This window comes from Enterovirga sp. GCM10030262 (genome assembly GCF_042666435.1).
Classification (GTDB): domain Bacteria; phylum Pseudomonadota; class Alphaproteobacteria; order Sphingomonadales; family Sphingomonadaceae; genus Allosphingosinicella.
In genome coordinates, this window is record NZ_JBHTDC010000001.1 from 503115 (window position 1) to 557272 (window position 54158).

Below are 54158 nucleotides of genomic sequence, written 5' to 3' on the forward strand. Positions count from 1 at the left end.
ACTTCCACGCCGATGAGCGGTCGAGCATCGCTTCCGCCAGGACGCCGCGAAGCTGAACCCTGCTGAAGCTCAATCGCAGTCCGGTTTCGTTGATCTCGCGCATCATAGGTATCATGCATTTGCTGAGCAATTGTTCGTGATCGGCATAGGCTTCTTCCTGCGCGTCCGACGAAGGCAGGGTCGACAATATCTCCATTGTCGATCGCGGATTCCGCTCCGCCATGCAGTTCGCCAGAGATTCAAGCGTCTTCCACGACTTGTCGGCATCCAGCACTTTGGGATCGATCATATCGATGGGGCGCTGTTGGGCCATCGCGGTCGCCGTCCAGCAAAGCATGATCGCGGCCGCGGAGAGGCGGACGAACGATCTCGATAGAATAAGCTTTGGCTGCTGCTTCATTCCCCGGCTTCCTTGCCTGGGATGGTGACGGCCACGGTGGGGAGGCCCGCGCTCGCGCGGTAGAGCGCCTCGGCGAGCGCCAGACGGATATCCATCGGGACAATCCGGATCTGCTGGCCCTGCGGCAGGCAGTTGCTAAACCCTGGAGCCATTCTGCGCACGCGCTCATTCTCGCCCTTCGTGCCTAGCTGGGTATCCACCAGCAGGCTGCGCGCATCCGAATAATTGCTGGCGACGTAGCAATCGGCAAATTCATGAATCGAGCGGACCGACGCGGGTTTGGTCAGGCCCTGCGGCACGGGTGCTTGCGGCGCGGAGACGGGCTGCAACTTGTAGAGACCCTCCGCGACGACACCGCGGACTTGGGCGCGCACCACTGTCGCACTGACCATGTTGCGCATGCAGACGTTGCTGGCTTTGCGACGGATCAGCGCGTCAAACGCGCGCTTCTCCTCCGCCGAGTCGATCTTAGTCTGCATTAGGGCGATCGATTTCGCGCCCTTGGACTGCGCCAGGCAGCGGCCAAGCTCACGCATGAAGGACCAATATTGGTCTTCGGTGGCAGTGGTTGGGGCGTCCGAGAAACCCGAATAACCCGGCGCGAGCTGCGCCGAGGCCGCGCCGCCGACAACCAATGCGGCCGCCGCCAGCGCCGTCGGGATGCAAGAGAATTTCATTCGGCAGCCTCCTGCATCGACGCGAGGTCGACGCCGCGCGCCTCGACGATCCGCCGCTCCAGTTCCGGCCGGAAGTGGCGGATGAGGCCCTGGATGGGCCAGGCGGCGGCATCGCCCAGCGCGCAGATGGTGTGGCCTTCGACCTGCTTGGTGACGTCGAGCAACGTGTCGATCTCGCCGATATCGGCGTTTCCTTCGCGCAGGCGCTCCATGACGCGCCACATCCAGCCGGTGCCCTCGCGGCAGGGGGTGCACTGGCCGCAGCTCTCATGCTTGTAGAAATAGGAGATGCGGCTGATCGCGCGGACGATGTCGGTCGATTTGTCCATCACGATCACCGCCGCCGTGCCGAGGCCGGATTTGAGATCGCGGAGGCCATCGAAGTCCATCGGCGCGTCGATGATCTCGCGCGCGGGCACGAGCGGGACCGAGGAGCCGCCGGGGATCACCGCGAGGAGGTTGTCCCAGCCGCCCCTGATGCCGCCGCCATGCTTGTCGATCAGCTCGCGGAACGGGATCGACATGGCCTCTTCGACCACGCAGGGCGTGTTGACGTGGCCGGAGAGCTGGAACAGCTTCGTGCCGGCATTGTTCTCGCGGCCGAAGCCCTTGAACCAAGCGGCGCCGCGGCGCAGGATGGTCGGGACCGCGGCGATGCTCTCGACATTGTTGACCGTGGTCGGGCAGCCGTAGAGGCCGGCGCCGGCCGGGAACGGGGGCTTGAGGCGCGGCTTGCCCGGCTTGCCTTCGAGGCTCTCGAGCAAAGCGGTTTCCTCGCCGCAGATATAGGCGCCGGCGCCGCGATGGACGAAGACGTCGAAATCATAGCCCGATTTGGCGGCGTTCTTGCCGAGCAAGCCCTTGTCATAGGCCTGCTGGACGGCGGCGAAGAGGGTCTCGGCCTCGCGGATGAACTCGCCGCGAATGTAGATGTATGCGGCACGGGCGCGCATCGCGAAGCCAGCGATCAGCGCGCCCTCGATCAGCTTGTGCGGATCGTGGCGGATGATCTCGCGGTCCTTGCACGATCCGGGCTCGGATTCGTCGGCGTTGATGACCAGGAAATTGGGGCGGCCTTCGGCGGGCTCCTGGGGCATGAACGACCATTTGAGGCCGGTCGGGAAGCCGGCCCCGCCGCGGCCGCGCATGCCGGACGCCTTCATCTCCTCGATGATCGCATCCTGCCCGCGCGCCATCAGGCCCTTGGTGTCGTCCCAGTCGCCACGCTTCATCGCCGCGTCCAGGGTCCACGGCTGGTAGCCGTAGACGTTGGTGAAGATGCGGTCCTTGTCGGTGAGGGAGGTGATGGTCATGTCCGCACCCCGATATGAGCCGTCATCCCAGCGAAAGCTGGGATCTCATTGTTAAGGGGAAAGGAGATTCCAGCTTTCGCTGGAATGACGGGGAAAAGGTTCACGCCCATTCCCCCCGGTAATCGTGATTCTCGCTCGCCATTTCCTTCAGCGTCGTGGGTCCGGTGGCGGGGGCGCTGGTCTGGCGCTCGATCTGCGGGCCGGGCTTCGGCGTTTCCCCACGCGCGAGAGCTTCGAGAATGGCGGTCATGCTCTCGAAGGTCAGATCCTCGTAATTGTCGTCGTTGATCTGGACCATCGGCGCGTTGGCGCAGACGCCGAGACACTCGACCTCGGCCAGGGTGAACAGGCCGTCCTCGGTCGTGTGGCCCTTCTTCAGGCCCTTGGCATAGCAGGCCTCCAGTACGTCGTCGGACCCGCGCAACATGCAGGGCGTGGTGCCGCAGACCTGGACATGGTGGCGGCCGACCGGCGCCAGGTTGAACATGGTGTAGAAGGTCGCAACCTCGTAGGCGCGCATGTAGGGCATATCGAGATAGGCGGCGACATATTCGATCACCGGGACGGGGAGCCAGCCCTGAGTCTGCGTCTCCGCCCCGACCTGCCGTTGGGCGAGGTCGAACAAAGGAATGATCGCGCTATGCTGCCGCCCCGGCGGATAGCGGCCGACGACGACCTTCGCCTGCTTCTCATTCTCATCCGTCCACGCGAACCCGCCCCAGCGGGCGCGGATTTCGGCCGCGTTGAGGCCCGAATGACTATCAGTCATGAGCCTTCTCCACTTCCGCAATCTCGACTGAACTGATTTTTTGTCCCGAGAACTGCACTAATGTATACCATTCGCTCGGTCTTTGGCCCAAGCCGCAAACCCACCTCACGTTAACTTGGTATGCTGTAGACGGGGACTTAAAAGCGTGATTTACTGCGCACCCTTCGAGCCGCTTTAATTTTGCTGCGCCTTCCGGAGCTATCGGTTTGGTAAAGTCCTCCGGGTTGGGTGTCACACCCGATTGAACGGCCACAATGAAGCGCTCCACGATTGGCTGTAGGTGCGCCACACTAGGCAAGTCGGCTTGTCCGGAAACGGAAAGACCAATCATCGCAAGGAACGCGCTCATCGGTCGCACTCCCCGAAGACGATATCCATGGCGCCCAAGATGGCGGTGGTGTCGGCGAGCATGTGGCCGCGGCTCATGAAGTCCATCGCCTGGAGGTGGCTGAAGGCGGTGGGGCGGATCTTGACGCGATAGGGTTTGTTCGAGCCGTCCGAGACCAAATAGATGCCGAACTCGCCCTTGGGGCTCTCGGTCGCGACATAGACTTCGCCGGCCGGCACGTGGAAGCCCTCGGTGTAGAGCTTGAAGTGGTGGATGAGCGCTTCCATCGACTGCTTCATCTCGCCGCGCTTGGGCGGGACCACCTTGCGGTCCAAAGAGGCGATCGGGCCCTCGGGCATTTCGCTCAGGCACTGCTTGATGATGCGTGCGGACTGGCGCACTTCCTCGACGCGGACCATCATCCGGTCGTAGCAATCGCCCTTGGTGCCGACCGGAATCTCGAAGTCCATCCGGTCGTAGACGTCATAAGGTTGCGACTTGCGAATGTCCCAGGGAATGCCTGCGGCGCGGATCATCGGGCCGGAAAAGCCCCAGGCCAATGCGTCCGCCTTCGAGACCACGGCGATATCGACGTTGCGCTGCTTGAAGATACGGTTGTCGACCACCAGGCTCAGCGCATCCTCGAACAGGCCGAACAGCCGGTTGTCGATCCAGTCGGCGATGTCGGCGAGCAGTTTCAGCGGCACGTCCTGGTGGACGCCGCCGGGCCGGAAATAGGCGGCATGCATCCGCGCGCCCGACGCCCGCTCGAAGAAGTTCATGCAGTCTTCGCGCAGCTCGAACAGCCACAGGTTCGGCGTCATCGCGCCGACGTCCATGACGTGGCTGCCGATGTTGAGCAGGTGGTTCGAGATGCGGGTCAGCTCGGCGAAGAGCACGCGCAGATATTGCGCGCGGAGCGGCACCTCGAGGTCGAGCAATTTCTCGATCGCGAGGACGTAGCTATGCTCCTGGCAGAGCGGCGAGGCGTAATCGAGGCGGTCCATATAAGGGAGCGCCTGGAGGTAGGTCTTATATTCGCACAATTTCTCGGTGCCCCGGTGGAGCAGGCCGATATGGGGGTCCACGCGCTCGACGATTTCGCCGTCCAGTTCGAGCACGAGGCGGAGCACGCCGTGAGCTGCCGGGTGCTGCGGACCGAAGTTGATCGTGTAATTGGCGATCTCGGAAGCGGTCGCGCCTTCGGTGGCGACCTCTTCCTCGGTCCAGATGGCGGTGCGGGTGTCAGTCACGAGCAAAACTCCGTCATCCCGGCGGAAGCCGGGATCTCAGGACTAGAGGACACAGCGGGTCTCCACGAGACCCCGGCCTTCGCCGGGGTGACGAACTGCACGCTCATTTCTTCACCTCGGCGACCTTCTCGTCGGCCTTGACCGGGCTCGGCGCGCCGGCCTGCTGCGGCTGCACCTTCTCGTCACCGGGCAGGATATATTCCGCCCCTTCCCACGGGCTCATGAAGTCGAAATCGCGGAAATCCTGGGCGAGCTTGACCGGCTCGTACACCACCCGCTTCTGCTCCTCGGAATAACGCAGCTCGACATAGCCGGTGAGCGGGAAGTCCTTGCGCTGCGGATGTCCCCGAAAGCCGTAATCGGTGAGGATGCGGCGGAGATCCGGATTGCCGTCGAACAGGACGCCGTACATGTCGAAGACCTCCCGCTCCAGCCAGCCGGCGACAGGCCAGAGGCCGGTCACGGAAGGCACCGGCTTCTCCTCGTCGGTAGCGACACGGACGCGGATGCGATGATTCTTCGTCACCGACAGGAGGTGGTAGACCACGTCGAACCGCTCCGCGCGGCCGGGATAGTCGACGCCCGCTATCTCCATCAGCTGCTGATAGGCGAAATCGTCGCGCAAGGTGCGCATCACATCGACGATGCTCTCGCGACGGACGGTGATCGAGACTTCTCCGACCGCGTCCTTCGCATCGACGAAAGCCTCGCCGATCGCGGCCTTCACCGCGTCGATCACGCCTTCGATGGAGGCGATCCTGGGTGCCGGACTTGCCACGGGTCAGCGCTCGATCGTTCCGATGCGGCGGATTTTCCGCTGCAATTGCATGATGCCGTAGAGCAAGGCCTCGGCGGTCGGCGGACAGCCGGGGACGTAGATGTCGACCGGCACGATGCGGTCGCAGCCGCGCACGACCGAATAGCTGTAATGATAATAGCCGCCGCCATTGGCGCAGCTGCCCATCGAGATGACGTAGCGCGGCTCCGACATCTGGTCGTAGACGCGTCTGAGCGCCGGCGCCATTTTGTTGCACAGGGTGCCGGCGACAATCATCACGTCCGACTGGCGCGGGCTCGCGCGCGGCGCCGCCCCGAAACGCTCCAGATCGTAACGCGGCATGTTCACGTGGATCATCTCGACCGCGCAGCAGGCGAGGCCGAAGGTCATCCACCACAGCGACCCGGTACGGGCCCAGGTGAACAAATCCTCGGTCGAGGTGACCAGGAAACCCTTGTCCGAGACTTCGGACTGGAGGTCGCGGAAGAAGGCTTCGTCCGGCTGCTGGATATCGGACGGACGCGGATTTTCGTGACGCGGATCGAGGATCACTCCCATTCGAGCGCTCCCTTCTTCCAGGCATAAACGAGGCCGAGCGTGAGCTCGAAGAGGAAGATCATCATCGCCGCCCAACCGGCGACGCCGATCGCCCCCAGAGACACCGCCCAGGGGAAGAGGAAAGCGGCTTCGAGGTCGAAGACGATGAACAGGATGGCGACGAGGTAGAAGCGCACGTCGAACATCGAGCGGCTGTCCTCGAAAGCGGGAAAGCCGCATTCATATTCGGCCAGCTTGTCCGGATAGGGTTGGGCCGAACCGGTCAGCCGCGAAACGATCATCGGCAGCACGACGAACGCGGTCGACAAAGCGAGCGCCACGCCGAGGAACAACAGGATAGGCAGATAACCGGCGGCGACGGACGCCATCGAGACTCTCCAGGGGCTTGCGAGTTGCGGCGGCTTCTAGGACCGGGGCCGCGATGAGGCAAGGCTTGGCGGCGGTGAGAATCGTTCGCAGGACGCGGAGGCTTGGACTTCAAGGCCCAGCGTCATCCCTGCGTCACCCTGAACTCGTTTCAGGGTCCGACTTTCCGCCTTCTCGGCGGCTCAAAAATGGATGCTGAAACAAGTTCAGCATGACGGGGACGAACTAGGCGCGCAGAGCTTTGGCGACGAGCTTGTGGAGCCTCGAGTGGAGCTGGTCGTTGGCGGCGAGGAATTCGTCGCGTTCGATCATCCTGTCGCCGCCGCGGAAATCGGTGACGAAGCCGCCCGCCTCGCGGACCAGCAAGATGCCGGCGGCGACGTCCCATTCCTCCAGATTCTCTTCCCAGAAGCCGTCATAGCGGCCGGCGGCGACCCAGGCGAGATCGAGCGCGGCCGAGCCGAAGCGGCGGATGCCGGCGACTTCGGGCGCGACCGCGGCGAGGATGCGGTTGAAACGATCGATGTCGCCATGGCCCTTATAGGGGATGCCGGTGGCGATGAGCGCATCCGAGAGGTCGCGGCGCGCGGAAACGCGGAGGCGCCGCTCATTGTGCCAGGCGCCCCTGCCCTTCTCGGCCCAGAAGCTCTCGTCGGTGAGCGGCTGATAGACCAGGCCCTGCGTAATCTCGCCGGGGCCACCGCCGGGCTTCGGTTCCTGGACGGCGATGGAGATGGCGAAATGGGGGATGCCGTGGAGGAAATTCGACGTGCCGTCGATCGGATCGACGATCCAGCGAGGCTTGGCGGGATCGCCGGCGATGGCGCCGCCTTCCTCCATCAGGAAGCCCCAATCCGGGCGGGCATGGCGGAGTTCCTCCATCACCGTCTGCTCGGCATTCTTGTCGGCCATCGAGACGAAGTCGGCCGGGCCCTTGCGGCTGACCTGCAACTGCTCGACCTCGCCGAAATCGCGGCGGATGCGCGGCGCCGCCTTGCGCGCGGCGCGCTGCATGACGGTAATGAGGCCGCTGTGCGAAACCATTGGAACTCCGTTCGTGTCGAGCGCAGTCGAGACACCCTTTCGAGCGGAGGCGAGAAGAAGACCTCGGCTTCGCTCGGCAGCGCCCCTCGACTTCGCTCGGGGCGAACGGGTCTCTTCCCGCTCCTGGTTAGTCCGCCCTGCGGACGTAGGTCTGTTCGTAAACGTCGACGACGATCCGGGTTCCCGCGCCGATATGCGGCGGCACCATCACGCGGACGCCGTTTTCGAGGATCGCCGGCTTGTAGCTGGACGAAGCCGTCTGGCCCTTCACCACCGCGTCCGCCTCGACGATCAGCGCCTCGATCGTATCGGGGAGCTGCACCGAGATCGGGCGCTCGTCGTACAATTCCATCACCACATCCATGCCGTCCTGGAGGAAGGCCGCGGCGTCGCCGAGGAGGTCGGCGGGCAAGGTGATCTGCTCGTAATTTTCCTTGTCCATGAAGGTCAGGGCATCCCCGTCGCGAAACAGGAACTGGAAATCCTTCGTGTCGAGCCGGACGCGCTCGACCGTCTCGGCGGAGCGGAAGCGGACATTGTTCTTGCGGCCGTCGATGAGGTTCTTGAGCTCCACCTGCATATAGGCGCCGCCCTTGCCGGGCTGGGTGTGCTGGATCTTCACGGCGCGCCAGATGCCGCCTTCATATTCGATGATGTTGCCGGGACGAATGTCCACGCCGCTGATCTTCATGTCCGTCTCACAATTTTGAAAAGAGCCGGGCGCGCTGTAGCGGGAGGCTTCCACATATTCAATTGCCCGTCATTCCCTGCCGGCAAGCAGGGGATAAGGATTGATCGCGCTGCCTTCCCACCAGCCCTCGCCGGGCTCCATGCGGTGGATCGCGAAGTGGAGATGGGGGCCGTCGGGATTGGCGTTGCCGGTGCTGCCGACCCGGCCGATCGGGGTGCCGCGCCTGACCTGCTGCCCCTCCCGCAACCCGCGCGCATAATCATGCAGATGGGCGTAATAATATACCCAGCGCTGGTCGTCGGATCGGACATAGGCGGTGACGCCGCCGCCGCCGTCGCTGAAGAACAGCTTTTCGATCCGCCCCGGCGCCGCCGCGACGACCGGCGTGCCCCGATCCGCCATGATGTCGATCGCGTCATGCACTCTGGCGCCGCCGGCCCGTGCCTGCGTGAACGTATCGACGAGCTGGCCGGGCTTCACTCCCGCCACCGGAATGGCGAGGCCGGTGGGGCCGACGACGAGGCCTTCCGCGATCTCCACCTTGCCCGCGCCCTCGGTCTCGACCGTCGCCGTGTCGCCGGCCCCCTCCACGCCGCTATCGTCCCCCGCATTGCTGTAGGCGATGATCCAGAAGAGGCTGGTCACGAAGGCGACGATGATCGCGGTGGCGATATTGGTCGCCCAGAGCCTGAACCTCGTCAAGCCTGGAAGATCACCGGCATGCCGTCGCTCGCCATCTGGGAGACGCGGGCGGCGTCCCAGTTGGTGAGGCGGACGCAGCCGTGGCTCTGGGCGCGCTGGATCGTCTCGGGCGCGCTGGTGCCGTGGATGCCGTAATTCTCCTTGGAAAGATCGATCCAGACCACGCCGACCGGGCCGTTGGGGCCGGGCGGGAGCCGCTGCTCGGCCTCGTCGTCCGCCACGTCCCAGAACAGCTCGGGCTGAAAATGGAAGGGAGGATTGTAGGCGATGCTGGTAACCCGCCAATTGCCGAGCGGCAGCGGATCGCGCTCGCTCCCCATGGTAGCGGGGAATTGCGCGATCAGGCGGTCGCCTTCGCCATAGAGTCGCAGAACGCCGTCGGATTTGTCGACGATGATCCGCTCCGCCTCCGGCAGGTCGCCGCTGACGTTGAGGTCGCTCAGCATCCGCGCCGCTTCCGCCGGCACGTCGCCATAATCGCGCGAGCTCGGCAGGACATTCGGCAGCCGCAGCACCGTCCCGGCCTTGAGCGCCATGCGCGGATCGTTGAGCGCGACGATGGTTGCAGGCGTGGTATGGAATTTCTCCGCGATCTTCTCGAGCAGGTTGCGATAGCCGAGCCGCTCCATCCGGGCCTGGTCGGCGGGATCGTCGGGGATCGAGCCGACGAATGTACCGCTTGCGTCGCTCTCGTCGATGCGCAGGCGCCGCGTCGAAGGCGCGCGATCCTTGAGCAAGGCGGCGCGGGTGGGCGTGTCGAGCACGCCGGTCACATCCAGGCCGCGCGACGTCTGGAACCCTTTCACCGCTTCCTCGAACGACATGCCCTTCTTGCCGTCGATGACTCCGGGGGCGAAGCCGGCGCGATCGAGCAGGACCTGGGCGTGAAAGATGGTGCCGTCGATTTCGCCGGCCGGCTCCGACCGCGCCGGAGCCGGCGCATCCTGAGCGACGGCGGCGCCGGCGATCGCCGCGGCCGCGCCGACCAGAATAAGAGCGGCGATAATTTTGTGGTCACGCACGATTGCACTCCGGATACGGTTCGTAGGCATAACGTCGCAGCGGAAACTTCTATCCCTGCCGCGCAGTTGGAGGCCGCTACTCGTAAGAGGGGATGCTGAGCTGGACGGTTGGATCGCGGAGCAGGCGAAAGGCGGCCGCGGCGTCTGGTGCTGTTACAACAACCACATCGAGGCCCACGCCATTTACGACGCCCTGACTTTACGAGCGATGGTGGCGCAAGGCCTGCGCTAGCGCCGCAACACGTCCTCGAAAGCGGCGACTGCCGCGCCGGGTCCTTGCTCGTTGCCCCAGACCGCGCTGCACACCGCCAGGAAATCCGCGCCCGCTTCGACCAGCGCGCGACCGTTTGCCGGGCTGATGCCGCCGATCGCGACGCAGGGAATCTCGAACACGGTCGACCACCAACCCAGGATCGCGGGGTCGGGGCGATGGAGGGTTTCCTTGGTCGTCGTCGGGAAGAAGGCGCCGAAGGCGACATAATCCGCCCCCGCCTCGCCCGCTTCCATGGCGAGGTGTCGGCTGTCGTGGCAGGTCACGCCGATCTGGGCGGAGGGGCCGAGCAACGCGCGCGCCTCGCGCGGGTCGCCGTCGCCCTGCCCGAGATGGACCCCGTCGGCGCCGCACGCCTTGGCCAGGTCCATGCGGTCGTTGAGGATGAAGGCGACCTCGTGCGCGGCGCAGACCGGCATCAGCCTTTCCGCCGCGCGCAACACCTCCTCGTCGGAGGTATCTTTCAGGCGAAGCTGGAAGGCGGCGACCGGGCCGCCCTCGAGAACGGCCGCAAGCGTGTGGGCGAAATCCTCGTTTAAGGCGGGCGGCGAGATCAGATAGAGTTGGCAGGGCGCCCGACCGCCCACGCCGAAGCGGGCGGCGAATTCCGGGTCGAGGCCCAGATCGTCATCGTCCATCATATTTCCTTCTCAGCACCAAGCCGGCGCGCGCTCAAGCAAAGAAAGCGATCCGGCTTGCGGCCTGCGCCCTCCACGGTGGTGACGGGGCCAAATCCCGCGCCGCGCATCAGCCGTTCGACCTCCCCCGCCTCGAACAGCCGAAAGCCGAAGCGGTGGCCCGGCCATTTGCGGAGCTCGTCGGCCGGTTCGAAGCAGATAGCGAGAATACCGCCGGGCCGGACCACGCGGGCGACCTGCGCCATAACCGCCGCGGGATCGGCCCAGAAATAGATATTGTTGACGCTGCATGCCTTGTCGATCGACGCATCCGCCAGCGGCAGGCGTTCAGCGGACGTCGCGTACAAACTGAGACGATCGGACCTCCGGAATCGCCGCTTCGCGCGGGCGACCATGGCTTCGGATATATCGATGCCGACGATTTCGGCGCGGGTGATCGCCAGGGCGCTAGCGAGCAGGTCGCCGCCGCCAAAGCCGACCTCCAGCACGCGATCGCGCGGCTGGAGGTCGAGCTGCTCGAGCGTCAGCCGGTTCATGCTCCGGCCGATGCGGTTCAGCCACGGACCGAACAGCCACCGCCCCGCCCAGCCGCTGGGGCACGCAAACTGCCGGGCGAGGTAGCGACGGAGAAAGGCCAGCGTTACGCCTTCACCGTCGAGGCCTGATGGATTTCCTCGATCGCATCGCCCAGGGCGCGGTCGAACTCCTCGTCGCTCATGCCGGCGCGCAGGTCCGAGAGCAGGGCTCGCGAGAAGCTGGCGATCATGCCTTCATTCCTGGCGAGCTCGCGGCACGCCTCCTCGCGCGAAAAGCCACCGGAAAGCGCCACCACGCGCAGCACGCGCGGATGGTCGACCAGCGGCTTGAACAGGTTGGGTTCGGTCGGGATCGACAGTTTCAGCATCACCTTGTCGTCGCCCGGCATCGCGTCCAAGGCCTTGGTCAGCTCGTCGAGCAGGATGCCGTCGGCCTCGGCGCGCTCGGGGCTCTTGATGTTGACCTCGGGCTCGATGATCGGGATCAGCCCGGCGGCGAGAACCTGCCGCCCGACCTCGAACTGCTGGCGAACGATTGCGGCGATGCCCTCGCGATTGGCGAGGTTGATGACCGAGCGCTCCTTGGTGCCGAACACGCCGAGCCCCCTGGCGCGGCTGAGCAGCGCGTCGAGGTCCGGCATCGGCTTCATCAGCTGGACGCCGCTCCGCTCATCCTCCAGGCCCTTGTCGATCTTGATGAAGGGGACGACGCCCCTCGCCTTCAGCACCTCCGGCACCGGCTTGCCGTCCGCCTCGCCGTCCATCGTCCGCTCGAACAGGATCGCGCCGATGACCTTGTCGCCGGTGAAGGCGGGCGAGGTGATGATCCGCGTCCGCATCTCGTGGATGAGGCCGAACATCTCCTCCTCGCTACCCCACGCACCTTCCTCGACGCCATAACCCTTGAGCGCCTTGGGGGTGGAGCCGCCGCTCTGGTCGAGCGCGGCGATGAAGCCTTCGCCGTCCTTGATCTTGGCGGTCATGTCGGAGGTCTGCATCAAAATCTTCCTTCTATCGTTTAAGGGCTTCGACGCCGGGGAGCGCCTTGCCTTCCATCCATTCGAGGAACGCGCCGCCGGCCGTGGAAACGAAAGTGAACTGGTCGGCCACGCCGGCATGATTGAGCGCCGCGACGGTATCGCCGCCGCCCGCGACCGAGACCAGCGAGCCGCTTTGGGTGAGCGCCGCCGCCGTCCGCGCGAGCGCGACCGTGGCCCGGTCGAACGGCGGCGTCTCGAATGCACCCAGCGGACCGTTCCAAACGAGCGTGCGGCAGGTCTTGATTGCGTCGGCCAGCGCCTCGACGGCCGCCGGCCCGACATCGAGGATCATCTCGTCCGGGGCGACCTCGTGGACGTTGGCGATGCGGGTCGGCGGATTGGGCGCGAATTCCTTCGCCACGACCACGTCATAGGGCAAGTGCACCGTGCAATTCGCCCGGTCGGCGGCGTCGAGGATTTCAAGCGCCGTGTCCGTCAAATCATGCTCGGCGAGCGACTTGCCGACATCGACGCCGCGCGCGGCGAGGAAGGTGTTGGCCATGCCGCCGCCGATGATGAGGTGATCGACCCTGGCGACGAGGTTCCGGAGGACGTCGAGCTTGGTCGAGACCTTGGCGCCGCCGACCACGGCCGCAACCGGACGTTCGGGGTTGCCGAGGGCGGCTTCCAATGCCTTCAGCTCCTTTTCCATCGCGCGGCCTGCATAAGCGGGGAGCAGGCGCGCCACGCCTTCGGTCGAAGCGTGCGCGCGATGGGCCGCCGAGAAAGCGTCGTTGACATAGAGATCGCCATTCTCGGCCATCGCCCGGGCGAGCTCGGGGTCGTTCTTCTCCTCGCCCGCGTGGAAACGGGTATTTTCCAGGATCGCGATATCGCCGGGGCCCATGGTCGCGACAGCTTCCGCCACCGCCGGGCCCGCGCATTCATCGACGAAACGAACCGGGCGCCCCAGCGTCTCGCCATATTGGCGGGTAACCAGCGACAGCGACATGTCCGGGCTCTGCACGCCCCTGGGCCGCCCGAAATGAGCGAGCAGCAGCACGATCGCGCCCCGGCCCGACAATTCATTGACCGTCTCCAGGGTCGCGCGGAAGCGGGTGTCGTCGGTGACTTCGAGGTCGTTCATCGGAACGTTGAGATCGACCCGCACGAGCGCGCGCTTGCCATGGACATCGCCAAGGTCGTCAAGAGTCTTGAATTGGCCCACTAATCAACCACCCGTTCGTGTCGAGCGAAGTCGAGACACATGTTCGAGCGGAGCCGAGCAGCAGAACCTCGGCTTCGCTCGACAGGGCCCCTCGACTTCGCTCGGGGCGAACGGACCCTGCCGGCCTTGTCGTCAGATCAGCTTCGCCATGGCGCCGGCGGTGTCGACCATGCGGTTGGAGAAGCCCCATTCATTGTCGTACCAGGAGACGACGCGGACCAGCTTGCCCTCCAGCACCGCCGTTTCGAGGCTGTCGACCGTGGACGAGGCCGGATTGTGGTTGAGGTCGATCGAGACGAGCGGCTCGTCGGTATAAGCGAGGATGCCTTTCAGCGCGCCGCTCTCCGACGCCGCCTTCAGCGCGCCGTTCACCTCTTCGAGCGTGGTGTCGCGCTTGGGGGTGAAGGTGAGATCGACGAGGCTGACATTGGGGGTCGGCACGCGGATGGCCGATCCGTCGAGCTTGCCCTTCAGTTCGGGGAGAACCTCGGCGACGGCGCGGGCGGCGCCGGTGGTGGTCGGGATCATCGACATGCCGGCGGCGCGGGCGCGGCGCATGTCAGGATGGATCTGGTCGAGTATCTTCTGGTCGTTCGTGTAAGCGTGGATGGTCGTCATCAGGCCACGCTCGATGCCGATGGCCTCGTGCATGACCTTGGCGACCGGCGCCAGGCAGTTGGTGGTGCACGAGGCGTTGGACACGATCGTGTGCTCGGCGGTCAATTTGTCGTGGTTGACGCCGTAGACGACGGTCAAATCGACACCCTTGGCCGGGGCCGAGATCAGGACGCGCTTGGCGCCGGCGTCGATATGCTTCTGGGCCGACGCGCGGTCGGTGAAGAAGCCGGTCGATTCGATGGCGATGTCGATCTGGTTCTCGGCGTGCGGCAGCTTGGCGGGATCGCGCTCGGCGGTCACCTTGATGCGCTTGCCGTCGATGACGAGGTCGTTGCCGTCGGCCTTCACCTCGCCGGGATAGGGGCCGTGAACGCTGTCACGCTTGAACAGCATGGCGTTCGACTTGGCGTCGGCCAGATCGTTGATCGCGACCAACTCCAGCCCGCAATCCGGCCGCTCGAGGATCGCCCGCGCCACGAGGCGGCCGATCCGCCCGAAACCGTTAATCGCAACTCTGGTCATCAATCTGCTCCCGTCTGTTCCCAAAAACGCTCGGCCTGAGCTTGTCGAAGGCCTGTCCTTCCTTTGAGGAGAAACAGGGCTTCGACAGGCTCAGCCCGAACGGCTGTTTTGCAATGCTTCCAAAATCTGTGGCACGATAGCCTCGGCGGTGAAGCCGAAGCGCTTGAAAAGATCCTCCGCGGGGGCGGAGGCACCGAAGCGGTCGAGGCCGATGTTCAGGCCGTCGAAGCCCGTATAGCGTTGCCAGCCCAGCGTGGTGCCCGCTTCAATCGAAACCCGCAGCGCATCGCCCCCGAGAATGTCGGCCCGATAGGCGGCGTCCTGCGCGTCGAAGAGGCTCCAGCAGGGCATGGACACGACATCCGCGCCGATGCCCTGACTTTCGAGCGCATCGGCCGTCGCAATCGCGGTTTCGACTTCGGAGCCGGTCGCAAGCAGCACCACCTTGCGAGCCGCACCGGCTGCGCGGAGGCGGTAGGCGCCCTTCGCGGACCGGTTGTCGGTGCGCTCGGTGCGAAGCTGCGGCAAGTTCTGGCGGGTCAAGGCGAGCAATGACGGGCCGTCCTGACGCTGGAGCGACAGCGCCCAGCATTCCGCCGTCTCGACGGCATCCGCCGGCCGATAGACGGCGAGATTGGGGATCATGCGAAGGCTCATCACATGCTCGACCGGCTGGTGGGTCGGACCGTCCTCGCCGAGCCCGATCGAATCGTGCGTCATGACATAGACGACGCGGACGCCCTGCAGCGCGGACAGGCGGATCGCCGGTCGGCAATAATCGGAGAAGACGAGGAAGGTGCCGCCATAGGGAATCACGCCGCCATGCAGCGCCATCCCGTTCATCGCCGCCGACATCCCGAATTCGCGAATGCCGTAATAGATGTAGCGGCCTGAATAATCATCCGCCGTCAAAGGCTTCTGCGCCTTTGTTTTGGTGTTGTTGGAGCCGGTGAGGTCGGCCGAACCACCGATCGTCTCGGGCAGCGCGTCATTGATCGCGCCAAGCGCCAGCTCCGATGCCTTGCGGGTGGCCACCTTCTGCGGATTGGCGGCCAGATCGGCGAGCCAGGCGTCGAGCGAAAAGCCCTCCGGCAAGCGCCCTTCCATCCGGCGAACGAATTCTTCCCGCTCCGAATGAGAGGCGAGGCGTTCCCGCCACTGCTCATGCGCCCCGGCATTCCGTCGTCCCGCCTCTCGCCAGGCGTCCAGTATCTCGCCCGGGAGATCGAAAGGCTCGCTGTCCCAGACCAGCTGAACCCGCGCGGCGGCGACTTCGTCGGGGCCGAGGGCGGCGCCATGGGTCGCGGCGGTGCCCTGCTTGTTGGGCGCGCCCCAGCCGATGATCGTACGGCAATCGACCAGCGACGGGCGCGGATCGGCGATGGCCTCGTCGAGGGCGCGGCGGATATCGGTGAAATCATGGCCGTCGCAGGAAACGACGTGCCATCCCGACGCGCGATAGCGGGCGGGAATGTCCTCCGAGGTCGACAAGTCGGTCGCGCCGTCGATGGTGATCTTGTTATTGTCCCACAGGACGTTGAGGCGGCCGAGCTTCAGATGGCCGGCGAGGCCCACCGCTTCGTGGTTGATGCCCTCCATCAGGCAGCCGTCGCCGGCGATCGCCCAGGTCCGGTGATCGACCAGATCGTCGCCGAAGGTGGCGTTCAGATGCCGCTCGGCGATGGCCATGCCAACCGCCATCGCGAACCCCTGCCCCAGCGGCCCCGTGGTCGCCTCGATGCCCGCGAGCATGAAATTCTCGGGATGCCCGGCACAGGGCGAATTGAGCTGCCGAAAGTTGCGGATATCGTCCATCGTCGGCTTCTCGTAGCCGGTCAGATGAAGCAACGCGTAGACCAGCATCGAGCCGTGGCCGGCCGAGAGCACGAACCGGTCCCGGTCATGCCATTCAGGGTCTTGCGGATCGTGCTTCAGATATTCCGTGAAGAGTATGGTCGCCACGTCGGCCATGCCCATCGGCATGCCGGGATGCCCGCTGTTCGCCGCCTGAACGGCATCCATGGCCAGTGCGCGTATGGCATTGGCGAGCAGTCTCGGTTCGACGGACATTCGTTTCCCTTAAGATGGAGACGGCGCCGGGCGACTCGCGGCGCTCCCATTGCCGGTTCCTTTATAGGCGGGGGCGTTTGCGTCAACTCCGGCACCACGGCGAACGCTTGCCGCGTCGTCCAGTCATGCTATGGCTGGGCGATGGCAGATGAACTGGCGATGCAGGCGATCGGCCGGATCGAGCGGGCGCTGGCCCGGATCGAGGCGGCTTCGGAAAAGACGCGGGGCGCGCCGCGGGACGATGGCGAACTGGTCGCGCTCCGCGAGGTCCACCAGGCGCTTCGCGGAAAGGTCGAAGGGGCGATCGTCCATATCGACCGCCTGCTCGCCGGCGAAAGGGCATAATATGGCGTCGGTCGACATCGAGATCGCGACCCGCAAATATTCGCTCGCCTGCCGCGACGGCGAGGAAGCCCATCTGCGCACGGTGGCGGCGATCGTCGACCGCAAGGCGCGCGACGCTGGCGGCGCCCTCGGCAATCTGAGCGAAGCCCGTCAATTGCTCTACGCCTCGCTCCTCCTCGCCGACGAGCTCAAGGAACGGCGCGAAGGCGGCGGCGGCCCGGTCGAGGCCGAACCCGACCCGGCCATCGCCGATGCGCTCGAACGCCTGGCCGAACGGATGGAAACGCTCGCCGCCAGGCTTGAGCGCGGGCACGAGGCCCCCTAGATAGGAGATGACGGGTCTGCCCGGTACGAGCTTATGCGAACATCCCTGAGGCGATTCATCATCCTGGGGGGCTGTCCCTGGTCGGATCCTGGTCCGGTCTAAATGGCTCCCACCTGACGTAGAAGGCGTCAGAGGATATTCCAGCAACGGCCATGGCGGTCCCGTCACCCTCCTCCAAGGCGCAGATACGCGCCGATGCCCTCGAAGAGCGGCGCGATTTCGCGCGCGCGCTGACCCCCGCCTTGCGCGCCGACCTGGAAGCGAAGCTCGCCGGCATCGTCGCTCCGCACCTGATCGGGGCACGGGTCATCGCTTTCTACCACCCTCTGAAGCACGAGATCGGCCCCTATGGAATCCGGGACTTTCTGGGCGACGGCCAGCGTGCCGCTTTCCCCTGGTTCGCCGGCCGCGACGCGAGGATGGTGTTTCGCGAGGCGCCCGCCGCCGAGCCTGGCCCGTGGGGCGTTCTCCAGCCGGCCGCCGAGGCGGAGGCGCTCGCGCCCGACCTGGTGCTGGTGCCGCTGGTGCTCGCCGACCGGCGGGGGACCCGCATCGGCCACGGCAAGGGCCATTACGACCGGGCGCTTGCGCACCTGCGTGAAGGCGGCCATGGCGTCCGCACGATAGGCATTGGCTGGGAAACGCAGATCAGCGAGATCCCCATTCCCGCCGACCCCTGGGACGTCCCGCTGGACGCCCTTGCCACCCCCGCCGAATGGATTGAGTGCCGATGAGCGAGCCGAGCTGGCGCAAACCCGTTGGCATGGGCCTCATCCTGCTGCTGATCCTGGTCTGGACGGTGATCGTGGCGAGCGCGTCCGACCTGCTCACCGGCCTGCCCTGGCCGATCCACGCGCTTTATTACGGCGTCGCCGGGATCGTCTGGATATTGCCGCTCAAGCCCTTGCTGCGGTGGATGGAAACCGGCCGCTGGCGAGCCTGAAGGAAGCCGTCGATGCGGCGATCCGTCGCATAAAAAAACGCCCCCGCCGGAAGGCGGGAGCGTCTCAGGAACCCAGCTTTTCTGTTATTATCGATCAGTCAGGGCTGACCGTCTCGTTATCGTCGGTCAGCTCGATCACGCCCCAGATGACGAGGCCGAGCAGGACGGCCGCGATCAGGTAGGTGCTGGTGCCGCCATCGAATTGAGCATTGGCGCCATCGCTGCCAAGGCTCGTTTCGGCCGCCGGCGTGATCGTCGCTTGCGACTGCGCGGCCGCCGGAGCAACCGCGATCAGCGCCGCGGCGGCTGCCACGGATACAAATTTCCTCATAATTCCACCCTTGTTTTCAACTAGCCCGAGGCTGCTTCTAGGCAAATCATACCTGCCCCGCATCCCCCAATTTAGGTATATTAGGCAGGTAACACAATAAAATTGATTGGCCCGCTCCGCAGGTTACGCGGAACGCATGACGAAAGGCATGGATTCATTGGGAAAAATGGCGCGAGTGACGGGGCTCGAACCCGCGACCTCCGGCGTGACAGGCCGGCGCTCTAACCAACTGAGCTACACCCGCGTGGATGTGTGGGGCGCGAACTAGGCGAGCACCCGGAGGCTGTCAAGCGAGGCTAACGCCTATTTTGCGGCGCGGCATGATCCTCGGCCAGCTCGTCATGATGGCCGCCGGTGAGCGTGCCTTCCTCGAACAGGAATCCGGCGATGTCGGGCTTGCCGGCGGCGTCGAGGACGGTCTTGAGAATGATGAGCAGCGGCACGGCGAGCAGCGCCCCCGTCGTCCCCCACACCCACGCCCAGAAGCTCAAGGCGAGCAGGATCAGCAGCGGATTGATGGTGAGCCTCCGGCCCACGACCGAAGGCGTGATGATGTTCGCCTCGATGAGATGGATGACCGCGAAGCTGATCGCCGGCAGCCAGGCGTAGAAAGGATCGGCAAACGCCATCAGTCCGCCAAGCGCGAGCAATAAGGTGGAGGCGATCGGCCCGAGATAGGGAATGTAGTTCAACACGGCGACGATGCCGCCCCACATCAACGGCGTCGGCATGTCGAGCAGCCACAGGACGAGCGCCACAACCAGGCCCATCGACATGTTCACCAGGGTGATGGTGCCGAGATAGGTGGAGGTGGCGTCGACGACCTGCTGGATGACCCGGGCGGTCGTCATCGCGCCGTCGAAGCTGGCGCGGGTGGTGATGGTCTGCTTGCGCATCCGCGTCCAGCCGGCGAGGAAGAAGAAGATGACCAGCACGGCGAAGAACAATTGGATCGCCGCATAAGGCGCGGACGAGGCGATCAGGTCCAGCATCGAATTGGGCGTTTCGACCGTGACCCTCTGCTCGGCGGCGCCCGAATTGCCGAATTCGACGACGATGTCGTCGATGAACCGTTCGAGGCTCGCATAGATGTCGAGCAATGGCGCCAGCGTCTCCCGGATCCGCCCGATCCGCGCGGGAAGCAGCCTGATCCATTCGGTCGCGGGCAGGACGATCGAGGCGACTGCGATGTTGGCGAGGGCGATGAACAGCAGCACGCAGATCAGCGCCGAAAGCCCCGAAGGCACGCGCCTCCGCTCGAACCATTCGAGCAGCGGCACCAGGGCGACCGCGATCACCAGCGCCGCCGTCACAGGCAGGAAGAATTCGGCTCCGGCCCGCAATGCGAACGGAAGCGCGATCGCTAGGCCGGCGCCGGCGATGAGGGTCAGCGCCGCGAGCAGCCGGTCGCGGCGAAAGGCGATCGCCTCCGATTCGAGGTGCAACTCGTCGGCGAGCCGCTCCTGCTCCTGCCCGTCGATGCCCCGCAGCCGCTTCATCCGAATCCCTCGCTCCCGCCACCAAGAGGCCGCGCGAGAATGCCCGCCTTTTTCCTATCTTACCAGACCGCTATCCGTGCGCTTGGCTGAGCGCCGGCGCGGCGATGGTGCCCCTGGCCCGAGTCGAACGGGCACTCCTTGCGGAACTCGATTTTGAGTCGAGCGCGTCTACCAATTCCGCCACAGGGGCACGGAGGCAGGGCGCGGTGCCTAGCGCACCGCCCTCCGCCCCGCAACCTGGGAAGTTATCGCGCCGGTCGGCTCAGGCCATCCGCTGCTGGACCCATTTGTCGACCTGCCGCTCAAGGACGGTCAGCGGCATCGCGCCCTTGAGCAGGATCTGGTGGTACTGGCGAATATCGAAGCGATCACCGAGCGCCGCCTTCGCCTCGCCGCGGATGCGGTCCCACATCGTGTGGCCGACCTTGTAGCTGCACGCCTGGCCGGGCGAGACGCAGTAGCGGTCGATCTCGCGCTGGGTGCGCGGGCGGGGGAAGCCGATCGTCTCGACCATGTAATCGGTCGCCTGCTCGCGGCTCCAGCGCTTGTGGTGGATGCCGGTATCGACCACCAGCCGCGCCGCGCGGAACAGCAAAGACTGGAGCATGCCGGCGCGGCCCAGCGGATCGCCTTCATAGACGCCCATCTCGTCGGCGAGCTGCTCGGCATAAAGCGCCCACCCTTCCGTATAGGCGCCGAACGGGCTCAGTTTCAGCAGCATCGGCGTCGCCGGGCTCTCCTGCGCCAGGCTGATCTGGAGGTGATGACCGGGCGAGGCCTCGTGATAGGTGAGCGAAGCAAGGCCGTATTTCGGCCAGTCATGCGTGTCCTTGAGGTTGATATAATAAAGCGCCGGACGGGACCCGTCGAACGGGGCGAGATTGTAATAGCCGTTGGATGCGCCGTCCTGGATGAGCTCCGGCACCCGGACGACCTCGACCTTGGCCTTGGGCAGGGTCGCGAACGCCTGGGGCAGCAGCGCATCCAGCTCCTTCATCTGCGCGTTGAGGCTGGCGATCAGGGCCGCCCTGCCCTCGTCATTGTTGGGATAGAGCTGCGCCGGATCCTGGTTGAGCGCGGTCAGCCGCGCGCCGACCGTGCCGCCACTCATCCCCTGCGCCTTGAGGATCGTATCGATCCGCGCGGTGATGTCCGCAACCTGTTCGACACCGAGCTGGTGGACCTCCTCCGGGCTCATCGTCGTGGTCGTCGACGAGCGCACCGCGGCGGCATAATAATCGGCGCCGTCGGGCAGGCGACACACGCCGGCGTCGTCACTCGCCTTCGCCCGCAGCTCCTCGACCAAAGCGATCTGCCGGTCCAGCGCGGGGAAGACCTTGTCGGCGACGATCGCCTCGGCCTGGGCCGCATGGTCGCCCGCGAGCCCGGCTTCCCTGGCCCGTCGCGCGATCGAGGTGACGAGCACGGTCTGGGCCGCGGGCTGGTCGCGCAGCGCTTTCATCTGGCCCAGCGCCGTGTCGAGGGCGAAGGAGGGCGCGAAAACGCCGAGAGCGGCGTCGGCGCGGACGCTCTCGCTGTTCTGGTCGAGCGCGGTCGCGAAGCCGGACAGCCGCGCCAGATAGGCGTCGCCGTCCGTTCCATCCTTGATCGGATGCTGCGAATCAAGGAAATCCGGCACGCTCTGATAGGCACCGTCCTGCTGGCTGATGACGTAAGGCGTGTAGCCGACGCCATTATTGCCGTATGGGAATTTCTCGCCGCCTTCGACGATGCCGTCGGTCAGGTAGCTGGCGCAATCGTGATGGAGCGCGCTCGTCTCCGACAAGGCCGCGCGGTCGATCGCGCCGAACTCGGCGTGGAAGCCTTTGGCGGTCGCGAGTTGGCGGGCCTGTCCTGCCTTGGAATAATCGGAGAGCTGCGACCGGAGCGGCGCGCGCGGCCCCTTGTCGAGGCCGAGCATGGTCGCGAATTCAGGGCTCGTATCCATGAAATTGTAGAAGACGCGGTCGAGCAGAGCGGCGAGCTTCGCATCCTCCGTCCCCGCCTGCGCCCAGGCCGCGCGCGTGAAGCCGCCACCCACCATGAGCGCGATGGCCGAAGCCGTGCTGGCGGACAGGATGAAAGACCGGCGATCCATTGAGTGTTCCCCTTTTTGAATTTCGTGAGATGTTTCAGAGCAGCGCCGCGCCGTCAATTCCTCGGCGCCTGTCGCCGGTAGCTGAGCGCCTCGGCGACGTGGATGCGGGCGACGCCCTCGCTTCCGGCGAGATCGGCGATGGTGCGGGCGACGCGGATGACGCGGTGGAAGCCGCGCGCGCTGAGCCGCATCGCCTCGGCCGCCTGGGCGAGCAGGCGGCGGCCGGGCTCATCGGGGGTCGCGACGGCGTCGAGCAGGTCGCCGTCCGCTTCGGCGTTGGTGCGGACCTTGTGATCGCGATAGCGCTCGGTCTGCGCGTCCCGCGCCGCCTTCACTCGCGCAGCGACCTCGGCCGAGCCTTCGGCGGGCGGCGGCAGGACGAGATCGGCGGCGGAAACGGCGGAAACGTCGACATGGAGATCGATGCGGTCGAGCAAAGGCCCGGACACCTTGGCCTGATAATCGGCGGCGCAGCGCGGCGCCCGCGAGCAGGCCAGCGCGGGATCCCCCAGATGGCCGCATCGGCAGGGATTCATCGCCGCGATCAGCTGGACCCGGGCCGGGAAGGTGACGTGGCTGTTGGCGCGGGCGACGCTGACCGTTCCGGTCTCGAGCGGCTGGCGCAGCGAATCGAGCACCGGCCGCTGGAATTCGGGGAGCTCGTCGAGGAACAGCACGCCGAGATGAGCGAGGCTGACTTCGCCGGGCCTGACCTTCAGCCCGCCTCCGACCAGCGCTGCCATGGAGGCCGAGTGATGCGGCGCACGAAAGGGACGGCTGCGCATCAGCCTCCCATCCACCAGCGAGCCGGCGACGCTCGCGACCATCGAGACTTCGAGCGCCTCGCCCGGCGTCAGCTCCGGCAATATTCCCGGCAGGCAGGCGGCGAGCAGCGACTTGCCCGCGCCCGGCGGGCCACTCATCAGCAGATTGTGGCCGCCCGCCGCCGCGATCTCCAGCGCTCGCTTGGCGGTCTCCTGGCCCTTCACCTGGACGAGATCGGGTCCGGAATCGGGCGGATCGGCCCGGCCGGGCACCGGCGGCGACAGCGCCGCCGTGCCACGGAAATGGTTGAGCAAGGCGATGAGGTCGGTTGCGGCGAGGACTTCGATGTCGCCCGCCCAGGCGGCCTCCGATCCCTGCGCCGCCGGGCAGATCAGGCCGAGATCGCGCGACGAAGCGTGCATCGCTGCCAGCAGCACGCCCGGCGACGGCGCCACCCGCCCGTCGAGCCCGAGCTCGCCGACGACGACATAACCCGCCAGCGTCTCGGCATCGATCGCGCCCATCGCCGCCAGCAGGCCGAGCGCGATCGGCAGATCGTAATGCGATCCCTCCTTGGGCAGATCGGCGGGCGACAGGTTGACGGTGATCCTTTTGGGCGGAAGCGACAGGCCGATCGCGGCGAGCGCGGCATGGACCCGCTCGCGGCTCTCGCCGACCGCCTTGTCCGGCAGTCCGACGACGAGGAATTTGGGCAGTCCGCTGGCGATCTGGACCTGCACCTCGACGGCGCGCGCCTCGAGCCCCAGAAACGCCACCGTGGCGACATGCGCGACCATGCGGATCACCCCCAACGAAGTGTCCACTTTGGAGGGATGGATTCAAGAAGTCGAGCCTTCAAACGCTGAGCCGCCAATGGCTTCCGGGCGGAGCGGAGCGCGCTGGTGCGCAACCACGGCGAAGCCTCGCCATTTTAGTGCAAACCCTTGCCCTCTCCCGCGACGCTCCATGATAATCATGGGCGACCAATCGGAGGAGGATCGCCATGCTTGAAGCAGCCGAAGGCCCGTCCCTGAACGAAGTCATCAACATTGTCGCCAAGGAGCGCGTATCCAAGCTCGATCCGGGCGAGGTCAAGGATATCCTGGCGCGCAACGGGATCAAAGACCTCGACGATCTCGTGCGAGAGACGCTGGGCGCCATTCGCGACGACCAGGGTGTCGGGACCGCCGGTCGTTCGACCTTCGTATACACCCACGCCGTCTACAAGACCTCGGCGGTTTTCGATCAGGACATGATCAGGACGTTGCAGGAACGGATGAACGTCGCGCCCCGTTGATGTCGTCGCGAGAGGCGGCGGCCCTGGACAAAGCGTGCGACTGGGTGCTGCGCCGCCTCAAGCTCTTCGATCCGGGCAGCGAGGCTGGGGATTTTACGATCCCGCGCGCGCAGCAATTCTCGGAATTGCTGCTCACTGCCTACTGTCTATCGCGCAACGGGCCTCGATATGGGGACGTCGTCCATCGGATCGTCGACTGGTGCGAATCGAAGACGTTCAACGACACGTACCGGAGGCGCCTCCGGTCCAATCCCGACGAGTTCGTGCTGTACAGCGACGTCCATGCCATTCTGGCTTATTTCGGCCGCGCCGACGCGGAAACGAGCGCGTATCTGCAAGCGCTTATAGACGCGGGCGCGCTGGGCGCGTTCGAGAAGGTCGCCCATCGGTGGCTGGACCTGCGTTTGTCGATGAGCTGGTCTGGCCTCGATCACGACTTGCCATCCTATCCCGAGCTGGTTGCCCAATCGATCGCCTCCTTCCGGAGGCCGATCGCGCCGTTCATCCTCTTCCCGACCTCGGAGGGCGCTTATGCATTCACCCATGTACTGATGTTCATCCACGGCTTTGGAACGAGCCGCGAAATGCTCGTCGACCCCGAGGTGGCGACGCAATGGGCGTCGGCGCTCCGGCAGCTCATGGTCGTTTCCGCTCGCGACCGGCACTGGGATCTGCTGGCCGAGTCTATTTTGTGTCACGACTGCATCGAATCGGCGCCCTCCGGATTGGCCGAGGAGGGGCTGGCGCTCCTTCTCGAACGGCAAGGCGCGAACGGGAATTTCCTCGGCCCAGAAGGCACCCTCGGAGCCTCGCTGGACCAGGCGGCGAACCCCTCTTTCATGTCCTATGAAGAGGCGGAATTCCGCTTCACCTATCACACCACCCTGGTCGCGATCATGCTTCTCGTGCACCGGCTTGGGCGGCGCGGCGGCGCGCTGCGATGACCGTGCCAATCCGTTTTCATCGGCTGGCCGAAACACTGGGCATGGCGCCCGCGAGAATCCGGGCGACCGACCCGCCGGATGCGGCCCATCTTGCCCTTGACCTGTACGAAGCTCTTCTCGAAAGGCGCGCCACCGGAAAGAGCGCAAGCCTCAATGAGCTGCAAGGTCTGGGAATCGCGCTGGCGGAACAGAATATGGCGGATTCGATAGACCTGGCGCCGGTCGCCGAGATCATCGCCATCTCGATCGATCTCCCGGCCGATGACCGCCAAAGCCGGTTCGTAATAAGGTATAAGGGACAATTCGTGCTGTCGCCCGCTGTCGGCCGCGCGCTGCGCCGAGCCCTCTCCGAGGATCATGCCCGACCGACTGCCGACAATCTCGACGCCCTGATCGGCTTCGCGGCGTCCGAGATGTCGGCCGGCCACACCGGCAACGCTCTCGCGATCGTACGGTGGATCGTGGCATTCGACGCGGCGCCTTCGCTTCGGCGCCAGCTCGCGGCCTGGGTCGAAGCTCAAACGCCTCGCGCGGCGGATCCCGCGGCCGGAGAGATGCTTCGCCGCCTGACATTGTCGCAATGCGCGGATGATAGCCTCCGACTGGCGCGACTGTGGCGGCATGGCGCGCCGAGAGCCTTGTACGGACGCGCGGTCGCCCCAAATTAGAGTCGATGACGATCGGCGAGAGATGGCGCAGCCTCAGCGGCATACCCGCGGTACGGACGAGTCTGTTCGTGCTCGGCTTGCTGCTCATGCTTTCGGCGCCGTTGGTGGGTGTCCTGCCCGGCCCCGGGGGAACCATCCTCTTTGGCGCCGGGCTGGCTCTCAGCCTCAAATATAGCGAGTGGGCGAAGCGCAAATATGTCCAGTTCAAGCGCCGCCATCCGCGCAAGGGTGCCTGGGCGGACTGGGGATTGCGGCGCCCCAGCGCCCGGCGGCGCGAGGCGCTGCGCAAGGAGCAGGAAGCCATCGGAGATGATTGACTTTGGCGGCCGCTTTGCCTATCCGCGCCCCCAACGAGGCCGCCGCCCTATTGGCGGCCCTTTTAATTTATCCTGTTGAGGTATGAGCGATGAAGCGCACTTTCCAGCCGAGCAATCTCGTGCGCAAGCGGCGTCACGGCTTCCGGGCCCGCAAGGCGACGGTGGGCGGACGCAAGATATTGGCGGCTCGCCGCGCCCGCGGCCGGATCAAGCTTTCCGCTTAGTCACCATCTCCCGCCGCGTGGATTTCCTCGCGGCGAACCGCGCCAGGCGTGCGCCGATGGCCGGATTCGTCCTGCTGGTGCGCGACCGCGCGGACGGCGATCCGGCGATGCGGCTCGGCATCACCGTCACCAAGAAGATCGGCGGCGCGGTCGTCCGCAACCGCATGAAGCGCCGCTTCCGGGCGCTGGCGCGCGAGATATTGCCGGAATCGGGCTTCGCCGGCGCCGACCATGTGCTGATCGGGCGTGCGGGCGGTGTGGAGCGGGATTTCGCGGCGCTCAAAAGGGAATTGTCGGCAGCGCTAACGAAGCTCCGGCGATGATCGGCAAGCTCCTCATCCTGATCGCCAAGGGCTGGCAGAAGGGCCCCTCTCTGATCCTGCCGCCATCGTGCCGCTACGTTCCAAGCTGCTCGGCCTATGCAATCACCGCCATTGAACGCTATGGGGCGCTGCGCGGCGGATGGATGGCCGCCAGACGCCTGTCCCGATGCCACCCCTGGGGGGGATCCGGCTATGACCCAGTACCGTGAGGGGAAATAAGTGAGCGACCATCGCAACATGATCCTGGCGATCGTCCTTTCGGCGATCGTCCTGTTCGGCTGGAGCTTCATCTCGGACCGCTACCTGCCGACCGCGCAGGAGCCCTCGACGCGCTTCGTCGAAGGCAAGCAGGTGCCGATCCCGCAGCCGGACGCCGATCCGACGGCGGATGCCCCGGCGCGGGTACGCGATCGTCGCGTGGTGCTGGCGACGACGCCGCGCGTCGCCATCGAGACGCCGCGCCTTCGCGGCTCGATCAACCTGCGCGGCGCGCGAATCGACGACCTCGTCCTCACCGACTACCGCCAGAGCCTCGCCCCCGATTCGCCCTTTATCCGCCTCCTCTCGCCGTCGGGCGCGCCGGAGGCCTATTTCGCGAGCTTCGGATGGACGGGCGAAGGCCTGGCTTTGCCCAGCGCCGAGACCGTCTGGACGGCGAGCGGCACGACCCTTTCACCCGGCAATCCGGTCACCTTGACCTGGGACAACGGCCAGGGCCAGCGCTTCGACATCCGCCTGTCGGTGGACGACGCCTATATGTTCACCGCCAATCAGACCGTGACCAATACCGGCTCCGGCGCCGTGGCGGCCCGCCCCTACGCTCTCATCAGCCGCGCCGAACCTTCGGAAGATCCCGACAGCTGGACGATGCATGTCGGCCCCATCGGCGTGTTCAACGACGCCGCCAATTACGACTGGAGCTACGAGGATATCGCCGAAGAGGGCGACCAGAGCTTCTCCACCACCGGCGGCTGGCTCGGCTTCAGCGACAAATATTGGCTGACGGCGCTGGTCCCCAGCCAGTCCGCCGAGGTCGCCGCCGCCTTTCGGCGCGGCGCCAATGGCGGTTTCCAGGCCAATTTCACCACCGCTCCCACGATCGTCGCGCCGGGCAAGGCGGCGACGCACGAATCACGCCTGTTCGCCGGCGCGAAGGAAGTGGAGCTGCTCGATCATTATGAGGACGATCTGGGCGTCACGCGCTTCGACAAGGCGATCGACTGGGGCTGGTTCGAATGGTTCATGAAGCCGATCTTCGCGCTCCTCAACTGGCTGTTCGAGGCGATCGGCAATTTCGGCGTGGCGATCATCTGCCTCACCTTCATCGTGCGCGGCCTGATGTTCCCGATCGCGCAGAAGCAATTCAAGTCGATGGCGGCGATGCGGGTCGTCCAGCCCAAGATGAAGGCTCTCCAGGAGCGCCACAAGGACGACAAGCCGCGGCTCCAGCAGGAGATGCTGAAGCTCTACCAGGAGGAGAAGGTCAATCCGATGGCGGGCTGCCTGCCGATCCTGCTCCAGATCCCGATCTTCTACGCGCTCTACAAGGTGCTGATGCTGGCGGTGGAGATGCGCCACGAGCCCTTCATCCTGTGGATCAAGGACCTCTCCGCGCCCGATCCGCTGACGCCGGTCAACCTGTTCGGCTTTCTCGATTTCACGCCGCCCGCCTTCCTGGCTCTGGGCATTCTGCCGATCCTGCTCGGCATCACCATGTGGCTCCAGTTCAAGCTCAATCCGCAGCCGATGGATCCGGTGCAGAAGCAGGTCTTCTCGATCATGCCCTGGGTGTTCATGTTCATCATGGCGCCCTTCGCGGCCGGCTTGCAGCTCTACTGGACGGTGTCGAACATTCTCACCATCGCCCAGCAGAAATGGCTCTACAGCCGCCATCCGGGCATGGCTGAGGCGACCGAGGCGAAATGACGCGGTTCCTGTCTCCAGACCGTTCGTGTCGAGCGAAGTCGAGACAACCCGCCGAGCGCAGCCGAGGCCCGATCTCGGCTGCGCTCGATGGGGCCCCTCAACTTCGCTCGGGGCGAACGGACCCATGACGAATGCCGACCATCTGGACGATGTGGCCCGAAAGCTGTTTTCCGGGCCGATCGCGTTCCTGAAATCGGCGCCGGGTCTCCAATTCCTGCCCGACCCGGCGGTAGAGGAGATCGCCTTCGCCGGACGCTCGAATGTCGGCAAGTCGTCCCTGCTCAACAAGCTGACGAACCGGCGCGATCTCGCCCGCACGTCGAACACGCCGGGGCGCACGCAGGAATTGAACTTCTTCGATGTCGGCGAACCGCTCCGCTTCCGCCTGGTCGACATGCCCGGTTACGGTTTCGCCAAGGCGCCCAAGGACGTGGCGCGCAAGTGGCGCTATCTCGTCAACGACTATCTGCGTGGCCGGCAGGTGCTGAAGCGCGCTCTGGTGCTGGTCGACAGCCGCCACGGCCTCAAGGAGATCGACCACGAGGTGATGAAGATGCTCGACGACGCGGCGGTCTCCTATCACATCGTCCTCACCAAGGCCGACAAGATCAAGACGAGCGAACTCCGGGACGTCGAGCAGCGCACCGCGGACGAGGGGAAGAAGCACCCCGCCGCGCATCCCGAGATCATCACGACGTCCAGTGAAACGGGTCTCGGCATTGATCGGTTGAGACGCGCGGTGGTGGAAGCTATCGGCTAATCGTCACCCCGGCGAAGGCCGGGTCTCGTGAAGGCCCGCCGAGACCTCTGGTCCCGGGATCCGGCCTACGCCGGGATGACGGTAGGAGAATGCATTGCTCAAGCTCATCATCGGCAACAAGGCTTATTCCTCCTGGTCGCTGCGCGGCTGGCTGGCGGTGAAGCAGTCAGGACTTCCCTTCGAGGAAATCACGGTCCCGATGTTCGACGAGGATTGGAACAAGCGTACCCAGGGCGACGAGTTCGCGCCGTCGGGCGGCAAGGTGCCGATCTTGTGGGACGACAAGACCGTCATCTGGGACAGCCTCGCCATCGTCGAATGGCTGGCCGACAAGACCGACCGGGCGCGCTATTGGCCAAAGGATGATTCCGCGCGCGGCATGGCGCGGTCGATGGCGGCGGAAATGCATTCGAGCTACGCCACCTTGCGCAGCGAATGCGGCATGAACGTCCGCAAGCAATATCCGCCCAAGCCACTGTCGGAACCGCTCCGCGCCGAGATCATCCGCATTCTGGAGCTGTGGGCCGAGGCGCGCGCCCGACACGGCAGCGGCGGCCCCTATCTGTTCGGCGATTTCGGCGCGGTCGACATCATGTTCGCGCCGGTCGTGACCCGCTTCGTCACTTATTCCATCCCCGTCCCCCGCTTCGCCGCTACCTATATGGAGGCGATCCTCAACCATCCTTGGCTGCAGGAATGGATCGGCGCCGCGCAGGAGGAGCCGTGGATCATCGAAAATTACGAAGTGCCGACCGCGTAAAGGCTGCCGTCCTTGTGCGTGTACCCGCCGCCCGCACCGAGGTGCAGGTCGATGTCGGGATAGTGACAATCGCTCTCCGCCGGCCGCCCGATTGCCACGAACACACAATCCTCGCCGCTCCGATTGACCAGGTGATGCCCGTCGGCGACCCCTTTGGGAAACGCGGCCACCTCTCCTGCCCGAATCACGGTCTCCCCGGCTTCCTCGACCAGGACCGCCCAGCCGGACAGCATGACCACCAGCTCATCCTCGCCTTCGTGCCAGTGGCGCTGGCTCGACATCGCGCCGGGCCGGAGCGTCACGTGGCTCGCGCCGAAATCCGAGAGGCCCGCCGCGGGAACGAGACGACGGTAGAAGCGTCCCGCCACGTCCGATGCATAAGGCTCCGGATAGCCGGTGCGGTTGGTCTGCTCGATCGCGGAGAGGTCTAGCTTGGGCATCGGATACTCCGCTGGGCAAGGCGCGCCGCCCTTGCTAGGCGAAAGGCCATGACGTCCGCAATCGACCCCGTCGCCCTCGCCTCCCGCCTCATCGCCTGTCCGAGCGTCACGCCCAAGGAAGCAGGCGCCCTGACCATCCTCGGCGAAGCCCTCCAGGATATCGGCTTCGAGGTCCACCGCTTCCTCTCCGGCCAGGGACCGGACGGGCCGGTCGAGAACCTGTTCGCCTCGCGCGGACAAGGTGGACCCCATTTCGCCTTCGCCGGCCATATCGATGTCGTGCCGGCCGGCAATGGCTGGACGAGCGACGCCTTCGAGCCCGAGATACGCGACGGCCTCCTATACGGGCGCGGTGCCGCCGACATGAAGGGCGCCATCGCCGCCTTCGTCGCCGCCGCGGTGGACGTCCGCGAGCATGACGGCACGCTCAGCTTCATTATCACCGGCGACGAGGAAGGCCCGGCGGTCCACGGCACACGCGCGATCATGGAGTGGATGGCGGAGCGGTCGATCCGGCCCGACATGATCCTGATCGGCGAGCCCACGTCGCAGCACCGGCTCGGCGACATGGTGAAGATAGGGCGGCGGGGATCGGTCAATATCTGGATCGACGTCGTCGGGACGCAGGGTCATGTCGCCTATCCCCACCTCGCCGACAATCCGATCGCGCGTCTCGCCCGTATCCTCTCCGCGCTCCAGGCGATGGAGCTGGACGAGGGCACCTTATGGTTCCAGCCGTCGAACCTCGAAGTGACCGACCTCAGGGTCGATAATCCCGCCTGCAATGTCATCCCCGGCGAAGCGCACGCCCGCCTCAACATCCGCTTCAACGACCTGCAGAAGGGGCCCGAGCTCGTGGCGCGGGTGACAGGCATCGTCGAAGAGCTCGCCCCGGGAGCGCGCATCGAAGCGAAGATTTCGGGCGAGGCCTTCCTCAACGAGCCCGGGCCGCTGTCGGAGATGGTCGCCGCCGCGATCCGCGAGGAGACCGGTCTCACCGCAAAGCTGTCGACCAGTGGCGGAACCTCCGACGCCCGCTTTCTGACCATCCTCTGCCCGGTGATAGAGTTCGGCCTGCCCAACGCGACCATGCACAAGCTGGACGAGGCAGTGGCCGTGGAGGACCTGCACGCGCTCCGGGCGATCTACGCCCGCATCATCCGCTCCGCGCTCGGCTAGGCGGTGCGCGGAAGCCGTTCTCGCGCGCCCAGGCGACGAATTCAGCCTCGCTCATCGCCTCGGCGAAGGCGAAACCCTGGACAATGTCGCAGCCGATCGCGCGCAGCACGTCGAGCTGCTCCGGCCGCTCCACTCCCTCGCCGACCACTTCGCAGCCGAGACCATGGATGAGGTGGATGACCGCCGAGACGATCGTCCTCGCCCCGTCCGAAACGTGGACGCTTTCGACGAGGCTGCGGTCGAGCTTCACCCGGTCGAGCGGCATGTCCTTCATGCGCGCGAGATTCGAATAGCCCGATCCGAAATCGTCGATGGCGATGGCGACGCCTTCCGCCCGCAGCGCCGCCAGCTCCCGGATCACGGTCTCGCCGCACTTCATCGCGAGCGTTTCGGTAAACTCCAGCTCGAGCAGCCAAAGCGGTGCGTCGTTGCGCGCCAGCGTCTCGCGCAGGCGCGCGAAAAAGTCCGGCCGCTCTACTTGGCGCGGGCTGACGTTGAAGGTGAGCCGCTGGGTCATTCCCGCCATGCTCCAGCGCCTGAGGGCCGCGGCGGCCTCCTCCACCACCCAATCCCCGAGGTCGACGATCAAGCTGCTCTCCTCGGCGACGCCGATGAAGCTGCCGGGAAGCCTTGTGCCGTCGGTCGGATGATTCCAGCGCAGCAGGGCCTCGGCCGCGATCACGGCGCCGCTCCGCGCGCAGACCTGGGGCTGGAAGGCGAGCTCGAATTCGCCGCGGGCGAGGCCGTCCCGCAGCGCACGCTCGGTCAGCGTCCTTTGTTCGACCGCGGCGGCCATTTCGGGGCGATAGCTGGAGACGCGTGAACGGCCGGCGGCCTTGGCGTCGTACATGGCGGTGTCCGCCGCCTTCATCAGGCTAGTCAGGTCTTCGCCGTGACCTGGACCGATGGCGACCCCGATCGAGGCGCCCATGTGAATGACCTGGCCGGCTATATCGTAAGGTTCGCTGAGCGCCTCCAGCGCCCGCCCGGCAATATGCTCGGCGTCCTCGATGCCCGGCACGTTCGGGAAAAGCAGGGTGAACTCGTCGCCAGCCAGGCGCGCGAGCAGCGGCTGCGACGCGCCGCCGGCCCGGGTCTCGCCTTTCACCACCTCCCGCAATCGATTGGCGACCATGATGAGGACATGGTCTCCCTGCGCGTGGCCCAGGCTGTCGTTCACCTCCTTGAAGCCGTCCAGATCGATGAACAGCAAGGCGACGCGCTCCGCGGTGCCGCGCGCCTTCAACATCCGGTCGGCCTCGCGCTTGAAATAGACGCGGTTGGGGAGCGCGGTGACGGGATCGTACAAGGCCATCACATGGACGTTGTCGAGATTGGAGCGAACCTGCTCGAACAGATTGTCGACGGCAGAGGCGAGCGCCGGCAGCTCGGCGCGAACGGCGGCGGGTGCCGGCGAGGTGAGATCGCCGGAGCCGACGGCGAGCAGGCGATCGATCAGCGCCGAGACCGCGCGGGCGTGGGCCGTATTGGGCTTTTCCGAAGCCACCCAGACGATCAGCAACGCGAACACGCCCATGGTCAGCGAGGCGGCGATCTTGTCGTCGATGTCCTGCAGCATCAATATGGCGACGAGAGTGAACAGGAACGATGCCATGCCGGCGCAGAGCGACATCATGAAGTTACTGATTTTCTCCAGTTTTTCCTTCATGATGTGAATGTCGATCGCCCGATCTGCCGCGCCGTTGGGGGCGGAATTCATGCCCCCTCGCCGACAGTAGCCGCTTTGGCTTAACGTTCCGTCTATGCGGGCCTGCGCCGGCGCAGGACGATGTAGAGCGCCCCCGCCCCGCCATGACGCGGGTGGGCGTTGCGCACGGCGGCGATGTCACGGGCATGGCGCGATGCCGCCAGCCAGTCGCCGACGGCCGCCCTTATCGCTCCGCGCATGGCGGGTCGCGCGTCGCCGGACGGCGCCTTGCCGGTGATCAGCAGCATGACCCGCGCGCCCATGGCGACGGCCTGCTCAAGCTTCAGATCCAGAAGGTCGTACGCCGTTCCGAGATTATGACCGTGGAGGTCGACGGTCAGATCCGGCTGGACGAGCCCACGGCCAAGACGCCGATCCCAGGTTCCGTCGAGTGTCGAGCCGGGGCGAACGGGGGCGGGCGCCACTGGTCGGAGAGGCGCGGCTCTCGCGCCCGCGCGCGGCGGCGGGGACGGTTCGACAGGCGCCGGGACGGCTTCGAGCGCGTCCGGTTCCCGCGCGTGGAGGGGGCGAACCGTGGCGACCACTTTCTCCCACAATGCGCGCTCCTCAGCGCCGAGAGGCCGTGCCACGATCCGCATTCAGCCGGGCCAGGCTTCCCCTGGGGAGCAGCACATAGGCGTCGCCGCTCGCCTGCATCCCGCCGGCTATCTCCTTCGCTTCGGCGCCCGAGCCCCAGAAGGTGTCGAACCTGTTAGCGCCCTTGATCGCGCCGCCCGTGTCCTGCGCGACCCAGAGGCCGCTCGCGACCGGCTTGTCGACGGCGAGGAAGACGGGCGCGCCCATCGGCACGAATTTGGGATCGGCGGCGACGGTCGCGCGGGGCGTCACCGGAAGCCCCATCGCGCCGATCGGACCCGGGCCGGTCAGCTCGCGAAAGAAGATGTAGCTCTTATTCTCGCGCATGATCGCGCGGCCTTCCTCGGGATGCGCGCGCAGCCACGCGACGATGCCCTGCATGCTGGTCTGGCCGGGGCCGAGCAGCCCCCTCTCCTTCATGATCCGGCCGATCGCGACATATTCGCGGCCGTTCTGGCCGGCATAGCCGATCCGCATCACGCCTCCGTCGGGAAGCGCCAGCCGGCCGGAACCCTGGATTTGCAGGAAGAAGAAGTCGATCGGGTCGGCCGCCCAGCCGATCTCCAGAGCGCGCCCGGCCAAGGCTCCGTCAACGATCGCGGCCCGGTCGTGATAGAGCACATATTCGCCATCGACGACGTGCCCCCGCCCCTTCTCGCCGGTAAACGGGTTGGCGTCGAGCAACTCCGCCGGCTTGGCATGGACCGGAACCTCGAAGCCGGGCCTCCGGACGCGCGATCCGGCAATCTCCGGTTCGAAATATCCGGTCGCGAAAGCGTCGCCGGGGCCGACCCGGACCGTCTCGAAATAGGTGGTGAAGAAGCCGATTTCGTCGCCCGCTGGCCAGGATGGCGCGGCGGCACAAGCGGCGGACCAGTCCTCGGACTTGCTCAGCCCGGACGCGTCGGTGCGCTTGACGAGCGAAGGGCAGCTGATCCGGAACGCGGCCAGCGCCTTCGAAGCGGAAGCGGGGGTGATGCTGAGGCCCGCGACCGAAGGGCCGGGCTGGACTCCGGCGGAGAGGGCGTCGGCGGGCGGCGGCGGCACCACCGGTACGGGCGCCGGAGCGGGCGGCCTGGCCGGTGGAATGACGGTGGGGGCGCAGCTGGCGAGCGCGATCAATAAAGCCGCCAGCGTCGGAAGGCGGAGCTTGCGATCGACCGCGACCAATGAACCCGAATCCCGCACCCGGCCAGCTATAGTCGCGAAGAGCGGCGGGAGGGAAGGAATATGCGAGCGAAGCCCGCGCCGAGCGATCAGGCCTCGTCGGTCTCGACGAGCAGCCAGTTCGGATCGTCACCGCCGAGCGTCCGGCGGAAGGTCCAGACGTCGTGCGTGTCGACCGCGTCGCTCATCGAGCCGGCGACCACCTCGCCCGCCTCGTTGCGGGTGACGGCGGCGATATCGGCGTCGAAGCGGACGGTGATGCTGGCGACCAGGCCATCGAGCCGGGCATCCTCGATGAAGGCGCGCTCGATCTGGACAAGGCGATTGTCCAGCCTGTGGCCCGCGGCTTCGCGCGCGGCGATGGCCTCGGCGAAGGAGGCGCGGACATCGTCGCCGACGAGATAAGCGAGCTCCTCACCGTCGCCCTTCCAGAAGGCTTCGAGGATCATGCGATAGGCCGCCTGCGCGCCCTCCAGGAAGCGCGCGACGTCGAAGCTTGGATCGGCGGAAACGATCGCGCGGATGCCGCCCGCCGCAGCCTCCTCATACACCAGGCCGCCGCCTTCGCTGCGCTCGGGGGCCGCGTCGGCGAGGGGCGCCGGCTGCTCCGAACCCGGGACGGTCTCGGGGCGGGTAACCGGCTGCTGCTCGTGCCCGGTGCGCCGGCCGAGCACGGCATAAAGGCGCAGGCCCACGAACAGGGCCACCAGCGCCAGCAGGACAATCTCGACCGTCACCAAACATCACTCCCTCGAATTTAACTCTACATAGGCGCGAAAGGTCCGCGATTCAAATAACTCCTCCGGATCGCGACGCCTCGCCGCGCATGTTGCGCCTTCCCGCCGCGCCTGCTACCCGCGCGCCGACAGGTGCCGCCTTGCGGCAGGCACTCATCTCATCATTCTTGAAGGTATTCGAAAATGGCCGAAGAAGAAGGCGTTGCGGGCGGGCAGGAGCAGTTGGCCAATGGCGGCGACAGCGATCCGCAGGTCGCCGTCATCTCCCAATATGTTAAGGACCTGTCGTTCGAGAATCCGAACGCGCCGGCCGTCTATCAGTGGCAGGGTCAGCCCAAGATGGAGGTCCAGTTCAACATCGGCGCCCAGAAGGTTGGCGACGACGTGCACGAAGTGACGATCCAGATCCAGGTCTCGGCCAAGTCCGACGAGAGCACCTTCTTCCAAATCGAGCTCGCTTATGCCGGGCTGTTCGCGCTGCGCAATATCCCCGAGGAACAGCTCCAGCCGTTCCTGCTCGCCGAAGCGCCGCGCATCCTGTTTCCATTCGCGCGGCGCATCGTCTCCGACGCCGCCGTCGATGGCGGGTTCGCGCCCCTGATGCTCGATCCCATCGATTTCGGCTCGCTCTACATGGCGCGCGCCGCCCAGGCTCAGGCCGAAACGTCCGGCGGCCAGGTCGGCGACACGATCGGCCAGGCCTGATCCTCGGCGGCGCGGGAGCCGGCGGGCGATGAGCCTTCTCAAGGCGACGGGCACGATCGGCGGGCTGACGATGGTCAGCCGCGTCGCCGGATTCGCGCGCGACATGATCCTCGCGCGGATTCTGGGGCCGGGTGTCGCCTCCGACGCTTTCCTGCTCGCCTTCCAGCTCCCCAACATCTTCCGGCGGCTGTTCGCCGAGGGCGCCTTTTCAGCAGCCTACGTGCCGATGTTCAGCCGCCGTCTCCATGGCGAGGGAGGCCAGGCCTCGGCCGAGGATTTCAGCAGCGACGTCCTGTCGGTGTTCGTTCCCCTACTGATCCTGTTCACGGCCTTGTTCGAGATCGCCATGCCCGGCGTCATCTGGTTGATGGCCAGCGAATATCAGGACATTCCGGGGAAATTCGAGCTGACGGTGGCGCTGGCCCGGATCACCTTCCCCTACATCCTGTTCATGAGCCTGGTGTCGCTGCTGACCGGCATCCTCAATTCGCTGTCGCGCTTCGCGCCGGGCGCATCCTTTCCGATCCTGCTCAACCTCGTGCTGATCGTCGCCCTGCTGCTCGGCGACCATCTGCGCGGCACGACCGGCAATGACGAGCTCGTCGCCTACATTCTCGCCATCGCGGTCGCGATCGGCGGCGTTGTCCAGCTTCTCTGGCTCTGGTTCTGGACGCATCGGGCCGGCATCCGGCTGGTCATCCGCCGCCCGCGGCTGACGCGGGAGGTGAAGGAACTCGGCATCATCATCCTGCCGGCCGTCTTCGGCGCCGGGGTCTATCAGATCAACCAGCTGGTCCAGCTCTTCTTCGTGACCCGGCTCCCCAACGGCTCGCTCAGCTACCTCGCTTTCGCCGACCGGCTGAACCAGCTTCCGCTCGGGATCATCGGCATCGCGCTCGGCACCGCGATCCTCCCCGCCCTCTCCCGCTATATCGGCGGCGAGGACCGCAAGGGCGCCGACCGGCTCCAGTCCAACGCGATCGAGCTTTCGATGCTGCTGACCCTGCCCGCCGCGGCCGCGCTGGCGGTGTGCGCGGGTCCGTTCGTCAGCGCCTTCTTCCTGGGCGGCCGCTTCGGCGCGGCCGACGCCGCGATCACGGCGGACGTCGTCGCCGCGCTCGTCGCGGGACTGCCGGCCTATGTGCTGATCAAGGTGCTCACGCCTTCCTATTTCGCGCGCAAGGACACGAAGACCCCGGTCTGGGCGGCGGTCGCGGCGCTTTCGGTCTTCGTCCTGTTCAACCTTTTGTTCATCGAGCGGTTCGGCATCGTCGGCCTCGCCGCCGCGACCGCGGCCGGAGCGTGGCTGAACAGCTTCCTGCTCTACGCCATATTGGTCCGGCGCGATCATTACCGGATCGATCCGGCGCTCGGCGCGCGGCTGCTGCGCCAGCTCGTCGCCACCGCCGCGATGGTCGCCGCGCTCTGGCCATTGCGCGGTTGGCTCTGGCCCTATTTTTCGGGCTCGATCATCGAGCGTGCGCTCGCCATCGGGGCGCTGGTCGGCGCGGGAGCATTCGTCTATTTCGGCGTCGCGTTCATGATCGGCGCCATCGATCGGGAGAAGCTCGCCATGTTCAATCGTCGCAAGGCCGCGAGCTGATGCGCGTCGTCTCCGGCATCCAGCCGACGGGAAACCTGCATCTCGGCAATTATCTTGGCGCGATCATGCGCTGGGTGAAGATGCAGGACGAGGCTGAGTGCCTGTTCTTTCTCGCCGATCTTCACGCCATCACCGTCTATAACGATCCGGCCGAGCTCGCCGCCCACATCCGCGAGATGGCGGCGGTGCTGGTCGCATGCGGCATCGATCCCGATCGCTCCATCATGTTCAACCAGGCCCGCGTCCCTGCCCATCCGGAGCTTGCCTGGCTGCTCAACGGGACCGCCCGCATCGGCTGGATGAACCGGATGACCCAATTCAAGGAGAAATCCGGCAAGAATCGCGAAGGCGCGAGCGTCGGCCTGTTCGCCTATCCGGTGCTAATGGCAGCCGATGTGCTGCTCTACCAAGCCACTCATGTACCGGTCGGCGAGGACCAGAAGCAGCATCTTGAGCTGGCGCGCGACATCGCGACTAAGTTCAACACCGATTATGATGTCGAGTTGTTCACGCTGCCCGAGCCGCTGATCGGCAAGACCGCCGCCCGCATTATGTCTCTTCGCGACGGCTCGGCGAAAATGTCGAAATCTGATCCGTCCGACATGAGCCGGATCAACCTCACCGACGATATCGATCTCGTCGCGCAGAAGGTCCGCAAGGCCAAGACCGACGCCGAACCATTGCCCGACAATATGCCCGCTCTGGCCGGGCGGGCGGAGGCGAAGAACCTTGTCGGTATCTATGCAACCCTCGCCGGCGAAGCGCCAGATGCGGTGCTTGGCCGGTTCGCCGGCCAGGGCTTCGGCGCGTTCAAGCCCGCTCTGGCCGACCTGCTGGTGGAGACGCTGCGTCCGATCAAGGCGCGGCTGGATGCGCTGCGGGCCGATCCGGGCGAGATCGACCGCGTGCTGGCGCGCGGGGCGGAGCGCGCGGCGGCGCTTGCGGCCCCCACCCTGGAAGGCGCATATAAGGCGCTCGGCCTGCCTCGAGGCGGCTGAACGGCCGGTCGTCCTTCAGCAACCGTTCAGCGACCAAGGGGTAAGCCAAGCCCTTGTATCTGAACGCAATGCCCGCCGAAGATGGGCTCGCGAGGAAAGGCCGCTCATCATGTCGCTTCCAAAGAAACTCCTGACGCTCGCCGCGCCGGCCGCCTTGCTCGCGCTGAGCGCCTGCGCGACCGGCTTCCCGGCCCAGGTCTCCCGCTTCCAGGCAATGCCGGCGCCGCAGGGCCAGAGCTTCGTCGTCCAGGCCGCCCGCGCCGAAGACCGGGGCGGGCTCGAATTCTCGCGCTATGCCGACCTCGTCGAGCGCAACCTCATTGCCGAGGGTTACACCGAGGCGTCCTCGCCCCAGACCGCGACCTTCGTCGTCACCCTCGATTACGGCGTCGACAATGGCCGCGAGAAGATCGTCACCCGGCCGGGCGGCTTCAGCCGCTTCGGCTATGGCGGATTCTACGATCCGTTCTTCCCCCGCTTCGGATTCCATGGCCGCCATTCGCCTTTTTATTATGGCTGGAACGACCCCTTCTGGTATTCCCCGCGCGGCTACGGTTACGGCGATATCGACAGCTACACCGTCTATACCAGCTATCTGGACATGGACATCAAGCGCACCGCCGACGGCCAGTCGCTCTTCGAGGGCACGGCGCAGGCGCGCTCGCGGACGGATGATCTGCCGGTGCTGGTGCCCAATTTGGTCGAGGCGATGTTCACCAACTTCCCCGGCCGCTCGGGCGAGACCGTGAAGATCACCGTCCCCCCGCCCCCGCGCGGCGGCTAATCGCTCCACACGCGGAAAAGGGAGAGGCGGGCGACCGCCTCTCCCCTTCCCTTCGGGCCCCAGCCGCCCTTAACTTTCGAGCTGGCGCGTCAGCAGGCGGATATCGGCATCTAGCTCGGCGTCCTGCGCGCGTAATTTCTCTATCTGGCGGACGGCGTGGATCACGGTCGTGTGGTCGCGTCCGCCGAAGCGACGGCCGATCTCCGGCAGCGAGCGCGGCGTCAATTGCTTGGACAGATACATCGCCACCTGGCGCGGCCGGGCGACCTCGCGTGCGCGGCGGGCCGAGGTCATCTCGGCCTTGCGGATGCGGTAATGGTCCGACACCCGGCCCTGGATCTCGTCGATCGAGATGCGACGCTGGTTGGCGCGCAGGATGTTGGCCAGCACCTCGTTGGTGAAGTCGAGGTCGATCGGCCGGCTGGTCATCGTCGCATAAGCCGCGATCCGGTTCAGCGCGCCTTCCAGCTCGCGGACGTTCGAGCTGATCCTCTTGGCAAGGAACATCACCACGTCCTGCGGCACCTTCACGTCGGGCAGCGATTCGAGCTTCTTGATGATGATGTTGAGCCGGAGCTCGAGATCGGCCTGGTTGATGTCGGCGACCAGGCCCCAGGAAAGACGCGACAGGATGCGCGGCTCGATGCCGTCGAGGTCCTGCGGGGCGCGATCCGAGCTGATGACGAGGCGGCGGCCGGCCGAGATGATCTCGTTCATCGTGTGGAAGAATTCTTCCTGCGTCGATTCCTTGCCGGCGATGAACTGGACGTCGTCGATCATGAGGAGGTCGGCGGAGCGGAGCTGCTGCTTGAAGCGGATCGTCTCGTTGGCGCGGAGCGCGGCCACGAATTCGACCATGAACTTTTCGGCCGACATGTAGACGATTCGGGCGCCGGGACGCCGCGCGCGGAACTCATGGCCGATGGCGTGGAGCAGATGGGTCTTGCCGCGCCCGGTGCCGCCGTGGAGGAAGAGCGGGTTGAAGGCGACATTCTCGGCCGTCGCCAGGGTCCGCGCCGCGTTGAACGCGACCTCGTTCGCCTTGCCGACGACGAAGGTTTCGAACCGATAGCGGGGTTCCAGCGAGCTGGCGTGGAGGCCGCCTAGGTCCGGAGCCGCCGGCGCCTCGACCTCGGGCTCGCCGGCGGGAATATCGGTGAGCATGGCGCCGCGCTGCGCGTTGGCGCCGACGCCGATGGCGACATGGCGCACGTCGGGCAGCATCGAGCGCCACGCCAGCGCGAGTCGCTCGGCGAAATGCGTCCGCACCCAATCGGCCATGAACTGCGAGGGAAGTTCGAGGCGCACGGTTCCGCACTCGGCGTCGAAGCCGGCGAGCACGATCGGGCGGAGCCAGCCGTCGAAGGTGCGGGCGCCACAATCGCGGCGAAGGCCGCCGCGAATCTGCTCCCAGGCCGCGACGACCGGATCGGCGGCGCCCTCGTCGATCGTCAAACTCTCATCTCTGGCCGGCGACTGATTCACGCAAGCACCCCCCGTCCCTCTGGCCGCTCGATCGCGGCCTTGAATGAGCAAAGCGTTCCCGCGCGCCAAACACCCCTCGGTGCAAGCCGATGTCGAAACTGCTTTGCTGTGTGCGTCCGAAAGGAGAGATTCGCCCCGTCCGGAAAAGCCGTTTTAGGGAGCCGTCCGGCCGCCAATCAACGGATAAATTTCCCCGATGCGAAATAAAGGCGGTTGACACGCAAAAGGGGGGCTGGCGCGAAAAACGGCCAAAATCCGACACTTTTCAGCGTCTTCAATTTGTAACAGAAATGAAACGAGTGCGCGAATCGCCGGAAATGCTGGGGGTTCCATCTTCGTTCCCGGAGTCAGCAAAAAACCCGCCGGCGGGGGCCGGCGGGTCATTCATCCCCGGGATCGGAAGCGCTCAGCCGAGGGCGGCGACGCGCTTGGAAAGGCGGGAGATTTTCCGCGCCGCTGTGTTCTTGTGCACGACGCCCTTGGAAACGCCGCGAGCCAGTTCCGGCTGCACCTTCTGAAAGGCGGCCTTGGCCTGGTCCTTGTCGCCGGCGGCGAGCGCGGCCTCGACCTGCTTGACGAAGGTACGGATGCGGCTGACGCGCGCGCCGTTGATCTCCGCCCGGCGATCGTTGCGGCGGATGCGTTTCTTTGCTTGCGGCGTGTTCGCCATCGTCAGGGCCTCATATCGGTAAAATGAAAACGGCGCGGAATCGGGCCCGCACCGGTCAGGCGCGCTCTCTACGCACGAAGAGCCATATGGTCAACCGTCTAGCGCTGACAAGTGGCGCAATAGAAGGTCGAGCGACCGCTGGCGGTCCTCCGGCGAATCGGAGCGCCGCAGTGGCACGCTTCCCCTTCCCGTCCATAGACCCGCCACTGGCTGGAGAAGTAGCCCAGCTCCCCGTCCGGCCGCGCATAATCGCGCAGCGACGAGCCACCCGCTCCGATGGCCGCCATCAGCACAATCCTTATCGCCTCCACCAGCGCGGCGAGTCGCGGGCGCGATATCCGTCCGCCCGCGCGACGGGGAGCGATCCGCGCCATGTGCAGCGCCTCGCAGACATAGATGTTGCCGAGGCCCGCCACGATCCGCTGGTCGAGCAGCAATGCCTTGATCGGCGCGCTCCGCCCTTCCAGAGCTTCGGCCAGATAGGCGGCGGAGAAATCGTCGCCGAGCGGCTCCGGCCCCATTTTCGCGAAGGCGGGAAAGCCCGCCAGCGCATCGGAGGGAACGAGATCGACCGAGCCGAAGCGCCTCGGATCGTTGAGGGCGAGCCGCCTCCCCTCCTCCGTCTCCAGCAGGAGGTGGTCGTGCGTTCCGATCTCCGCCGGGTCGATCCGCCATTTGCCCGACATGCCGAGATGAAAGATCATCGTGTCGCCGCGGTCCGTGCCGATCAGCCCATATTTGGCGCGGCGGTCGAGCCCCGTCACCCGCGCGCCGGTCAGCCGCTGGCGAAGATCTGGCGGGAAAGCATAGCGAAGGTCCGCGCGTCGCGCTTCGACCGAGACCAGCCGCCGCCCCTCCAGCACGGGAACAAGTCCTCGCACGGTGGTTTCGACCTCGGGAAGCTCAGGCATGTCGTCGCGCATTCATATCGGTGCTGCACATATCCGCTTCCCCTGCTAGAGGCTCGCGCCATGGACAAGGTTTCTTTCGGTTACGAGGACGTTCCCGCCGATGAAAAGACGCGGCGGGTGCGCGGCGTCTTCTCCAACGTGGCATCGCGCTACGACCTGATGAACGACTTCATGTCGGCCGGCATGCACCGCGTCTGGAAGAACCAGTTCGTCCGAAAGCTCAAGCCCCGGGCCGGTCAGCACATAATCGATATGGCCGGCGGCACCGGCGACATCGCCTTCCGCATCGCCGAACGCGGCGCCCAGGTGACGGTGGCGGACATCAATCCGGAAATGCTGGCCGTGGGCCGCGAGCGAGCCAAGGCGCGCGGGCTCGAAGGCCTGCTCTGGGCCGAGGAGAATGCCGAGGAGTTGAGCTTCCCCGACCAGACGTTCGACGCCTACACGATCGCCTTCGGCATTCGGAACGTGACGCATATCGACAAGGCGCTGGCCGAGGCACACCGCGTGCTGCGCGTCGGCGGTCACTTCCTCTGCCTCGAATTCTCGACCGCCACCTGGCCGGGCTTCAAGGAGATATACGACCGCTACAGCCATGACGTGGTGCCGAGGATCGGCAGGGTCGTCGCCCGGGACGAGGAAAGCTACCGCTACCTCGTCGAATCAATCCGTCGCTTCCCCGACATGCCGACCTTCAAGAGGATGATCGAACAGGCCGGCTTCGCGCAGGTGACCGTCGAGCCCATCCTCGGCGGCGCCGTCGCCATCCATAGCGGCTGGAAAGTGTAGCCGTGGTCCCATCGCCAGTCCGTCACCCTGAACTTGTTTCAGGGTCCAATTCGCCGTCGATGGGGCGGTCTCCGGACTGGATGCTGAAACGAGTTCAGCATGACGAGACGGGCGCATGACCGCTCCCGCGATTCATATCTGGCGGCTCCTTAAATGGGGCCGGGTGCTGGCGCGGCATGGGGCGCTGCGCGGCATCGAGCGCGACATCAACACGCCCGCGCCGGTCCGCCGCCTCGCCCGCATCGCCCGATTCGGCGCGCGCGTGCCCAAGGTGCCGACCTATGCCGAGGCCTTCCAGGATATCGGGCCGGCGGCGATCAAGTTCGGACAGGCGCTGGCGACCCGGCCCGATCTGATCGGCGAGGAGGCCGCACACGGCCTGCGGCTCCTCCAGGACAGCCTGCCGCCCGCCCCGTTCGAACAGATACGGGCCGCGATCGAGCAGGCGCTGGAAAGGCCGATCGACGAGGTCTTTTCGGAGATCGACCCGGAGCCGATCGGCGCCGCGTCGATCGCGCAGGTCCACCGCGCCGTCACCACCGACGGCCGCCAGGTCGCGATCAAGGTCCTCCGGCCTAATATCGAGGAGGATTTCGCTAGGGCGCTCGACACCTATGAATGGGCGGCGGCGCAAGTGGAATCGATGGGTGGCGAGGCGGCGCGGTTGCGCCCCCGCCTGGTGGTCGCGACCTTCCGCCAATGGACTATGCGCGAGCTCGACTTGAGGCGCGAGGCGGCCTCCGCCTCCGAGCTGCGCGAGGGAATGGAGGCCGAAAGCGGTTTCTACGTCCCCGAGATCGACTGGACCCGCAGCGCCCGCCGGGTGATGACGCTCGAATGGATCGACGGCATAAAGCTGACCGACCGGCAGGCGCTGATCGATGCGGGCCATGACCTGAAGGCGCTGGCCGCGATCCTCGTCCGCGCCTTCCTCCGCCAGGCGGTGGTGGACGGATTCTTCCACGCCGATCTCCACCAGGGCAATCTGTTCGCCCTCTCCGATGGCCGCCTCGCCGCGATCGATTTCGGCATCATGGGCAGGGTCGATCGCCAAGCGCGGATCTGGCTCGGCGAAATCCTCTACGGCCTCATTACCGGCAATTACCGCCGCGTCGCCGAAATCCATTTCGAGGCGCAATATGTGCCGCCTCACCACAATGTCGAAGAGTTCGCCACCGCGCTGCGCGCTGTCGGCGAGCCGATCCGCGGCCTTCCGGTGAAGGATATTTCCGTCGCGAAGATGCTCGACGGCCTGTTCACCATCACCCGCGATTTCGACATGCCGACCCAGCCGCATCTGCTGCTGCTCCAGAAGACAATGGTGATGGAGGAAGGCGTCGCAACGGCGCTCGATCCCGACATCAACATGTGGGAGACGTCGGAGCCGTTCCTGCGCGAATGGCTGCGCAGCGAGCTCGGTCCCGAGGCTGCTATCGCCGACGAGCTGATCCGCAATTTCCGGGCGCTGAGGCGGCTTCCCGATCTCATCCGCCGGATCGAAGCGCATTACCCGCCGCCCGGCGCCGCACCCCCGCCGCCGCCGCTCCCCGACATCGTCGTCGTCCAGCCTTTCCGCGTCTGGCGCTATATGCTGACGGCCGTGGTCGCGGCGGGCTTAGGCGCGGCGGCCGCATTATTGTTGCTCTGAATTGTTGCTCTGACCGCTTGACCTTTGCATTCCATGCGCACACATCATGCGCATGGCATCCCCAGCTCCCCGCAGAAGCGCGAAGCCACGGCGCGCGACCAATGTCTCGCTTCCCGTCGATCTGATCGAGGAAGCGAAGCGGCTCGACATCAACATATCGCAGGCCTGCCAGCAGGGCCTCGAAAAGCAGGTCAGCAAGAGCCGCGCCGAACGCTGGATCGAAGAGAATCGAGAGGCGATCGAGTCCTCAAACGCGTGGGTGGAAAAGCATGGACTGCCGCTTGCCCGGTACCGACAATTCTGATGGCGCGGTATGACGTTTACCGAATGGGCGGCGACTCCGGATTTGTGCTGGATTGCCAGGCGGGCGTCCTCGGAATGCTCAACACGCGCTTCGTGGTTCCGCTCCTGCCGCCGGAGCAAGCGCCCCTCGCCGGTGAACGACTCAATCCGGCGTTCACCATCGCCGGAGAACAGGTCATCATGTATACTCAGTTCGCGGCGTCTGTACCGGCGAGCCAATTGCGCGAGCCAGTGGAATCGCTGGCCGACGAGCACCTTGTCATCATGAATGCCCTGGACATGCTGCTGAGCGGTTATTGAAACCCATGCGAGGCAAGCGCATCCTCCTCATCGTCGGCGGCGGGATCGCGGCTTACAAGGCTTGCGAGCTCGTCCGTCTGATCCGCAAGGCCGGCGGGGAGGTGACCTGCGTGCTGACCGAGGGCGGCTCCCATTTCGTGACGGCCATGACCCTCGCCGCCCTCTCCGAAAACAAGGTCTATACGAGCCTGTTCGATCTCAAGGACGAGGTCGAGATGGGGCATATCCAGTTGTCGCGGGCGGCTGACCTCGTCGTCGTCTGCCCGGCCACGGCCGACCTGATGGCGAAGATGGCCGCCGGCATCGCCGATGATCTCGCCACCACCCTCCTCCTCGCCACCAACAAGAAAGTGCTCGCCGCGCCCGCGATGAACGTCCGCATGTGGCAGCACGAGGCGACCAGGCGGAATGTGGCCCAGCTCCGGCGCGACGGCATCACCGTGATCGAGCCCGACGAGGGCGAGATGGCCTGCGGCGAATATGGACCGGGGCGCTTGCCGGAACCGGAGGCGATCCTCGCCGCCATTCAGACCCAATTATCCGTTCGGGCTGAGCCGGTCGAAGCCCTGCCCTTAGCCACATTGCCGGAAGAGAAGGACAGCCCTTCGACAAGCTCAGGGCGAACGGTTGAGGGTAGGCTCGCAGGCAGGCACGTCATCGTCACCGCAGGACCCACGCACGAGCCGATCGATCCGGTGCGGGTGATCGCCAATCGCTCGTCGGGCAAGCAGGGATTCGCGATCGCCGAGGCTCTCGCCGACCTTGGGGCACGGGTAACGCTCGTCTCCGGCCCCGTCGGCCTTGCGACCCCGGCCGGCGTCGACCGCGTCGATGTCGGGACGGCTCGGCAGATGGACGCCGCTGTTTCCGCCGCCCTTCCCGCCGACGCCGCGATACTGGTCGCCGCCGTAGCCGACTGGCGGGTCGAGCCCTCCGCCGCCAAGCTCAAGAAACGCGACGGACCGCCGTCCCTCTCGTGGGAACAGAATTCCGACATCCTTGCCGGCCTCGCGAGTTCCGACCAACGCCCCCGTCTCCTCGTCGGCTTCGCGGCCGAAACCGAGACCGTCGTCGAAGCGGCCCGGGCCAAGCGTCTGGCCAAAGGCTGCGACTGGATCGTCGCCAACGACGTCTCCGGCGACGTGATGGGCGGCAACAGCAATGAAATCCACCTCATCACGGCGGACGGCGTCGAAAGCTGGGACAAGGCGTCCAAGCGAGACGTCGCCCGCCGCCTCGCCGACAGGATCGCCAATGCCCTTGTCTGAAATCCGGATTGCCCTGAAGCGCCTGGCCCATGGCGAGGGACTCCCCCTCCCCTCCTACGCCACCGAACATGCCGCGGGGCTCGACGTGGTCGCCGCCGAGACGCTGACGCTCGCGCCGGGCTCGCGCCACGCCGTCGCCATCGGCTTCGCCATCGCCATCCCGCACGGCTACGAGGTCCAGGTCCGCCCGCGCTCTGGGTTGGCGCTCAAGCACGGCATCACCTGCCTCAACACGCCCGGCACGATCGACAGTGACTATCGCGGCGAAGTGAAGGTGATCCTCGCTAATCTCGGCGCGGAGCCATTCGAGATCTTGCGAGGCGAGCGGATCGCGCAGCTCGTGCCCGCGCCTGTCCAGCGCGCCGCTTTCGCCGAGGTCGCAAGCCTCGACGACACCACCCGTGGAGCCGGGGGATTCGGCTCCACGGGACGGTAAGACGAAGCTTCGAAAATGGACTTGTCCGACCAACAGCTCGACCGTTACGCCCGCCATATCGTCCTCAAGGAGATTGGCGGAGAGGGGCAGCGCAAATTGCTGGAGGGCCACGTCGCCGTGATCGGCGCGGGCGGCGTCGGCTCGCCCGTCATCCAGTATCTCGCGGCGGGCGGCGTCGGAGGGCTCACCATCATCGACGACGATCTGGTGACGCTCTCAAACCTCCAGCGCCAGACCCTGTTCACTGCCGAAGACGAGGGCGCGCCGAAGGCCGAGCGGGCCGCCGCTTTCGCCCGGGCCCTTGATCCCGAAATTGACGCCCGCGCCATTCGCGAACGCATAGCCTCCGAGAATGCCGAGGCGCTGCTCGCCGGCGCCGATGTCGTGATCGATGGTTCCGACAATTTCGCGACGCGCCTCGCCGTGGCCGACGCCTGCACCCGGGCTCATATCCCGCTTGTCTCCGCCGCGCTCGGCCAGTTCCAGGGGCAGATCGGCACGTTCAGGGGATGGGAGACGGCCCAGCCCTGCTATCGCTGCTTCGTCGGCGATGCGTTCGACGCCGACGATTGCGACACCTGCTCCGAGCTGGGCGTGCTCGGCGCGATGGCCGGCATCATGGGGAGCTGGGCGGCGATGGAGGCCATCCGTCAGATCGTCGGTTTCGGAGCCGACCGGGCCGGCCAGGTCCACATCTTCGACGGCCTCGCGCCCGCGATGCGCACGATCCGCATCGTCAAGGATCCGGGGTGCCGGACATGCGGCGACATGTCGAACGCGGAGGAAGCGACGCGCTCATAACGTGAGCCGGCGCGACTCCGATCACGCCCCCAACAGACGGAGCGCGTCGTCGAGATAGTTCAGCGTCTCGCGCGGCTGGGTCCAGTAGGAGAAGGCCAGACCAACCGCCAGGCCCAGCGCCACGAATCGCCAGCCCAGCATGCGTCCCATGAGCGAAGGGCCGGGCGGAGCCGGGCGCTGCGGCCGCGCCGGGGCCTCCGGCGCCGCCGCCTCTTCCGCCGGAAGCCGCAGGATCATCGCTTTCTCGGCCGCGAACTCCTCGGTGGACAGGGCGCCTTGCTCGAACAATCGCGTCAGCCGCTCCAGCGCGTGCAGCCGTCCGTGGACGCGACCGAAATCGGGGCTTTCGGGAAGGGCTTCGACCGGCTTCGGTTGCACGGCAGCGGGCGCGCTGGCCACCAGCGCGACGCCGGGCGACGGCCGGCGCTCCAGCAGTTCATGACCGCGACTGATATTGGGCTTGGCCGAACGCATGACGCGCCGACCCTAAAGCGGGCGCGGTAAAGAATCGCGGAGCGGTCATCCTAAACGGAGCGTCAACCCTGTTCGGGCGTGCCGGGCGGGATGGCGATCAGCTCGATCGTGAACAGCAAGGTCGCGCCGCCGGGGATCGGACCTTTCCCCTTGGCGCCGTAAGCCAGTGGGTAGGGAATCGCGAACTCGTACGTGTCGCCGACGCTCATCAGGGGCACGCCCTCCTGCCAGCCCTTGATAAGACGGGGCAAAGGAAAGGTCGCCGGCTCGCCGCGGGCAACCGAGCTGTCGAACTCGCTGCCGTCGAGGAGGCGGCCCACATAGTGGATCGTGACCGTATCGGTCGGGCTCGGCTTTGCCCCTCCCGGCCCTTCCTTGACCCGGCGATAGCGAAGCCCGCTGGCGGTCGAGGCCCAGCCCTGCTCGCTCTTGAGGTTGAGCAGATAGAGCGCCTGCTCGTTATGCCAGGCGGCATCGCGCTCGACGGGCTGCTGCTGCGCCCGCACCGCGGCGACGCCGGACACCAAAAGAGCCGCCGCCACGCTGGCGACCACATGAAAAGCCTTCATTCCTTCCCCCCTCGTCCCGCACCCGAAACCGCGACGATGCGCTCGCGAAACCATGCGCCCAGCTCTTCCTCCGAAACCTCGCCCGCCGCAAGGGACAGGATTATGCCGACCGCCTCGCCTTTGTCGTAACGCAATTGCATGTCGTTCAGCGCGAGGAAGAGCCGAGCCAATATCCAGGCCGTCCTTTTATTGCCGTCGACGAAAGGATGGTTGCGGGCGATGCCGTAGGCATAGGCCGCGGCCAGCGCCGCCCCGTCGGGCTCCCCATAAGCAGACAAGTTGCGCGCCCACGCGAGGCCGGATTCAAGGCCGCCGGGATCGCGAAGTCCGGCCGGTCCGCCATGTTCAGCGAGTTGCCTGTCGTGGAGCGCCTCCACGATTCGCGGGTCGATCCAGGTCCAGTCTCTCACTTGGCCAGCGCGCGCAGGATATCACGGTCCTCGCGCATGATATCCTCGGCCGCTTGCATCTGCTGCTGGAATTCGGGGTCATAAGGCGACAAGCGGATGCTGCCGTCGGGGGCCTCGGTCGCGTACAGCATGTCGCCCCTGCCGACCCGCAGCCGCGCCAGCATCTCCTTGGGCAGCACGAAGCCCGTCGAATTGCCTACCGCAATCAGCTTAACGGTCTTCGACGGATTCTCGAAAGGCTTGTTCATACATATGTTATAACCACAAATCCTGAAGCGGGCAAGCCCAGCATAGTCAGCCCTTCACTTTCACCGCCGACTTCTTCGCGGGGGCCTTTTTCGCCGCCGACTTCTTCGCTGGCGCCTTCTTCGCCGCCGCCTTCTTCGGCGCGGCTTTCTTCCGTCCCTTCTTCGCTGGCGGCCCCTTGGCGGCGCGATCGTCGATCAGCTGGGCGGCTTCCTCCAGGGTGATCGCCTCAAGTGCGATCGTCTTGGGCAAGGTCGCGTTGGTCGTGCCGTCGGTGACGTAGGCGCCGTAGCGGCCCTCCATCAGCTTGATCTCGAGCTCGGTGCGGGGATGCGCGCCCAGCACCTTCAGAGGCTCGCGCGCGCCGCCTCGCGCGCCCTTAGCGTTGGCCGCGTCGGCGAGCTTGGCGACAGCGGCGTTCATGCCGGTCTCGAAAACCTCGGCGGTGGAGCCGAGGCGGGCATATTTGCCATCATGGGCGAGATAGGGGCCGTAGCGGCCGATGCTCGCCGTGATCGGCTTGCCGCTCTCGGGATGGGCGCCGATTGTGCGCGGCAGCGACAGCAATTTGACCGCCAGATCGAGGTCGAGCTCGCCCGCATCCTTGGGGATTGAGCCGCGCTTGGCCTCCTTGCCCTCGCCCATTTCCACATAAGGACCGAAGCGCCCCGTCTTGCGCACCACATCCTGGCCGGTCTCGGGATGCTGGCCGAGGATTTCGGGGCCTGCATCCGCGCCAGCTTCCTCGGTCCCGCCCTGGCCGAAGCGGCGGGTGAACTTGCATTCGGGATAATTGGAGCATGCGACGAAGGCGCCGAACCGCCCCCCGCGCAACGCCAACTGGCCCTCGCCGCAGGCCGGGCAAAGACGCGGATCGCTGCCGTCTTCCTTTTCCGGAAACAGATAGGGCGCCAGGAATTCATTGAGCGCGGCGGTGATCGCCGACGGCTGCTGCTCCATGATCTCGACGGTCTTGGGCTTGAAATCCTTCCAGAATGCTTCGAGCACCTTTTGCCACTGCTCGCGCCCCCCCGAAATCTCGTCGAGGCTGTCCTCCAGCCCGGCGGTGAAATCATAGGAGACGTAGCGTTCGAAGAAGCGCTCCAGGAACGCCGTCAGCAGGCGCCCGCTCTCGGCCGGAAAGAAGCGGTTCTTGTCGAGCGTGACATAATCCCGGTCCTTCAAGGTCTGGAGCACCGAGGCATAAGTGGAGGGGCGGCCGATGCCGAGCTCCTCCATCTTCTTGACCATGCTGGCTTCGGAATAACGCGGCGGCGGCTGGGTGAAATGCTGCTCGGCATGGACCGATTTCCTGGCCGGAGCGTCGCCTTCGCGCAGGCGCGGCAGGCGGCGGCTATCCTCGTCCTGCTCGTCGTCCCGCCCCTCTTCGTAAAGCGCGAGGAAGCCGGGGAAGAGTACCACTTGGCCGGTGGCGCGCAGCGCATTCTGGCCGGTGCCGTCGGTCATTTCCACGGTCGTCCGCTCCAGCCGTGCCGAGGCCATCTGGCTGGCGAGCGCGCGCTTGAAGACGAGATCGTAGAGCCGGCCGTGATCGCCCGAGCCGGCGCGGTCGCGGCCGAAGTCGGTCGGCCGGATCGCTTCATGCGCTTCCTGCGCATTCTTGGCCTTGGTCGTATAGACGCGGGGCTTGTCGGGGACGTAACCGGCATCGTAGCGGTTCGCGACGGCCTTGCGCGCCGCCGAGATCGCCTCCGGCGCCATGTCGACCCCGTCGGTTCGCATATAGGTGATCGACCCGTCCTCGTAGAGCTGCTGGGCGACGCGCATCGTGTGGCTGGCCGAGAAGCCCAATTTGCGCGCCGCTTCCTGCTGCAATGTCGAGGTGGTGAAGGGCGGCGGCGGGTTGCGGGTGAGCGGCTTTGTCTCAACCGAGGAGACGGTGAAGCGCCCGGCCTCGACCGCCGCCTTGGCGGCCATGGCGGTGCCTTCGTCGCCGATGGTGAGGCGATCGATCTTGTCGCCCTTGTAGCGGACGAGGCGCGCCAGGAACTCGGTCCCGTCCGCTTCCATCGTCGCCGAGACGCTCCAATATTCCTGCGCCTTGAACAGCTCGATCTCGCGCTCGCGGTCCACGATCAGCCGCAGAGCCACCGATTGCACGCGGCCGGCCGACTTGGCGCCGGGCAGCTTGCGCCACAGCACTGGCGACAAGGTGAAGCCGACCAGATAATCGAGCGCGCGGCGGGCGCGATAGGCGTCGATCAGATCCTCGTCGAGCTGGCGCGGCTTCGCCATCGCGTCGGTGACGGCGGATTTGGTGATGGCGTTGAACGTGACTCGTTCGACATGGGCTGGCAGCGCCTTTCGCTTCTGCAGCACCTCCTGCACATGCCAGCTGATCGCCTCGCCTTCGCGATCGGGGTCGGTCGCCAGGATCAACGTGTCGGACTTCTTCGCCTCGTCGGTGATCGCCTTCAATTGCCGCGCCTTGTCGGCGTAATTTTCCCATTCCATCGCGAAGCCGTTGTCGGGATCGACGGATCCGTCCTTGGGCGGCAGATCGCGGACATGGCCGTAGGAGGCGAGCACGCGATAGCCGCTTCCCAGATATTTCTCGATGGTTTTGGCCTTGGCGGGCGATTCGACGACGACGAGCTTCATGTCTGTTCCTGGTCCTTACGCGTACACGTGTAGGTGAGAAGTCGCGGCGGCTGTCGTCAAGCGCCGATCGCATGATAGGTCAATGGCCATGACCGAAATCCGCACCCCCCGCCTGCTTCTCCGCCGCGCCAAAGCCAACGACCTCGACGCGATCCATGCGGTGCTGTCGAACCCGGGGGCGATGCTCTACTGGTCGACGCCGCCGCACGACGGCATCGATCAGACCCGCGAATGGCTGACCGGCATGATCGAGTCGCCGCCCAGCCTGAGCGAGGATTTCGTGATCGAACGCGACGGCCAGGCGATCGGCAAGGTCGGCGCCTGGCGCCTGCCCGATTTCGGCTACATCCTCCATCCGGACCATTGGGGCGCGGGCCTCGCGACCGAAGCGGTCACCGCCTTCCTGACGCACGCATTCGCTCGTCCGGACATCGACTATCTCACCGCCGACATCGACCCGCGCAATGCGGGCTCGATCCGGCTTCTGACCAAGCTCGGCTTTCGCGAGACCGGCCGCGCCGCGCGGACCTGGCACACCCATATCGGCTGGTGCGACAGCGTCTATTTCCGACTGGACAAGCCGCCTAACCGATCAGGCTGACCCGTCCTCCGGCATGCCGTTCGAGGCGGGCGGCCAGCTCCAGTTCCAGCAGCACCGTCTGCACGGCGGCCGGCGCGAGGCCCGACTGGCGCAGCACTTCATCCACCGGAACCGGCGTCGGGCTGAGCAAGTCCAGCACCGCGCTCCGCTCCGCCTCGCTCGCGTCCGCCACGGCGGGAGCCGCGTAATCGAGGCGCTTCTGGGCGAGCGGGCGGAGCTTGAAGGGGCTGATCGTCTCCATCACGTCGTCGGCATTCTGGACAAGGATCGCGCCCTCGCGGATGAGCTGGTTGCAGCCTTGCGCGCGGGGATCAAGCGGCGAGCCCGGCACCGCCATCACGTCGCGACCAAATTCGGTGGCGTAACGCGCGGTGATCAGCGATCCCGATTTGGGCGCCGCCTCGATCACCACCGTGCC

The 54158-nt window shown here is 66.0% G+C and carries 64 protein-coding genes and 2 tRNA genes (2 of these 66 cut by a window edge); 27 read left to right on the top strand and 39 right to left on the bottom strand.

Features of this window, described 5'->3' with window-relative positions; all coding sequences use genetic code 11:
- The 19 genes from ACFQRC_RS02440 to tkt form a co-directional block, all read right to left on the bottom strand.
- On the bottom strand, positions 1 to 400 hold the 5' portion of the coding sequence (locus tag ACFQRC_RS02440; RefSeq protein WP_379957390.1) for a hypothetical protein. The gene continues 362 nt to the left of window position 1, outside the view; only the first 400 of its 762 coding nucleotides appear in the window; it begins with the start codon at positions 398 to 400; its stop codon lies off the left edge, out of view.
- Complete coding sequence (locus ACFQRC_RS02445) at positions 397 to 1077, bottom strand: hypothetical protein (RefSeq protein ID WP_379957392.1); 681 nt, start codon at positions 1075 to 1077, stop codon at positions 397 to 399. Before ACFQRC_RS02445 ends, ACFQRC_RS02440 begins: the two co-directional genes overlap by 4 nt.
- Complete coding sequence (nuoF, locus tag ACFQRC_RS02450) at positions 1074 to 2390, bottom strand: NADH-quinone oxidoreductase subunit NuoF (protein ID WP_379957394.1); 1317 nt, start codon at positions 2388 to 2390, stop codon at positions 1074 to 1076. Before nuoF ends, ACFQRC_RS02445 begins: the two co-directional genes overlap by 4 nt.
- 100 nt (positions 2391 to 2490) lie before the next feature.
- On the bottom strand, positions 2491 to 3159 hold the full coding sequence (nuoE, locus tag ACFQRC_RS02455; protein WP_379957396.1) for an NADH-quinone oxidoreductase subunit NuoE: 669 nt from the start codon (positions 3157 to 3159) through the stop codon (positions 2491 to 2493).
- Positions 3152 to 3508, bottom strand: a complete 357-nt coding sequence (locus tag ACFQRC_RS02460; RefSeq protein WP_379957398.1) for a hypothetical protein — start codon at positions 3506 to 3508, stop codon at positions 3152 to 3154. Before ACFQRC_RS02460 ends, nuoE begins: the two co-directional genes overlap by 8 nt.
- Positions 3505 to 4719 (bottom strand): NADH-quinone oxidoreductase subunit D, encoded by a 1215-nt coding sequence (locus tag ACFQRC_RS02465; RefSeq protein ID WP_379960381.1) that lies wholly within the window; start codon positions 4717 to 4719, stop codon positions 3505 to 3507. The genes ACFQRC_RS02460 and ACFQRC_RS02465 overlap by 4 nt, the downstream gene beginning before the upstream one ends.
- Positions 4720 to 4843: 124 nt before the next feature.
- Positions 4844 to 5518 (bottom strand): NADH-quinone oxidoreductase subunit C, encoded by a 675-nt coding sequence (locus tag ACFQRC_RS02470; protein WP_379957400.1) that lies wholly within the window; start codon positions 5516 to 5518, stop codon positions 4844 to 4846.
- Positions 5519 to 5521: 3 nt separating this feature from the next.
- On the bottom strand, positions 5522 to 6076 hold the full coding sequence (locus ACFQRC_RS02475) for a NuoB/complex I 20 kDa subunit family protein (protein ID WP_379957402.1): 555 nt from the start codon (positions 6074 to 6076) through the stop codon (positions 5522 to 5524).
- Positions 6067 to 6444 (bottom strand): NADH-quinone oxidoreductase subunit A, encoded by a 378-nt coding sequence (ndhC, locus tag ACFQRC_RS02480; RefSeq protein ID WP_379957404.1) that lies wholly within the window; start codon positions 6442 to 6444, stop codon positions 6067 to 6069. Before ndhC ends, ACFQRC_RS02475 begins: the two co-directional genes overlap by 10 nt.
- A 223-nt stretch (positions 6445 to 6667) precedes the next feature.
- The gene (locus ACFQRC_RS02485) at positions 6668 to 7486 is read right to left on the bottom strand and encodes an inositol monophosphatase family protein (RefSeq protein WP_379957406.1); all 819 of its coding nucleotides are present in this window, start codon (positions 7484 to 7486) and stop codon (positions 6668 to 6670) included.
- Between the two features lie 127 nt (positions 7487 to 7613).
- Positions 7614 to 8177, bottom strand: a complete 564-nt coding sequence (efp, locus tag ACFQRC_RS02490) for an elongation factor P (protein ID WP_379957408.1) — start codon at positions 8175 to 8177, stop codon at positions 7614 to 7616.
- A 69-nt stretch (positions 8178 to 8246) separates the two neighbouring features.
- Complete coding sequence (locus ACFQRC_RS02495) at positions 8247 to 8879, bottom strand: M23 family metallopeptidase (RefSeq protein ID WP_379957410.1); 633 nt, start codon at positions 8877 to 8879, stop codon at positions 8247 to 8249.
- On the bottom strand, positions 8876 to 9901 hold the full coding sequence (locus ACFQRC_RS02500; protein ID WP_379957412.1) for a L,D-transpeptidase family protein: 1026 nt from the start codon (positions 9899 to 9901) through the stop codon (positions 8876 to 8878). Before ACFQRC_RS02500 ends, ACFQRC_RS02495 begins: the two co-directional genes overlap by 4 nt.
- 228 nt (positions 9902 to 10129) lie before the next feature.
- On the bottom strand, positions 10130 to 10810 hold the full coding sequence (gene thiE, locus ACFQRC_RS02505) for a thiamine phosphate synthase (RefSeq protein WP_379957414.1): 681 nt from the start codon (positions 10808 to 10810) through the stop codon (positions 10130 to 10132).
- Positions 10810 to 11346 (bottom strand): class I SAM-dependent methyltransferase, encoded by a 537-nt coding sequence (locus tag ACFQRC_RS02510; protein ID WP_379957416.1) that lies wholly within the window; start codon positions 11344 to 11346, stop codon positions 10810 to 10812. The genes thiE and ACFQRC_RS02510 overlap by 1 nt, the downstream gene beginning before the upstream one ends.
- Positions 11347 to 11450: 104 nt before the next feature.
- Entirely contained in the window at positions 11451 to 12344 is an 894-nt protein-coding gene (locus ACFQRC_RS02515; RefSeq protein WP_379957418.1) for a fructose bisphosphate aldolase, read from the bottom strand.
- A 13-nt stretch (positions 12345 to 12357) separates the two neighbouring features.
- Positions 12358 to 13554 carry a phosphoglycerate kinase gene (locus tag ACFQRC_RS02520; protein ID WP_379957420.1) on the bottom strand — a complete coding sequence of 399 codons (1197 nt, stop codon included), beginning with the start codon at positions 13552 to 13554 and terminating at the stop codon, positions 12358 to 12360.
- Positions 13555 to 13686: 132 nt separating this feature from the next.
- A complete protein-coding gene (gene gap, locus ACFQRC_RS02525; protein ID WP_379957422.1) occupies positions 13687 to 14697 on the bottom strand; it encodes a type I glyceraldehyde-3-phosphate dehydrogenase in 1011 nt (336 codons plus the stop codon).
- An 87-nt stretch (positions 14698 to 14784) separates the two neighbouring features.
- Positions 14785 to 16764 carry a transketolase gene (tkt, locus tag ACFQRC_RS02530; RefSeq protein ID WP_379957424.1) on the bottom strand — a complete coding sequence of 660 codons (1980 nt, stop codon included), beginning with the start codon at positions 16762 to 16764 and terminating at the stop codon, positions 14785 to 14787.
- A 141-nt stretch (positions 16765 to 16905) separates the two neighbouring features.
- On the opposite strand from tkt, the gene ACFQRC_RS02535 reads away from it, so the two are divergent.
- From ACFQRC_RS02535 to ACFQRC_RS02550, 4 genes are all read left to right on the top strand, one after another.
- Entirely contained in the window at positions 16906 to 17109 is a 204-nt protein-coding gene (locus ACFQRC_RS02535) for a hypothetical protein (protein WP_379957426.1), read from the top strand.
- Position 17110: 1 nt separating this feature from the next.
- Positions 17111 to 17434, top strand: a complete 324-nt coding sequence (locus tag ACFQRC_RS02540; RefSeq protein WP_379957428.1) for a cell division protein ZapA — start codon at positions 17111 to 17113, stop codon at positions 17432 to 17434.
- A gap of 152 nt (positions 17435 to 17586) precedes the next feature.
- Positions 17587 to 18168: a 5-formyltetrahydrofolate cyclo-ligase gene (locus ACFQRC_RS02545; RefSeq protein ID WP_379957430.1), complete on the top strand. Its 582-nt coding sequence runs from the start codon at positions 17587 to 17589 to the stop codon at positions 18166 to 18168.
- Positions 18165 to 18377 carry a DUF2842 domain-containing protein gene (locus ACFQRC_RS02550; protein ID WP_379957432.1) on the top strand — a complete coding sequence of 71 codons (213 nt, stop codon included), beginning with the start codon at positions 18165 to 18167 and terminating at the stop codon, positions 18375 to 18377. Before ACFQRC_RS02545 ends, ACFQRC_RS02550 begins: the two co-directional genes overlap by 4 nt.
- Before the next feature lie 94 nt (positions 18378 to 18471).
- Here ACFQRC_RS02550 and ACFQRC_RS02555 read toward each other — a convergent pair whose 3' ends face one another.
- From ACFQRC_RS02555 to ACFQRC_RS02580, 6 genes are all read right to left on the bottom strand, one after another.
- Complete coding sequence (locus ACFQRC_RS02555; protein WP_379957434.1) at positions 18472 to 18690, bottom strand: hypothetical protein; 219 nt, start codon at positions 18688 to 18690, stop codon at positions 18472 to 18474.
- A 185-nt stretch (positions 18691 to 18875) separates the two neighbouring features.
- Positions 18876 to 18952 (bottom strand) — tRNA-Asp (locus ACFQRC_RS02560).
- Between the two features lie 52 nt (positions 18953 to 19004).
- A complete protein-coding gene (locus ACFQRC_RS02565) occupies positions 19005 to 20207 on the bottom strand; it encodes an AI-2E family transporter (protein WP_379957436.1) in 1203 nt (400 codons plus the stop codon).
- A 105-nt stretch (positions 20208 to 20312) separates the two neighbouring features.
- A tRNA-Leu gene (locus ACFQRC_RS02570) sits at positions 20313 to 20397 on the bottom strand.
- Between the two features lie 72 nt (positions 20398 to 20469).
- Positions 20470 to 22305: a DUF885 domain-containing protein gene (locus ACFQRC_RS02575; protein ID WP_379957438.1), complete on the bottom strand. Its 1836-nt coding sequence runs from the start codon at positions 22303 to 22305 to the stop codon at positions 20470 to 20472.
- A gap of 53 nt (positions 22306 to 22358) precedes the next feature.
- Complete coding sequence (locus ACFQRC_RS02580) at positions 22359 to 23867, bottom strand: YifB family Mg chelatase-like AAA ATPase (protein WP_379960383.1); 1509 nt, start codon at positions 23865 to 23867, stop codon at positions 22359 to 22361.
- A 206-nt stretch (positions 23868 to 24073) separates the two neighbouring features.
- Here ACFQRC_RS02580 and ACFQRC_RS02585 point away from each other — a divergent pair, with 206 nt between their 5' ends.
- The 10 genes from ACFQRC_RS02585 to ACFQRC_RS02630 all read left to right on the top strand — a co-directional run bounded on the left by ACFQRC_RS02585 (position 24074) and on the right by ACFQRC_RS02630 (position 30289).
- Positions 24074 to 24367 carry a hypothetical protein gene (locus tag ACFQRC_RS02585; protein ID WP_379957440.1) on the top strand — a complete coding sequence of 98 codons (294 nt, stop codon included), beginning with the start codon at positions 24074 to 24076 and terminating at the stop codon, positions 24365 to 24367.
- Positions 24367 to 25311, top strand: a complete 945-nt coding sequence (locus ACFQRC_RS02590; RefSeq protein WP_379957442.1) for a DUF6895 family protein — start codon at positions 24367 to 24369, stop codon at positions 25309 to 25311. Before ACFQRC_RS02585 ends, ACFQRC_RS02590 begins: the two co-directional genes overlap by 1 nt.
- Positions 25308 to 25979: a hypothetical protein gene (locus tag ACFQRC_RS02595; protein WP_379957444.1), complete on the top strand. Its 672-nt coding sequence runs from the start codon at positions 25308 to 25310 to the stop codon at positions 25977 to 25979. Before ACFQRC_RS02590 ends, ACFQRC_RS02595 begins: the two co-directional genes overlap by 4 nt.
- Before the next feature lie 5 nt (positions 25980 to 25984).
- The gene (locus tag ACFQRC_RS02600) at positions 25985 to 26296 is read left to right on the top strand and encodes a hypothetical protein (protein ID WP_379957446.1); all 312 of its coding nucleotides are present in this window, start codon (positions 25985 to 25987) and stop codon (positions 26294 to 26296) included.
- Positions 26297 to 26385: 89 nt separating this feature from the next.
- Entirely contained in the window at positions 26386 to 26520 is a 135-nt protein-coding gene (gene rpmH, locus ACFQRC_RS02605) for a 50S ribosomal protein L34 (RefSeq protein ID WP_379957448.1), read from the top strand.
- A 17-nt stretch (positions 26521 to 26537) separates the two neighbouring features.
- Positions 26538 to 26843 carry a ribonuclease P protein component gene (gene rnpA, locus ACFQRC_RS02610; protein WP_379957450.1) on the top strand — a complete coding sequence of 102 codons (306 nt, stop codon included), beginning with the start codon at positions 26538 to 26540 and terminating at the stop codon, positions 26841 to 26843.
- Positions 26840 to 27052 (top strand): membrane protein insertion efficiency factor YidD, encoded by a 213-nt coding sequence (gene yidD / locus ACFQRC_RS02615; RefSeq protein ID WP_379957452.1) that lies wholly within the window; start codon positions 26840 to 26842, stop codon positions 27050 to 27052. The genes rnpA and yidD overlap by 4 nt, the downstream gene beginning before the upstream one ends.
- A 10-nt stretch (positions 27053 to 27062) precedes the next feature.
- The gene (yidC, locus tag ACFQRC_RS02620; protein WP_379957454.1) at positions 27063 to 28769 is read left to right on the top strand and encodes a membrane protein insertase YidC; all 1707 of its coding nucleotides are present in this window, start codon (positions 27063 to 27065) and stop codon (positions 28767 to 28769) included.
- Positions 28770 to 28911: 142 nt separating this feature from the next.
- A complete protein-coding gene (gene yihA, locus ACFQRC_RS02625) occupies positions 28912 to 29529 on the top strand; it encodes a ribosome biogenesis GTP-binding protein YihA/YsxC (RefSeq protein WP_379960385.1) in 618 nt (205 codons plus the stop codon).
- A gap of 94 nt (positions 29530 to 29623) precedes the next feature.
- A complete protein-coding gene (locus ACFQRC_RS02630) occupies positions 29624 to 30289 on the top strand; it encodes a glutathione S-transferase family protein (protein WP_379957456.1) in 666 nt (221 codons plus the stop codon).
- Here the strand turns inward: ACFQRC_RS02630 and ACFQRC_RS02635 are convergent.
- The gene (locus ACFQRC_RS02635; protein ID WP_379957458.1) at positions 30268 to 30729 is read right to left on the bottom strand and encodes a cupin domain-containing protein; all 462 of its coding nucleotides are present in this window, start codon (positions 30727 to 30729) and stop codon (positions 30268 to 30270) included. The genes ACFQRC_RS02630 and ACFQRC_RS02635 overlap by 22 nt on opposite strands.
- Before the next feature lie 48 nt (positions 30730 to 30777).
- Between ACFQRC_RS02635 and dapE the strand changes: the two genes are divergently transcribed.
- Positions 30778 to 31908, top strand: a complete 1131-nt coding sequence (gene dapE / locus ACFQRC_RS02640; protein WP_379957460.1) for a succinyl-diaminopimelate desuccinylase — start codon at positions 30778 to 30780, stop codon at positions 31906 to 31908.
- Here dapE and ACFQRC_RS02645 read toward each other — a convergent pair.
- The 4 genes from ACFQRC_RS02645 to ACFQRC_RS02660 form a co-directional block, all read right to left on the bottom strand.
- Positions 31886 to 33628 (bottom strand): putative bifunctional diguanylate cyclase/phosphodiesterase, encoded by a 1743-nt coding sequence (locus ACFQRC_RS02645; protein WP_379957462.1) that lies wholly within the window; start codon positions 33626 to 33628, stop codon positions 31886 to 31888. The genes dapE and ACFQRC_RS02645 overlap by 23 nt on opposite strands.
- A gap of 41 nt (positions 33629 to 33669) precedes the next feature.
- Positions 33670 to 34173 (bottom strand): Smr/MutS family protein, encoded by a 504-nt coding sequence (locus ACFQRC_RS02650; protein WP_379957464.1) that lies wholly within the window; start codon positions 34171 to 34173, stop codon positions 33670 to 33672.
- A gap of 10 nt (positions 34174 to 34183) precedes the next feature.
- Positions 34184 to 35401, bottom strand: a complete 1218-nt coding sequence (locus tag ACFQRC_RS02655) for a murein transglycosylase A (RefSeq protein ID WP_379957466.1) — start codon at positions 35399 to 35401, stop codon at positions 34184 to 34186.
- Between the two features lie 68 nt (positions 35402 to 35469).
- A complete protein-coding gene (locus tag ACFQRC_RS02660; protein ID WP_379957468.1) occupies positions 35470 to 36117 on the bottom strand; it encodes a Tim44/TimA family putative adaptor protein in 648 nt (215 codons plus the stop codon).
- Between the two features lie 183 nt (positions 36118 to 36300).
- Between ACFQRC_RS02660 and secB the strand changes: the two genes are divergently transcribed.
- The 4 genes from secB (at position 36301) to ACFQRC_RS02680 (ending at position 40207) form a co-directional block, all read left to right on the top strand.
- A complete protein-coding gene (gene secB, locus ACFQRC_RS02665) occupies positions 36301 to 36822 on the top strand; it encodes a protein-export chaperone SecB (protein WP_379957470.1) in 522 nt (173 codons plus the stop codon).
- A 28-nt stretch (positions 36823 to 36850) separates the two neighbouring features.
- Positions 36851 to 38425, top strand: coding sequence for a murein biosynthesis integral membrane protein MurJ (murJ, locus tag ACFQRC_RS02670; protein WP_379957472.1), 1575 nt, complete (start codon positions 36851 to 36853; stop codon positions 38423 to 38425).
- Positions 38425 to 39423 (top strand): tryptophan--tRNA ligase, encoded by a 999-nt coding sequence (gene trpS, locus ACFQRC_RS02675; protein WP_379957474.1) that lies wholly within the window; start codon positions 38425 to 38427, stop codon positions 39421 to 39423. Before murJ ends, trpS begins: the two co-directional genes overlap by 1 nt.
- A 109-nt stretch (positions 39424 to 39532) precedes the next feature.
- The gene (locus ACFQRC_RS02680; RefSeq protein ID WP_379957476.1) at positions 39533 to 40207 is read left to right on the top strand and encodes a DUF4136 domain-containing protein; all 675 of its coding nucleotides are present in this window, start codon (positions 39533 to 39535) and stop codon (positions 40205 to 40207) included.
- Positions 40208 to 40276: 69 nt separating this feature from the next.
- On the opposite strand, the gene dnaA is transcribed toward ACFQRC_RS02680, so the two are convergent.
- The 3 genes from dnaA to mutM form a co-directional block, all read right to left on the bottom strand.
- Entirely contained in the window at positions 40277 to 41662 is a 1386-nt protein-coding gene (dnaA, locus tag ACFQRC_RS02685; protein ID WP_379957478.1) for a chromosomal replication initiator protein DnaA, read from the bottom strand.
- Between the two features lie 436 nt (positions 41663 to 42098).
- Positions 42099 to 42362, bottom strand: a complete 264-nt coding sequence (gene rpsT / locus ACFQRC_RS02690) for a 30S ribosomal protein S20 (protein ID WP_379957480.1) — start codon at positions 42360 to 42362, stop codon at positions 42099 to 42101.
- 98 nt (positions 42363 to 42460) lie between these two features.
- Complete coding sequence (gene mutM, locus ACFQRC_RS02695) at positions 42461 to 43273, bottom strand: bifunctional DNA-formamidopyrimidine glycosylase/DNA-(apurinic or apyrimidinic site) lyase (protein WP_379957482.1); 813 nt, start codon at positions 43271 to 43273, stop codon at positions 42461 to 42463.
- Between the two features lie 60 nt (positions 43274 to 43333).
- Between mutM and ubiE the strand changes: the two genes are divergently transcribed.
- The 7 genes from ubiE (at position 43334) to ACFQRC_RS02730 (ending at position 48818) form a co-directional block, all read left to right on the top strand.
- Positions 43334 to 44062, top strand: coding sequence for a bifunctional demethylmenaquinone methyltransferase/2-methoxy-6-polyprenyl-1,4-benzoquinol methylase UbiE (gene ubiE, locus ACFQRC_RS02700; protein WP_379957484.1), 729 nt, complete (start codon positions 43334 to 43336; stop codon positions 44060 to 44062).
- A gap of 115 nt (positions 44063 to 44177) precedes the next feature.
- Positions 44178 to 45710, top strand: a complete 1533-nt coding sequence (ubiB, locus tag ACFQRC_RS02705) for a 2-polyprenylphenol 6-hydroxylase (protein WP_379957486.1) — start codon at positions 44178 to 44180, stop codon at positions 45708 to 45710.
- Positions 45711 to 45756: 46 nt separating this feature from the next.
- Positions 45757 to 46014 carry a type II toxin-antitoxin system CcdA family antitoxin gene (locus tag ACFQRC_RS02710; protein ID WP_379957488.1) on the top strand — a complete coding sequence of 86 codons (258 nt, stop codon included), beginning with the start codon at positions 45757 to 45759 and terminating at the stop codon, positions 46012 to 46014.
- Complete coding sequence (locus ACFQRC_RS02715) at positions 46014 to 46313, top strand: CcdB family protein (protein ID WP_379957490.1); 300 nt, start codon at positions 46014 to 46016, stop codon at positions 46311 to 46313. Before ACFQRC_RS02710 ends, ACFQRC_RS02715 begins: the two co-directional genes overlap by 1 nt.
- Before the next feature lie 5 nt (positions 46314 to 46318).
- Positions 46319 to 47581: a bifunctional phosphopantothenoylcysteine decarboxylase/phosphopantothenate synthase gene (locus ACFQRC_RS02720; RefSeq protein ID WP_379960387.1), complete on the top strand. Its 1263-nt coding sequence runs from the start codon at positions 46319 to 46321 to the stop codon at positions 47579 to 47581.
- Positions 47568 to 48017 carry a dUTP diphosphatase gene (gene dut, locus ACFQRC_RS02725; protein WP_379957492.1) on the top strand — a complete coding sequence of 150 codons (450 nt, stop codon included), beginning with the start codon at positions 47568 to 47570 and terminating at the stop codon, positions 48015 to 48017. The genes ACFQRC_RS02720 and dut overlap by 14 nt, the downstream gene beginning before the upstream one ends.
- Before the next feature lie 15 nt (positions 48018 to 48032).
- Positions 48033 to 48818 (top strand): HesA/MoeB/ThiF family protein, encoded by a 786-nt coding sequence (locus ACFQRC_RS02730; RefSeq protein WP_379957494.1) that lies wholly within the window; start codon positions 48033 to 48035, stop codon positions 48816 to 48818.
- A gap of 21 nt (positions 48819 to 48839) precedes the next feature.
- Here ACFQRC_RS02730 and ACFQRC_RS02735 read toward each other — a convergent pair whose 3' ends face one another.
- The 5 genes from ACFQRC_RS02735 to topA all read right to left on the bottom strand — a co-directional run bounded on the left by ACFQRC_RS02735 (position 48840) and on the right by topA (position 53139).
- Entirely contained in the window at positions 48840 to 49292 is a 453-nt protein-coding gene (locus ACFQRC_RS02735) for a hypothetical protein (RefSeq protein WP_379957496.1), read from the bottom strand.
- A 62-nt stretch (positions 49293 to 49354) separates the two neighbouring features.
- Positions 49355 to 49861 (bottom strand): FKBP-type peptidyl-prolyl cis-trans isomerase, encoded by a 507-nt coding sequence (locus tag ACFQRC_RS02740; protein WP_379957498.1) that lies wholly within the window; start codon positions 49859 to 49861, stop codon positions 49355 to 49357.
- Positions 49858 to 50271, bottom strand: coding sequence for a type II toxin-antitoxin system death-on-curing family toxin (locus tag ACFQRC_RS02745; RefSeq protein ID WP_379957500.1), 414 nt, complete (start codon positions 50269 to 50271; stop codon positions 49858 to 49860). The genes ACFQRC_RS02740 and ACFQRC_RS02745 overlap by 4 nt, the downstream gene beginning before the upstream one ends.
- Positions 50268 to 50519: an AbrB/MazE/SpoVT family DNA-binding domain-containing protein gene (locus ACFQRC_RS02750; protein WP_379957502.1), complete on the bottom strand. Its 252-nt coding sequence runs from the start codon at positions 50517 to 50519 to the stop codon at positions 50268 to 50270. The genes ACFQRC_RS02745 and ACFQRC_RS02750 overlap by 4 nt, the downstream gene beginning before the upstream one ends.
- A gap of 46 nt (positions 50520 to 50565) precedes the next feature.
- On the bottom strand, positions 50566 to 53139 hold the full coding sequence (topA, locus tag ACFQRC_RS02755; RefSeq protein ID WP_379957504.1) for a type I DNA topoisomerase: 2574 nt from the start codon (positions 53137 to 53139) through the stop codon (positions 50566 to 50568).
- Between the two features lie 82 nt (positions 53140 to 53221).
- Between topA and ACFQRC_RS02760 the strand changes: the two genes are divergently transcribed.
- A complete protein-coding gene (locus ACFQRC_RS02760; RefSeq protein ID WP_379957506.1) occupies positions 53222 to 53740 on the top strand; it encodes a GNAT family N-acetyltransferase in 519 nt (172 codons plus the stop codon).
- On the opposite strand, the gene dprA is transcribed toward ACFQRC_RS02760, so the two are convergent.
- Positions 53724 to 54158, bottom strand: the 3' end of a protein-coding gene (gene dprA / locus ACFQRC_RS02765) for a DNA-processing protein DprA (RefSeq protein ID WP_379957508.1). 663 nt of this gene lie beyond the right edge of the window; the window shows 435 of its 1098 coding nt (coding positions 664-1098); the start codon falls outside the window, past its right edge; the stop codon is at positions 53724 to 53726. The genes ACFQRC_RS02760 and dprA overlap by 17 nt on opposite strands.

Coding starts and splice junctions, on each gene's coding strand:
- ACFQRC_RS02445 (WP_379957392.1), bottom strand. CDS start 1,077: ATGAAATTCTCTTGCATCCCGACGGCGCTGGCGGCGGCCGCATTGGTT.
- nuoF (WP_379957394.1), bottom strand. CDS start 2,390: ATGACCATCACCTCCCTCACCGACAAGGACCGCATCTTCACCAACGTC.
- nuoE (WP_379957396.1), bottom strand. CDS start 3,159: ATGACTGATAGTCATTCGGGCCTCAACGCGGCCGAAATCCGCGCCCGC.
- ACFQRC_RS02460 (WP_379957398.1), bottom strand. CDS start 3,508: ATGAGCGCGTTCCTTGCGATGATTGGTCTTTCCGTTTCCGGACAAGCC.
- ACFQRC_RS02475 (WP_379957402.1), bottom strand. CDS start 6,076: ATGGGAGTGATCCTCGATCCGCGTCACGAAAATCCGCGTCCGTCCGAT.
- ndhC (WP_379957404.1), bottom strand. CDS start 6,444: ATGGCGTCCGTCGCCGCCGGTTATCTGCCTATCCTGTTGTTCCTCGGC.
- ACFQRC_RS02485 (WP_379957406.1), bottom strand. CDS start 7,486: ATGGTTTCGCACAGCGGCCTCATTACCGTCATGCAGCGCGCCGCGCGC.
- efp (WP_379957408.1), bottom strand. CDS start 8,177: ATGAAGATCAGCGGCGTGGACATTCGTCCCGGCAACATCATCGAATAT.
- thiE (WP_379957414.1), bottom strand. CDS start 10,810: ATGGACGATGACGATCTGGGCCTCGACCCGGAATTCGCCGCCCGCTTC.
- ACFQRC_RS02510 (WP_379957416.1), bottom strand. CDS start 11,346: ATGAACCGGCTGACGCTCGAGCAGCTCGACCTCCAGCCGCGCGATCGC.
- ACFQRC_RS02515 (WP_379957418.1), bottom strand. CDS start 12,344: ATGCAGACCTCCGACATGACCGCCAAGATCAAGGACGGCGAAGGCTTC.
- tkt (WP_379957424.1), bottom strand. CDS start 16,764: ATGTCCGTCGAACCGAGACTGCTCGCCAATGCCATACGCGCACTGGCC.
- ACFQRC_RS02535 (WP_379957426.1), top strand. CDS start 16,906: ATGGCAGATGAACTGGCGATGCAGGCGATCGGCCGGATCGAGCGGGCG.
- ACFQRC_RS02540 (WP_379957428.1), top strand. CDS start 17,111: ATGGCGTCGGTCGACATCGAGATCGCGACCCGCAAATATTCGCTCGCC.
- ACFQRC_RS02545 (WP_379957430.1), top strand. CDS start 17,587: ATGGCGGTCCCGTCACCCTCCTCCAAGGCGCAGATACGCGCCGATGCC.
- ACFQRC_RS02550 (WP_379957432.1), top strand. CDS start 18,165: ATGAGCGAGCCGAGCTGGCGCAAACCCGTTGGCATGGGCCTCATCCTG.
- ACFQRC_RS02565 (WP_379957436.1), bottom strand. CDS start 20,207: ATGAAGCGGCTGCGGGGCATCGACGGGCAGGAGCAGGAGCGGCTCGCC.
- ACFQRC_RS02575 (WP_379957438.1), bottom strand. CDS start 22,305: ATGGATCGCCGGTCTTTCATCCTGTCCGCCAGCACGGCTTCGGCCATC.
- ACFQRC_RS02580 (WP_379960383.1), bottom strand. CDS start 23,867: ATGGTCGCGCATGTCGCCACGGTGGCGTTTCTGGGGCTCGAGGCGCGC.
- ACFQRC_RS02585 (WP_379957440.1), top strand. CDS start 24,074: ATGCTTGAAGCAGCCGAAGGCCCGTCCCTGAACGAAGTCATCAACATT.
- ACFQRC_RS02590 (WP_379957442.1), top strand. CDS start 24,367: ATGTCGTCGCGAGAGGCGGCGGCCCTGGACAAAGCGTGCGACTGGGTG.
- ACFQRC_RS02595 (WP_379957444.1), top strand. CDS start 25,308: ATGACCGTGCCAATCCGTTTTCATCGGCTGGCCGAAACACTGGGCATG.
- ACFQRC_RS02600 (WP_379957446.1), top strand. CDS start 25,985: ATGACGATCGGCGAGAGATGGCGCAGCCTCAGCGGCATACCCGCGGTA.
- rpmH (WP_379957448.1), top strand. CDS start 26,386: ATGAAGCGCACTTTCCAGCCGAGCAATCTCGTGCGCAAGCGGCGTCAC.
- yidD (WP_379957452.1), top strand. CDS start 26,840: ATGATCGGCAAGCTCCTCATCCTGATCGCCAAGGGCTGGCAGAAGGGC.
- ACFQRC_RS02635 (WP_379957458.1), bottom strand. CDS start 30,729: ATGCCCAAGCTAGACCTCTCCGCGATCGAGCAGACCAACCGCACCGGC.
- dapE (WP_379957460.1), top strand. CDS start 30,778: ATGACGTCCGCAATCGACCCCGTCGCCCTCGCCTCCCGCCTCATCGCC.
- ACFQRC_RS02645 (WP_379957462.1), bottom strand. CDS start 33,628: ATGAATTCCGCCCCCAACGGCGCGGCAGATCGGGCGATCGACATTCAC.
- secB (WP_379957470.1), top strand. CDS start 36,301: ATGGCCGAAGAAGAAGGCGTTGCGGGCGGGCAGGAGCAGTTGGCCAAT.
- murJ (WP_379957472.1), top strand. CDS start 36,851: ATGAGCCTTCTCAAGGCGACGGGCACGATCGGCGGGCTGACGATGGTC.
- trpS (WP_379957474.1), top strand. CDS start 38,425: ATGCGCGTCGTCTCCGGCATCCAGCCGACGGGAAACCTGCATCTCGGC.
- ACFQRC_RS02680 (WP_379957476.1), top strand. CDS start 39,533: ATGTCGCTTCCAAAGAAACTCCTGACGCTCGCCGCGCCGGCCGCCTTG.
- rpsT (WP_379957480.1), bottom strand. CDS start 42,362: ATGGCGAACACGCCGCAAGCAAAGAAACGCATCCGCCGCAACGATCGC.
- mutM (WP_379957482.1), bottom strand. CDS start 43,273: ATGCCTGAGCTTCCCGAGGTCGAAACCACCGTGCGAGGACTTGTTCCC.
- ubiE (WP_379957484.1), top strand. CDS start 43,334: ATGGACAAGGTTTCTTTCGGTTACGAGGACGTTCCCGCCGATGAAAAG.
- ubiB (WP_379957486.1), top strand. CDS start 44,178: ATGACCGCTCCCGCGATTCATATCTGGCGGCTCCTTAAATGGGGCCGG.
- ACFQRC_RS02710 (WP_379957488.1), top strand. CDS start 45,757: ATGCGCATGGCATCCCCAGCTCCCCGCAGAAGCGCGAAGCCACGGCGC.
- ACFQRC_RS02715 (WP_379957490.1), top strand. CDS start 46,014: ATGGCGCGGTATGACGTTTACCGAATGGGCGGCGACTCCGGATTTGTG.
- ACFQRC_RS02720 (WP_379960387.1), top strand. CDS start 46,319: ATGCGAGGCAAGCGCATCCTCCTCATCGTCGGCGGCGGGATCGCGGCT.
- dut (WP_379957492.1), top strand. CDS start 47,568: ATGCCCTTGTCTGAAATCCGGATTGCCCTGAAGCGCCTGGCCCATGGC.
- ACFQRC_RS02730 (WP_379957494.1), top strand. CDS start 48,033: ATGGACTTGTCCGACCAACAGCTCGACCGTTACGCCCGCCATATCGTC.
- ACFQRC_RS02735 (WP_379957496.1), bottom strand. CDS start 49,292: ATGCGTTCGGCCAAGCCCAATATCAGTCGCGGTCATGAACTGCTGGAG.
- ACFQRC_RS02740 (WP_379957498.1), bottom strand. CDS start 49,861: ATGAAGGCTTTTCATGTGGTCGCCAGCGTGGCGGCGGCTCTTTTGGTG.
- ACFQRC_RS02750 (WP_379957502.1), bottom strand. CDS start 50,519: ATGAACAAGCCTTTCGAGAATCCGTCGAAGACCGTTAAGCTGATTGCG.
- topA (WP_379957504.1), bottom strand. CDS start 53,139: ATGAAGCTCGTCGTCGTCGAATCGCCCGCCAAGGCCAAAACCATCGAG.
- ACFQRC_RS02760 (WP_379957506.1), top strand. CDS start 53,222: ATGGCCATGACCGAAATCCGCACCCCCCGCCTGCTTCTCCGCCGCGCC.